Source organism: Pseudacidovorax sp. RU35E, from assembly GCF_900156165.1.
Taxonomy (GTDB): Bacteria; Pseudomonadota; Gammaproteobacteria; order Burkholderiales; family Burkholderiaceae_C; genus Xenophilus.
Map to the genome: position 1 here is coordinate 110,068 of NZ_FTMY01000014.1, position 54,778 is coordinate 164,845.

52 protein-coding genes (1 of these 52 cut by a window edge) are annotated in these 54,778 nt (G+C 69.7%); 23 read left to right on the top strand and 29 right to left on the bottom strand.

Annotated features, from left to right (window positions below):
* The 8 genes from bchY to pufC all read left to right on the top strand — a co-directional run.
* A protein-coding gene (bchY, locus tag BXA03_RS22185) for a chlorophyllide a reductase subunit Y (protein ID WP_083716253.1) crosses the window boundary here: on the top strand, window positions 1–789 show its 3' portion. 702 nt of this gene lie to the left of the window's left edge; the window shows 789 of its 1,491 coding nt (coding positions 703–1,491); its start codon lies beyond the left edge, outside the window; it ends in the stop codon at window positions 787–789.
* A complete protein-coding gene (bchZ, locus tag BXA03_RS22190; protein WP_076511355.1) occupies window positions 786–2,270 on the top strand; it encodes a chlorophyllide a reductase subunit Z in 1,485 nt (494 codons plus the stop codon). Before bchY ends, bchZ begins: the two co-directional genes overlap by 4 nt.
* Window positions 2,271–2,376: 106 nt before the next feature.
* The gene (pufB, locus tag BXA03_RS22195; RefSeq protein WP_076511410.1) at window positions 2,377–2,526 is read left to right on the top strand and encodes a light-harvesting antenna LH1, beta subunit; all 150 of its coding nucleotides are present in this window, start codon (window positions 2,377–2,379) and stop codon (window positions 2,524–2,526) included.
* Between the two features lie 38 nt (window positions 2,527–2,564).
* The gene (locus tag BXA03_RS22200; protein ID WP_234983799.1) at window positions 2,565–2,786 is read left to right on the top strand and encodes a hypothetical protein; all 222 of its coding nucleotides are present in this window, start codon (window positions 2,565–2,567) and stop codon (window positions 2,784–2,786) included.
* Window positions 2,787–2,797: 11 nt separating this feature from the next.
* A complete protein-coding gene (gene pufA, locus BXA03_RS22205; RefSeq protein WP_076511356.1) occupies window positions 2,798–2,995 on the top strand; it encodes a light-harvesting antenna LH1, alpha subunit in 198 nt (65 codons plus the stop codon).
* A gap of 109 nt (window positions 2,996–3,104) precedes the next feature.
* The gene (gene pufL, locus BXA03_RS22210; protein WP_076511357.1) at window positions 3,105–3,929 is read left to right on the top strand and encodes a photosynthetic reaction center subunit L; all 825 of its coding nucleotides are present in this window, start codon (window positions 3,105–3,107) and stop codon (window positions 3,927–3,929) included.
* A 21-nt stretch (window positions 3,930–3,950) separates the two neighbouring features.
* Entirely contained in the window at window positions 3,951–4,925 is a 975-nt protein-coding gene (gene pufM / locus BXA03_RS22215) for a photosynthetic reaction center subunit M (protein ID WP_076511358.1), read from the top strand.
* Window positions 4,922–6,028: a photosynthetic reaction center cytochrome PufC gene (gene pufC / locus BXA03_RS22220; protein WP_076511359.1), complete on the top strand. Its 1,107-nt coding sequence runs from the start codon at window positions 4,922–4,924 to the stop codon at window positions 6,026–6,028. Before pufM ends, pufC begins: the two co-directional genes overlap by 4 nt.
* Window positions 6,029–6,093: 65 nt before the next feature.
* Here pufC and BXA03_RS22225 read toward each other — a convergent pair whose 3' ends face one another.
* From BXA03_RS22225 to BXA03_RS22240, 4 genes are all read right to left on the bottom strand, one after another.
* Window positions 6,094–6,807: an ankyrin repeat domain-containing protein gene (locus tag BXA03_RS22225; RefSeq protein WP_369822460.1), complete on the bottom strand. Its 714-nt coding sequence runs from the start codon at window positions 6,805–6,807 to the stop codon at window positions 6,094–6,096.
* Window position 6,808: 1 nt separating this feature from the next.
* Window positions 6,809–7,318, bottom strand: coding sequence for a GlcG/HbpS family heme-binding protein (locus tag BXA03_RS22230; RefSeq protein ID WP_076511413.1), 510 nt, complete (start codon window positions 7,316–7,318; stop codon window positions 6,809–6,811).
* A 199-nt stretch (window positions 7,319–7,517) separates the two neighbouring features.
* Window positions 7,518–8,147, bottom strand: a complete 630-nt coding sequence (locus BXA03_RS22235) for a response regulator transcription factor (protein WP_076511414.1) — start codon at window positions 8,145–8,147, stop codon at window positions 7,518–7,520.
* A 21-nt stretch (window positions 8,148–8,168) separates the two neighbouring features.
* Window positions 8,169–9,650, bottom strand: a complete 1,482-nt coding sequence (locus tag BXA03_RS22240) for a sensor histidine kinase (RefSeq protein ID WP_076511360.1) — start codon at window positions 9,648–9,650, stop codon at window positions 8,169–8,171.
* A gap of 100 nt (window positions 9,651–9,750) precedes the next feature.
* On the opposite strand from BXA03_RS22240, the gene BXA03_RS22245 reads away from it, so the two are divergent.
* Window positions 9,751–10,497: a TetR/AcrR family transcriptional regulator gene (locus BXA03_RS22245; protein WP_076511361.1), complete on the top strand. Its 747-nt coding sequence runs from the start codon at window positions 9,751–9,753 to the stop codon at window positions 10,495–10,497.
* Window positions 10,498–10,512: 15 nt separating this feature from the next.
* Here BXA03_RS22245 and BXA03_RS22250 read toward each other — a convergent pair whose 3' ends face one another.
* The 4 genes from BXA03_RS22250 to BXA03_RS22265 all read right to left on the bottom strand — a co-directional run bounded on the left by BXA03_RS22250 (window position 10,513) and on the right by BXA03_RS22265 (window position 14,735).
* Window positions 10,513–11,415: an SDR family oxidoreductase gene (locus BXA03_RS22250; RefSeq protein ID WP_076511362.1), complete on the bottom strand. Its 903-nt coding sequence runs from the start codon at window positions 11,413–11,415 to the stop codon at window positions 10,513–10,515.
* Between the two features lie 70 nt (window positions 11,416–11,485).
* Entirely contained in the window at window positions 11,486–12,274 is a 789-nt protein-coding gene (locus BXA03_RS22255; protein ID WP_076511363.1) for an enoyl-CoA hydratase/isomerase family protein, read from the bottom strand.
* 36 nt (window positions 12,275–12,310) lie between these two features.
* Window positions 12,311–13,402 carry an acyl-CoA dehydrogenase family protein gene (locus tag BXA03_RS22260; protein WP_076511364.1) on the bottom strand — a complete coding sequence of 364 codons (1,092 nt, stop codon included), beginning with the start codon at window positions 13,400–13,402 and terminating at the stop codon, window positions 12,311–12,313.
* Window positions 13,403–13,595: 193 nt separating this feature from the next.
* Window positions 13,596–14,735, bottom strand: coding sequence for an acyl-CoA dehydrogenase family protein (locus tag BXA03_RS22265; protein ID WP_076511365.1), 1,140 nt, complete (start codon window positions 14,733–14,735; stop codon window positions 13,596–13,598).
* A gap of 174 nt (window positions 14,736–14,909) precedes the next feature.
* On the opposite strand from BXA03_RS22265, the gene BXA03_RS22270 reads away from it, so the two are divergent.
* The gene (locus BXA03_RS22270) at window positions 14,910–15,899 is read left to right on the top strand and encodes a Bug family tripartite tricarboxylate transporter substrate binding protein (RefSeq protein ID WP_076511366.1); all 990 of its coding nucleotides are present in this window, start codon (window positions 14,910–14,912) and stop codon (window positions 15,897–15,899) included.
* Between the two features lie 56 nt (window positions 15,900–15,955).
* The gene (locus BXA03_RS22275; RefSeq protein ID WP_076511415.1) at window positions 15,956–17,182 is read left to right on the top strand and encodes a CaiB/BaiF CoA transferase family protein; all 1,227 of its coding nucleotides are present in this window, start codon (window positions 15,956–15,958) and stop codon (window positions 17,180–17,182) included.
* Window positions 17,183–17,202: 20 nt separating this feature from the next.
* Here the strand turns inward: BXA03_RS22275 and BXA03_RS22280 are convergent, their stop codons facing one another.
* The 3 genes from BXA03_RS22280 to BXA03_RS22290 all read right to left on the bottom strand — a co-directional run bounded on the left by BXA03_RS22280 (window position 17,203) and on the right by BXA03_RS22290 (window position 20,417).
* Window positions 17,203–18,219, bottom strand: a complete 1,017-nt coding sequence (locus tag BXA03_RS22280; RefSeq protein WP_076511367.1) for a Bug family tripartite tricarboxylate transporter substrate binding protein — start codon at window positions 18,217–18,219, stop codon at window positions 17,203–17,205.
* 72 nt (window positions 18,220–18,291) lie between these two features.
* Entirely contained in the window at window positions 18,292–19,443 is a 1,152-nt protein-coding gene (locus tag BXA03_RS22285) for a CaiB/BaiF CoA transferase family protein (protein ID WP_076511368.1), read from the bottom strand.
* A gap of 29 nt (window positions 19,444–19,472) precedes the next feature.
* Window positions 19,473–20,417 carry a hydroxymethylglutaryl-CoA lyase gene (locus tag BXA03_RS22290; protein WP_076511369.1) on the bottom strand — a complete coding sequence of 315 codons (945 nt, stop codon included), beginning with the start codon at window positions 20,415–20,417 and terminating at the stop codon, window positions 19,473–19,475.
* Window positions 20,418–20,531: 114 nt separating this feature from the next.
* On the opposite strand from BXA03_RS22290, the gene BXA03_RS22295 reads away from it, so the two are divergent.
* A complete protein-coding gene (locus tag BXA03_RS22295) occupies window positions 20,532–21,440 on the top strand; it encodes a LysR family transcriptional regulator (RefSeq protein WP_076511370.1) in 909 nt (302 codons plus the stop codon).
* Window positions 21,441–21,593: 153 nt separating this feature from the next.
* On the top strand, window positions 21,594–22,094 hold the full coding sequence (locus BXA03_RS22300; protein ID WP_076511371.1) for a hypothetical protein: 501 nt from the start codon (window positions 21,594–21,596) through the stop codon (window positions 22,092–22,094).
* A gap of 9 nt (window positions 22,095–22,103) precedes the next feature.
* Here the strand turns inward: BXA03_RS22300 and BXA03_RS22305 are convergent, their stop codons facing one another.
* The 12 genes from BXA03_RS22305 to BXA03_RS22360 all read right to left on the bottom strand — a co-directional run bounded on the left by BXA03_RS22305 (window position 22,104) and on the right by BXA03_RS22360 (window position 36,507).
* Window positions 22,104–22,637, bottom strand: coding sequence for a carboxymuconolactone decarboxylase family protein (locus tag BXA03_RS22305; RefSeq protein ID WP_076511372.1), 534 nt, complete (start codon window positions 22,635–22,637; stop codon window positions 22,104–22,106).
* A 74-nt stretch (window positions 22,638–22,711) separates the two neighbouring features.
* Complete coding sequence (locus tag BXA03_RS22310; protein WP_076511373.1) at window positions 22,712–23,728, bottom strand: tripartite tricarboxylate transporter substrate binding protein; 1,017 nt, start codon at window positions 23,726–23,728, stop codon at window positions 22,712–22,714.
* Between the two features lie 51 nt (window positions 23,729–23,779).
* Window positions 23,780–24,361: a carboxymuconolactone decarboxylase family protein gene (locus BXA03_RS22315; protein WP_076511374.1), complete on the bottom strand. Its 582-nt coding sequence runs from the start codon at window positions 24,359–24,361 to the stop codon at window positions 23,780–23,782.
* A 2-nt stretch (window positions 24,362–24,363) separates the two neighbouring features.
* Entirely contained in the window at window positions 24,364–25,233 is an 870-nt protein-coding gene (locus BXA03_RS22320) for an SDR family NAD(P)-dependent oxidoreductase (RefSeq protein WP_076511375.1), read from the bottom strand.
* Between the two features lie 142 nt (window positions 25,234–25,375).
* Entirely contained in the window at window positions 25,376–26,434 is a 1,059-nt protein-coding gene (locus tag BXA03_RS22325) for a LacI family DNA-binding transcriptional regulator (RefSeq protein WP_076511376.1), read from the bottom strand.
* A 141-nt stretch (window positions 26,435–26,575) separates the two neighbouring features.
* The gene (locus tag BXA03_RS22330; RefSeq protein ID WP_076511377.1) at window positions 26,576–27,958 is read right to left on the bottom strand and encodes a sensor histidine kinase; all 1,383 of its coding nucleotides are present in this window, start codon (window positions 27,956–27,958) and stop codon (window positions 26,576–26,578) included.
* Entirely contained in the window at window positions 27,958–28,653 is a 696-nt protein-coding gene (locus BXA03_RS22335; RefSeq protein WP_076511378.1) for a response regulator transcription factor, read from the bottom strand. Before BXA03_RS22335 ends, BXA03_RS22330 begins: the two co-directional genes overlap by 1 nt.
* 76 nt (window positions 28,654–28,729) lie before the next feature.
* A complete protein-coding gene (locus BXA03_RS22340; protein WP_076511416.1) occupies window positions 28,730–30,277 on the bottom strand; it encodes an efflux transporter outer membrane subunit in 1,548 nt (515 codons plus the stop codon).
* A 109-nt stretch (window positions 30,278–30,386) separates the two neighbouring features.
* Complete coding sequence (locus tag BXA03_RS22345; protein WP_076511379.1) at window positions 30,387–33,527, bottom strand: efflux RND transporter permease subunit; 3,141 nt, start codon at window positions 33,525–33,527, stop codon at window positions 30,387–30,389.
* Window positions 33,524–34,774, bottom strand: a complete 1,251-nt coding sequence (locus tag BXA03_RS22350; RefSeq protein WP_143476415.1) for an efflux RND transporter periplasmic adaptor subunit — start codon at window positions 34,772–34,774, stop codon at window positions 33,524–33,526. The genes BXA03_RS22345 and BXA03_RS22350 overlap by 4 nt, the downstream gene beginning before the upstream one ends.
* A 587-nt stretch (window positions 34,775–35,361) precedes the next feature.
* On the bottom strand, window positions 35,362–35,874 hold the full coding sequence (locus tag BXA03_RS22355; protein WP_143476416.1) for a hypothetical protein: 513 nt from the start codon (window positions 35,872–35,874) through the stop codon (window positions 35,362–35,364).
* 93 nt (window positions 35,875–35,967) lie between these two features.
* Complete coding sequence (locus BXA03_RS22360; RefSeq protein ID WP_076511381.1) at window positions 35,968–36,507, bottom strand: carboxymuconolactone decarboxylase family protein; 540 nt, start codon at window positions 36,505–36,507, stop codon at window positions 35,968–35,970.
* A gap of 132 nt (window positions 36,508–36,639) precedes the next feature.
* Here BXA03_RS22360 and BXA03_RS22365 point away from each other — a divergent pair, with 132 nt between their 5' ends.
* On the top strand, window positions 36,640–37,554 hold the full coding sequence (locus BXA03_RS22365) for a LysR family transcriptional regulator (RefSeq protein WP_076511382.1): 915 nt from the start codon (window positions 36,640–36,642) through the stop codon (window positions 37,552–37,554).
* Between the two features lie 99 nt (window positions 37,555–37,653).
* Here the strand turns inward: BXA03_RS22365 and BXA03_RS22370 are convergent, their stop codons facing one another.
* Together BXA03_RS22370 and BXA03_RS22375 are read right to left on the bottom strand one after the other, a co-directional pair.
* Window positions 37,654–38,187 carry a hypothetical protein gene (locus BXA03_RS22370; RefSeq protein ID WP_076511383.1) on the bottom strand — a complete coding sequence of 178 codons (534 nt, stop codon included), beginning with the start codon at window positions 38,185–38,187 and terminating at the stop codon, window positions 37,654–37,656.
* A 570-nt stretch (window positions 38,188–38,757) separates the two neighbouring features.
* Window positions 38,758–41,424 (bottom strand): AAA family ATPase, encoded by a 2,667-nt coding sequence (locus BXA03_RS22375; RefSeq protein ID WP_076511384.1) that lies wholly within the window; start codon window positions 41,422–41,424, stop codon window positions 38,758–38,760.
* A gap of 845 nt (window positions 41,425–42,269) precedes the next feature.
* Here BXA03_RS22375 and BXA03_RS26920 point away from each other — a divergent pair.
* Both BXA03_RS26920 and BXA03_RS22380 read left to right on the top strand, forming a co-directional pair.
* Window positions 42,270–42,425, top strand: a complete 156-nt coding sequence (locus tag BXA03_RS26920) for a hypothetical protein (protein ID WP_159444741.1) — start codon at window positions 42,270–42,272, stop codon at window positions 42,423–42,425.
* Between the two features lie 198 nt (window positions 42,426–42,623).
* Complete coding sequence (locus BXA03_RS22380) at window positions 42,624–43,145, top strand: P-loop nucleotide/nucleoside kinase family protein (RefSeq protein WP_076511385.1); 522 nt, start codon at window positions 42,624–42,626, stop codon at window positions 43,143–43,145.
* 43 nt (window positions 43,146–43,188) lie between these two features.
* Here the strand turns inward: BXA03_RS22380 and BXA03_RS22385 are convergent, their stop codons facing one another.
* The gene (locus BXA03_RS22385) at window positions 43,189–44,385 is read right to left on the bottom strand and encodes an acyl-CoA dehydrogenase family protein (RefSeq protein ID WP_076511386.1); all 1,197 of its coding nucleotides are present in this window, start codon (window positions 44,383–44,385) and stop codon (window positions 43,189–43,191) included.
* A 43-nt stretch (window positions 44,386–44,428) separates the two neighbouring features.
* Window positions 44,429–45,226 (bottom strand): VOC family protein, encoded by a 798-nt coding sequence (locus BXA03_RS22390; RefSeq protein WP_076511387.1) that lies wholly within the window; start codon window positions 45,224–45,226, stop codon window positions 44,429–44,431.
* A 91-nt stretch (window positions 45,227–45,317) separates the two neighbouring features.
* Here BXA03_RS22390 and BXA03_RS22395 point away from each other — a divergent pair, with 91 nt between their 5' ends.
* From BXA03_RS22395 to BXA03_RS22420, 6 genes are all read left to right on the top strand, one after another.
* Window positions 45,318–46,502 (top strand): CaiB/BaiF CoA transferase family protein, encoded by a 1,185-nt coding sequence (locus BXA03_RS22395; protein WP_076511418.1) that lies wholly within the window; start codon window positions 45,318–45,320, stop codon window positions 46,500–46,502.
* A gap of 19 nt (window positions 46,503–46,521) precedes the next feature.
* Complete coding sequence (locus BXA03_RS22400; protein WP_076511388.1) at window positions 46,522–47,313, top strand: enoyl-CoA hydratase; 792 nt, start codon at window positions 46,522–46,524, stop codon at window positions 47,311–47,313.
* Between the two features lie 26 nt (window positions 47,314–47,339).
* Window positions 47,340–48,110, top strand: a complete 771-nt coding sequence (locus BXA03_RS22405) for an SDR family NAD(P)-dependent oxidoreductase (protein ID WP_076511419.1) — start codon at window positions 47,340–47,342, stop codon at window positions 48,108–48,110.
* A gap of 37 nt (window positions 48,111–48,147) precedes the next feature.
* Entirely contained in the window at window positions 48,148–48,993 is an 846-nt protein-coding gene (locus tag BXA03_RS22410; protein ID WP_076511389.1) for an enoyl-CoA hydratase-related protein, read from the top strand.
* Window positions 48,994–49,053: 60 nt separating this feature from the next.
* On the top strand, window positions 49,054–49,752 hold the full coding sequence (locus BXA03_RS22415; protein ID WP_159444742.1) for a GntR family transcriptional regulator: 699 nt from the start codon (window positions 49,054–49,056) through the stop codon (window positions 49,750–49,752).
* Between the two features lie 183 nt (window positions 49,753–49,935).
* Window positions 49,936–51,615 (top strand): class I adenylate-forming enzyme family protein, encoded by a 1,680-nt coding sequence (locus BXA03_RS22420; RefSeq protein ID WP_076511391.1) that lies wholly within the window; start codon window positions 49,936–49,938, stop codon window positions 51,613–51,615.
* Window positions 51,616–51,665: 50 nt separating this feature from the next.
* Here BXA03_RS22420 and BXA03_RS22425 read toward each other — a convergent pair whose 3' ends face one another.
* Window positions 51,666–52,907, bottom strand: coding sequence for an acyl-CoA dehydrogenase family protein (locus tag BXA03_RS22425; RefSeq protein WP_076511392.1), 1,242 nt, complete (start codon window positions 52,905–52,907; stop codon window positions 51,666–51,668).
* 58 nt (window positions 52,908–52,965) lie between these two features.
* Window positions 52,966–53,424, bottom strand: a complete 459-nt coding sequence (locus tag BXA03_RS22430; RefSeq protein WP_076511393.1) for a MaoC family dehydratase — start codon at window positions 53,422–53,424, stop codon at window positions 52,966–52,968.
* Window positions 53,425–53,626: 202 nt separating this feature from the next.
* Here BXA03_RS22430 and BXA03_RS22435 point away from each other — a divergent pair.
* Window positions 53,627–54,778 (top strand): enoyl-CoA hydratase-related protein (locus BXA03_RS22435; protein ID WP_200803420.1); only part of this gene is annotated, 1,152 nt, incomplete at its 3' end.

Consider the following 54,778-nt stretch of genomic DNA (forward strand, 5'->3'; position numbering starts at 1 on the left):
CGCGAATGGCGCGAGCTGTATGCGGCGCTCGACTGCAGCGTGGCCGCGGCCATGCATCCCTTCTACACCGCGAGCATCCGCGAACTGCAGGCCGCGGGCCGGCCCGTGGTGGGCTCAGCGCCGGTGGGCGCCGAAGGCACCGCGGCCTGGCTGCGGGCCATCGGCGAGGCGGCCGAGGTGCCGTCCGCCCGGGTCGAGCAGGCCGTGTTGCAGCTCGAGCCCATGATCCGCGGCGCGCTGGCCAAGGCCCGCGTGGACGGCACCGTCACCGTGAGCGGCTACGAAGGTTCCGAATTGCTGGTGGCGCGCCTGCTGGTCGAAAGCGGCGCCCGCGTGCCCTATGTGGGCACGGCCTGCCCGCGCACGCCGTGGTCCGAGGTCGACCGGCTGTGGCTGGAGTCCCGCGGCACCGAGGTGCAGTACCGCGCCTCGCTCGAACAGGACCTGGCGGCGGTCGAGCGCCACCGGCCTCAATTGGCCATCGGCACCACGCCGCTGGTGCAGGCCTGCAAGGAGCTGGCCGTGCCGGCCCTCTACTTCACCAACCTCGTCTCGGCCCGGCCGCTGATGGGCATGGCCGGTGCCGGCTCGCTGGCGCAAGTGGTCAACGGTGCCATCGCCAACCAGGCGCGCTTCGACACCATGCGCGCGTTCTTCGGCGACACCGGCCAGGGCGACCGCGCCGGCATCTGGAGCGACACGCCCGTGCTGCGGCCCGAGTTCCGCGCGCAGACGCGCCGGCAGGTGATCAAGATCATGAAGCAGCGCAACGCGGAGAGCCTGCCATGAGCTTCGTCCTCGACCACGACCGGGCGGGCGGCTACTGGGGCGCCGTCTATGTGTTCACGGCCATCAAGGGCCTGCAGGTCATCATCGACGGCCCGGTGGGCTGCGAGAACCTGCCGGTCACGTCGGTGCTGCACTACACCGACGCGCTGCCGCCGCACGAGCTGCCCATCGTCGTCACCGGCCTGGCCGAGGAGCAGCTGGGCCGCGAAGGCACCGAGGCCTCGATGAAGCGCGCCCATGCGGTGCTCGACCCCGATCTGCCGTCGGTGGTGGTCACCGGCTCCATCGCCGAGATGATCGGCGGTGGCGTGACGCCCGAGGGCACGACCATCGCGCGCTTCCTGCCGCGCACCATCGACGAGGACCAGTGGCAGTGTGCCAACCGCGCCATCTACTGGCTGTGGGCCGAGCACGGCCTGCGCAAGGTGCCGGCACGCACGCCGCTGGACCAGCGTCCCGCCGGCGAGAAGCCTCGGGTCAACCTGATCGGGCCCAGCTACGGCGTATTCAACAGCGCCAGCGACGTGCACGAGATCCGGCGACTGGTCGAAGGCATCGGCGCCGAGGTGAACATGGTGTTCCCGCTCGGCAGCCATGTGGCCGACGTGCAGAAGCTGGTGGACGCCGACGTCAACATCTGCCTCTACCGCGAGTTCGGCCGCCTGCTGTGCGAGGCGCTGGAGCGGCCCTACCTGCAGGCGCCCATCGGCCTGCACAGCACCACGGCCTTCCTGCGCGAGCTGGGCCGGCTGCTGGGGCTGGACCCGGAACCCTTCATCGAGCGCGAGAAGCACACCACCATCAAGCCGATCTGGGACCTGTGGCGCTCGGTGACGCAGGACTTCTTCGCCACCGCCTCCTTCGGCATCGTCGCCAGCGAGACCTACAGCCGGGGCGTGCGCCACTTCCTGGAGGACGAGCTGGGCCTGCCCTGCCAGTTCGCCGTGGCGCGCAAGCCCGGCAGCAAGACCGACAACGCGGCCGTGCGCGAGCTGGTGCGCACCAAGGCGCCGCTGGTGCTGCTGGGCAGCATCAACGAGCGCATCTACCTGGCCGAATGCGCGGCGCAGGGGCCGATGCGGCCGAGCTTCATCGCCGCGAGCTTTCCCGGTGCGCTGATCCGCCGTGCCACGGGCACGCCCTTCATGGGCTATGCGGGTGCCACCTGGCTGGTGCAGGAGGTGTGCAACGCGCTGTTCGATGCGCTCTTCCACATCCTGCCGCTGGCCACCGACATGGACCGCACCGACGCGACCCCCGCGCGGGCCGTGGCCGAGCTGGCCTGGACGCCCCCGGCGCGCGAACTGCTCGACGAACTGCTCGAGGCGCAACCCGTGCTGGTGCGCATCTCGGCCGCCCGGCGCCTGCGCGACGCGGCCGAGCAGCGCGCCCGCCAGGCCGGCAGCGCGCTCGTCCAACCCGAACACCTGGAGGGGCAGACGCGGCAGATCGTTGCGGCTGCGCTCGGAGCGCTCGCATGAGCCCGCCGAGCCCTTCGACGCCTGCGTGCATGCCGCACAGGTGTTCCCTGCCGCGCGGGAGCTGCGCGGTGATGGCCGCAAGGCCGAAGTTGAAGGAGTGATCCAGATGGCTGAAGAAAGGAAAGGCTCGTTGTCCGGGCTGACCGAAGGTGAGGCCAGGGAGTTCCACGGCATCTTCATGAGCAGCTTCATCGGCTTCACGGTCGTCGCCGTGATTGCCCATGTGCTCGTGTGGATGTGGCGTCCCTGGCTGTGAGCTGAAACGACGAACGAACGCACCAGGAGTGATGTGCCATGAATGACTACATGACTGCGTCGGCAGGTCCGCAGGCCCTGCACGGCAAGAGCGATGGAGCACTGTTTCTGATCAGCTTCGTGTTCGTGCTGGCGGTGGCGCTGGTGGGGCAGATCCTGTTCCTGAAATGGCGCAACTGGTTTCCCGGTGCGGAGAGCGAAACCTCGATGTTCAAGAGCGTGCGGGCAGGGGTCTACACCTTCATGTCGCACCTCAACTAGGAGTAAGAAGCATGTGGAAAATTTGGTTGCTGTTCGACCCACGGCGCGCGCTGGTGGCCCTTGCGGCCTTCCTGTTCGTGCTGGCGTTGCTCATCCACTTCATCCTGCTGAGCACCAACAAGTTCAACTGGCTCGACGGTCCCCGCACTGCCGTGGTCAGCCAGAACTCGTCGATGCCGGCAGCGGTGCCGGCGGCACCCGCCAAGTAGCGTCCGGCGGGACGTGCCGGCCCCGCCGGCATGTCCCGTCCGTGCCGCCTTTCCGAGCCCCACACCGCGTGGCGGCTCGCCCCATTCCCCGGTTCCGGAGGTCGCTGCCATGGCCATGCTGAACTTTGAGCGCAAGTACCGCGTCCGCGGTGGCACCCTGCTCGGAGGCGACCTGTTCGACTTCTGGGTCGGGCCCTTCTACGTCGGCTTCTTCGGCGTGACGACGATCTTCTTCTCGCTGGTCGGCACGCTGCTGATCGTGTGGGGCGCCTCGCAGGGGCCGACCTGGAACCTCTGGCAGATCAACATCGCGCCGCCCGACCTGAGCTATGGCCTGAGCCTGGCGCCGCTGCTGCAGGGTGGGCTCTGGCAGATCATCACCTTCTGTGCGGTGGGCGCCTTCGTGAGCTGGGCGCTGCGCGAGGTCGAGATCTGCCGCAAGCTGGGCATGGGCCTGCACGTGCCCGTGGCCTTCGGCTTCGCCATCCTGGCCTATGTGACGCTGGTGGTCATCCGGCCGCTGCTGATGGGCGCCTGGGGCCATGGCTTCCCGTACGGGATCATGAGTCACCTGGACTGGGTGTCGAACACCGGCTACCAGTACCTGCACTTCCACTACAACCCGGCGCACATGCTGGCGGTGAGCTTCTTCTTCGCCACCACCTTCGCGCTGTCGCTGCACGGGGCCCTGGTGCTGTCGGCCACCAACCCCGCGCCGGGCGAGACGGTCAAGACCGCCGAGCACGAGAACACCTTCTTCCGCGATGCCATCGGCTATTCGATCGGCACGCTGGGCATCCACCGCCTGGGCCTGTTCCTGGCGCTGTCGGCCGGCTTCTGGAGCGCCGTCTGCATCGTCGTCAGCGGCCCGTTCTGGACCCGCGGCTGGCCCGAGTGGTGGGGCTGGTGGCTGCGGCTGCCGGTGTGGAACTGAGCGACACAGGAGGCAGACGTCATGGCTGAGTACCAGAACCTCTTCACCAGCGTGCAGGTGGTCGCACCGGCGTATCCCGGCGTGTCGCTCGGTTCCAAGGACCGCGAGCGCATCGGCATGCCCAGGCATGTGCACCTGTTCGGCCGGCTGGGCGATGCACAGCTGGGGCCCATCTACCTGGGCTACCTGGGCCTGTGGTCGCTGCTGTGCGGCTTCATCGCCATCGAGATCATCGGGCTGAACATGCTGGCCTCGGTGCACTGGAACCCGATCCAGTTCGTGCGCCAGCTGCCCTGGCTGGCGCTGGAGCCACCGGCCCCCGGCTACGGCCTGCACTGGCCGCCGCTCAACGAAGGCGGCTGGTGGCTGATGGCGGGCTTCTTCCTCACGCTGTCGATCCTGCTGTGGTGGGTGCGCATGTACCGCCGCGCCCGCGCACTGGGCATGGGCACGCACGTGGCCTGGGCCTTCGCGGCGGCCATCTGGCTGTACCTGGTGCTGGGCTTCATCCGCCCGCTGCTGATGGGCAGCTGGGGCGAGGCGGTGCCCTTCGGCATCTTTCCGCACCTGGACTGGACGGCGGCCTTCTCGCTGCGCTACGGCAACCTGTTCTACAACCCCTTCCACATGCTGAGCATCGCCTTCCTGTACGGCAGCACGCTGCTGTTCGCGATGCATGGCGCGACCATCCTGGCCGTCAGCCGCTTCGGCGGCGAACGCGAGATCGAGCAGATCACCGACCGCGGCACCGCGAGCGAGCGAGCGGCCCTCTTCTGGCGCTGGACCATGGGCTTCAACGCCACCATGGAGTCCATCCACCGCTGGGCCTGGTGGTTCGCGGTGCTGTGCCCGCTGACGGGTGGCATCGGCATCCTGCTCACCGGCACGGTGGTGGACAACTGGTTCCTGTGGGCGGTCAAGCACGGCGTGGCGCCCAGCTATCCGGCGGTGTTCCCGCCGGTGATGGACCCGGCGTCGATGGGAGGTGTGCGATGAACCGCGTGCTGCCCGCCACCGGCCTGGTCCTCGTCGCGGCGCTGCTGCTGGCCGGGTGCGAGAAGCCGCCGCCGCAAAGCGTGCAGCGCGGGCCCCGCGGCACGGCCATGGTGCAGGTCTACAGCCCGGCGGCGCTGGCCGACGCGGCGGTGCACAACGCGGCGCCCGAGCCGCTGCCACCTGCCTCGCCCGACGGTCCGCGCGCCAGTCAGGTCTACCAGAACGTGCAGGTGCTGGGCAACCTGAGCGTGGCCGAGTTCGCGCGCACCATGACGGCCATGACCGCCTGGGTCGCGCCCGGGCAGAGCTGCGCGGCCTGCCACAACCCGGCCAACTTCGCGGACGACTCGATCTACACCAAGCTGGTGGCGCGCCGCATGCTGCTGATGACGCAGAAGATCAACACCGAGTGGAAGACGCACGTCGGCAACACGGGCGTCACCTGCTACACCTGCCACCGCGGCCAGAACGTGCCGTCGGAGGTCTGGTTCAAGCCGCTGCAAGACGAGCGGATGAACACCTTCGCGGGCAACCATGCGGGACAGAACGCGCCCGCCGATTCGGTGGGGCTGAGCGCGCTTCCTTCCGATCCGTTCACGCCCTTCCTGCTGGAGGATGTGGGCATCCGCGTCGGCGGCGCGACCGCGCTGCCCACGGGCAACCGGCAGTCGATCAAGCAGACGGAATGGACCTACGGCCTCATGATGCACATGAGCAAGTCGCTGGGCGTCAACTGTACGCAGTGCCACAACACGCGCAGCCTGTCGAGCTGGGGCGGCGAGTCGTCGCCGCCACGGCTGACGGCCTGGCATGGCATCCGCATGACCCGGGCGTTGAACAACGAGTTCCTGGTGCCCCTGACGGCCAACTTCCCGGCCAACCGCCTGGGCCCGGGCGGCGACGTGGCCAAGGTCAACTGCGCCACCTGCCACCAGGGCGCGCACAAGCCGCTCTATGGCGCGCCGATGGCCAAGGAATACCCGGGGCTGCTCATCGCGGCACCGGGCAACGCGCAAGGCAGCATGTCGGCGGCCGACCTGAAGGTGATCGCGCCGATGGCGACGATCTCGACCCAGGCGCCGACGCCAGCGCCCGCACGCTGAACAGACGGGAAGGCACCCGACGCGGCGGGCGGCCTGCTGGGTCGCCACCGACCGGCGGCCACGGCTCAGGGCTGCCGCTTCGGCGCCGACTCGATCAGCCGCACCATGGCCGTGTAGCCGCGTGCCTGGGCCAGCGCCAGCGGCGTGCGGCCCTGCCGGTCGGCCAGGCGCAGGTCGGCACCGGCATCGATCAGCGCGGCCAGCGTGCGCTGGTGGCGCGGGCCGCCGTCGCCCAGCACCACGGCTTCGATGGCGGCGGTCCAGTGCAGGTTGTTCACATGGTCCAGCGGCGCACCGGCCCGGATCAGCCGCTGCACCACCGTGTCGTGGCCCAGGTGGGCGGCAGCGATCAGCGCCGTGCCGTCGTAGCGGCTGGTGACCAGGCGCGCGGAGGCGCCCAGGTCCAGCAGCAGCGACAGCGTCGGCAGATCGTCGGCCACGGCCGCGATGGTCACGGCGTCGTAGCGGTCGGCGTCCATGGCGCCCAGGTCGGCACCGGCCGTCGCCAGGGCGCGGATGGCTTCGGGCTGGCGCGCGAAGGTGGCCACATGCAAGGGCGTGCGACCGTGGGCGTCGCGGCCGTTGACCGGTGCGCCCTGGACCAGCGCCTGACGCAGCGCGGGCAGGTCGCCGCGCTGCGCGGCGCGGAAGAGGCCGGTGTAGGCCTCGGCCTCCGCGGCCGTGGGCGCCACCTGCGCCGAGGCGGGTGCTGCGCCCAGCGCAAGTGCTGCGGCCACGGCCAATAGCGGACCGGCAAGGCGGCTGTGGCGCATCGTCATCTCAGGCGCCCAGCTGGGCCTTGACCGATTCCAGGCCCGCATTGGCGCACTGGTCGTCCAGGTGGCCGCCTGGCGCGCCGCCCACGCCCACGGCGCCGATCACCTCGTTGCCGGCCTTGATCGGCACGCCACCGCCCAGCAGCAGGAAGCCGGGGATGTTCACCAGGTTGGCGGCGCCGGGGTTCTTCTGGGCGTTCTCCATCATCGCGAGCGTGGGCGCCTTGCCCGAGGCCGAGGTGAAGGCCTTGCGCTCGGCAGCGGCCACCGTGTGCGGGCCGGCGTTGTCGGCACGTTGCACGGCGCGCACGGTGCCGGCGCGGTCGACCACGGTGGCCGTGACGGCGTAGCCGTTGGCGGCGCAGGCGGCCACGGTGGCAGCGGCGATCTGGTTGGCCAGCGGCAGGCTCAGGGCGCGCTCGGTGCGCAGCCCGGCTGCGGCGGCGGCGGCCGGCGTCGCTGCCGGCTGGGCCGGGGCTGCGGCCTGCTGGGCCAGGGTCAGGCTGGCGACCATGGCCAGGGCGGCGCCGGTGCAGGCGCGGGTCATCAGGGTGGGCGAAATGCGCATGGAAATCTCCAGTGTTGTGAGGCGGTGAAGTCCGCTCGTCGGCGGTGATGCCACTGTAGAAATCCGTCCGCGCCGCGCCCATTCGTGCGGCTACGCGCGCCACTGCGTAGAACTACGGAGCGGCGATGGCGCGGTGACGTCGTGGCTAGGGCGCCGGTGCCTCGGCCAGCACCGCATAGCGCCGGATCAGCTGCGCCAGCGACTCGCAGTCCAGCTTGGCGAACAGGTTGGCGCGGTGCGTCTCGACCGTGCGCGGCGACAGGTCGAGCCGGCGCGCGATCTCTTTGTTGGTCAGGCCTTCGATGATGAAGGCCAGCACCTCGCGCTCGCGCGGCGACAGCTGGGCGAAGCGCTCGCGCGCCGCATGGTCGCCCAGCAGCCGCTCGCGCGAGCGCACATGCTGGCGCACCGCGGCCTGCAGCGCGTCGATGAGCTGCTGGTCGTCCACCGGCTTTTCGAGGAACTCGGCCGCGCCCGACTTGAAGGCGCGCCGGCACAGCTCCACGGTGCCATGGCCGGTGAGCATCAGCACCGGCTGGTCCACGCCCTCGGCGATCAGGCGGTCCAGCACCGCCAGGCCGCTGATGCCGGGCATGCGCACGTCGAGCACGATCGCGCCGATCTCGCGCCGGTCGAACTGCGCCAGGAAGGCGAGCGGATCGGCCCAGGCCTGCACCCGCAGGCCCACCGTGCCGATGAGCAGGGCCAGGGCGTCGCGCACCGCATCGTCGTCGTCGATGAGGTGGATCAGCGGGGATTGAGGCGAGGCGTTCATGGCAGGCGGCATGCAGAGGGTTCAAGCCTCGGCCAGCGGCAGGGCGAGCGTGAAACGCGCCCCGCCTTCGGGCGGGTTGTCGGCCGCCAGGCTGCCGCCCTGGCCGGTGGCCAGCGTCTCGCTGAGGCTCAGGCCTAGCCCGAGTCCGCCCGGGCGCGTACTGACGAAGGGCTGGAAGATGCGCGCCAGCAGCTCGGGCGCGATGCCCGGACCGCTGTCGTGGATCTGCAGCAGGCCCTGGCCAGACTGGCGCAGCACGGCGATGCGGATGCGCCGCGGCGTATCGGCCGGCCGGGCCTCCAGCGCCTGCAGCGCATTGAGCAGCAGGTTGTGGACGATCTGCTCCACCGCCACGGGATCGGCCTGAACGCGCACGGGCTCCGCGCCGGCCGCGGTCTCCACCGCCACCTGGCGGCGGGCGCACTCGGGCTCCAGCAGATGCAGGGCATCGCGCACCACATCCTGCAGCGCGACGACGGTGCGCCGCTCGCCGGCCTGCGCGTCCGGCCGCTCGATGGCGCGGCGCAGCCGCGCGACCACGGCCGCGGCGCGGCGGGCCTGCTCTGCGGCCTGCGCCATGGCGCCGCGGGCGGTGGTCAGCTCGGGCGGGTCTTCGTCCAGCAGGCGTCGCGCGGCCTGCGTGTTGGCCAGCATGGCCGTGAGCGGCTGGTTGAGTTCGTGCGCCATGCCCGCGGCCAGCTCGCCCAGCGTGTTGAGCCGGCCGACCTGGCCCAGGCGCAGCAGCTCCTCGGCACGTCGCCGGCCGGTGCGCTGGCGCTGCCAGGCCTGCAGAACGCCCAGCGCCACGGCCACGACCGCCGCCCACAGCGTCATCGCGGGCCAGGGCAGTTCGGCCCAGCCCACGCGCCGCATCGACACCACCTCGAAGGGCTGGCTGGCCGAGGCCAGCGTCTTGCGGAAGCCGAAGTGCCAGCCGCCGGCCGCGGTCGCATCGCGGCCGGGCTGCAGCACGAAGGCCTGGCCGTCCAGCGCCAGCACCAGGCGCGAGGCGGCCGTGCGCGGCTCGTTGGGCCATTCCTGCCAGGGCACGGCCGCAGCCAGGTCGATGTCGAGTGCGTAGCTGGCCGGCTCGGCCGCCATGAGCAGCTGATAACGGCCGGCGGCCAGATCGATGCGGCTGAGCACGGCGGCCTTGCGGCTGCGTGAGCGGGCTTCGGCGGCAGCCAGTTCCGCATCGGCCCATGCGGTGCCGGGTGCGCGGCGTTGCACGCGCAGGATGGCCGGGTAGACGGCGCTCACCCGCTGTTCGGGCCGGTCGGCGGCGGCGGGCGCCTGGGCGCCACCCAGCAGCGCCAGCGTGGCCAGCACCGCGTCGTACTGCACCACCTGCTGGCTCATCAGCCGATGGGCGATGCGGCCCTCGGTGTCGAAGTCGGCCTGCAGGCGGTCGAGTTCGACGCGCGCCAGCCACACGCCACCCGCCAGCACGGCCACGAGCCAAGCCAGCAGCCAGGGCAGCAGGGAGCGCAGGGAACGGGGCATGCGGGCATTGTGCCGGCCAGCACGAACACGACCTCTGCCACGCGACCGCGGTGATATCGTTTCCGGCCCGTCTCCGTGGCCTTCACCCCTCACGTCCGCCATGCCTTCCAAAGCCTCGTCCCCTTCCACCACGCCGGCGTCGCGCAAGCGCCAGGTCCGCACGGCAGTCGCCGCCGCGGCTGCGCCTGCCGTGGATGGCGCCATGGACGAGGAGGTCGATGCCGACGGGGGCGGCGATGCGGGGGGTCGGCTGACTCAGGCCGAGCGCCGCGCGCTGGCCGAGCGGCGCATCCTCGACGCGGCGCTGGAACTGGTCGCGCGCCGCGGCTCGGTGCGCATGACGCTGGCCGAAGTGGGCGAGGCCGCCGGCTACAGCCGGGGCCTGCCGGCCCATCGCTTCGGCAGCAAGACCGGGCTGCTGCAAAGGGTGGTGCTCAACATCGGCGCGCGCTTCGAGGCACGGCGCCTGGCGCTGCCGCAGCACCGCCCGGGGCTGGATGCGGTGCGCAGCCTGGTCTCCACCTACTTCGTCCGCGACGACACACGCTGGATCGAGACGCGCGCCCTGCTCGTGATGATGACCGAGGGCTTCATGGAGGACTCGGAACTCAACCCCTACATCGGCGAATACATCCGCAGCAGCATCTCGCGGCTGGAGCAGCACATCCGCGACGGCATCGCGCTGGGCGAGATCCGCGCCGACATCGATCCGACCACCGCCGCCACGCTGCTGCTGGGCGCGCTGCGCGGCGTGCTGCACCAGCGGCTGGTGCTGGGCGACCTGAGCCTGGACAAGGTGCGGGACCTCGCCTTGCAGATGGTCGACAGGACCCTGGCGCCGCATTGACGGCGGCCCCTTGGCTCAGCCGCCGCGCCCTCCGCGGGCGCGAGCCCAGTCGTCCGGTCCCCACGCCAGCAGGTCCTCGGCGCCGGAGGTGCGCAGGTGCTGGCCGCCATCGATGGCGATCATCTCGCCGTTGATGTAGGCCGCGCTGTCGCTCACCAGGAAGGCGGCCAGCTCGGCCAGTTCCGGCGGCCGGCCGACGCGGCCCAGCGGGTTGGCGGGATAGGCGGCAGCGCGGGCACCAGCCTCGACGCCAGCGCCAGTACTCGCCTCCCCATTCGACGCCGCATTGGCAAACGCCCGCCCCGCTGTCGGGTCCAGCGCCTGGCCCGCGCCCGCCGTCGGAAACGGCCCGGGCGCGATGGCCACGCTGCGGATGCCATGGGGGCCCCACTCCACGGCCAGGCTGCGCGTCATGGCCAGCAGCCCCGACTTGGCCATGGCCGAGGGCACGGTGAAGGCGCGTCCGGTGCGGGTGGAGGTCGAGAGGATGCTCAGCACCATGCCCGGCCGGCCGCTGTCGATCCAGCGTCGGCCGGCCTGCAGCGTGCAATACAGCGCGCCATGTAGCGTGGGCCCCAGGATGGCGTCGGCCGCGCGGGCGCTCAGGCGTTCGGTCTGCGCGATGAAGGTGGCCGCCGCGTTGTTGACCAGCACATCGAGCGGGCCTTGCTGCCAGGCTGCATCGAACATGGCTTCGACGGCGGCCGGTTCGCGCACATCGCAGGTCAGGGTCTGCACATGGGCGTCATGGCGTGCCACGAGGCCGTCGCGTGCGGCCGCCAGCAGCTCGGCCCGGCGGCCACACAGCACCAGCTGTGCGCCCAGCGCCGCGAAGCGCTCGGCCATGGCGAGCCCGAGGCCGCTGCCGCCGCCGGTGATGAGGATGCGCCGTCCGCGCAGCAGTCCGTCTTGAAGCATGGTGTGGCCTTGGACCCGCGGTGCGGGCGTTGTTGCGAAAGAGGAGGAGCGAGCGAGGCGTGCCGCCGGCCTACCGGCCGCTGAACTTCGGCTGCCGGCGCTCGGACATGGCCTGCACGCCCTCGCGGAAGTCCTCGCTGCGGAAGTGCGCGAACTGCATCTCGCTTTCACGCGCGACGGCTTCGCGCAGCTGCGGCATCAGTTCGCGCCGCAGCGTGGCGCGGGTGGCCTGCACGGCGATGGGGGCCGAGAGGGCGATCTCGTGGGCCAGGGCCAGGGCCGCGCCGCGCACGGCCTCGGGCGCATCGACCAGCTCGTCGACCAGCCCCAGCGCGTGGGCCTGGGTGCCGTCGATGCGCCGGCCGGTGTAGAAGAGCAGGGCGGCCTGCTGCGGGCCGACCAGCCGCGGCAGCGTGACCGACAGGCCGAAGCCGGGATGGAAGCCCAGCCGGTTGAAGTTGGCGCTGAAGCGCGCCTGCGGACAGCTCACGCGGAAGTCCGCGGCCAGCGCGAGGCCCAGTCCGCCGCCGATGGCCGGCCCGTGTACCGCGGCCACGATGGGCTTGCCGGTGGCATAGATGCGCAGCGCCTCGGCATAGATCGGGTTGAGCGCGCGCGGGCTGGTGGCCGCGCTGGCATCGGTGTCGCCACCGAAGTTGGCCCCGGCGCAGAAGGCCGTGCCCTGCGCCGCCAACACCACGGCGCGGCAGTCGGCATGGGCTTCGAGGTCTTCGAGCGCATCGGCGATGGCGCTGATCAGCGGCACGTCGAAGAAGTTGTGCGGTGGGCGGCGGATCTCGAGGACGGCGACGTGGCCGTCCATGTCGACGCCGAGGTCGGTGTGGCTGCGTGGGGGCATGAAGGTCTCGTTGGAATGGGGGAGGGAAGGGCCGGTTCAGCCCGCGGCGTTCTCGGCGAACTGCCGCTGCGTCATCGCCGGCCAGAAGCCGGCCGCGCGGGCGCGGATGGCCGCGGCGCCCAGGCGCTGGGCCCACCAGGCATCGGCGCCGTACGCCGCACGCCAGGCCCACAGCCGGCGCGTGGCGAAGTGCAGCGCATGCTCGTGCGTGAAGCCGATGGCGCCCAGCACCTGGTGCGCCGTGGCGGCCACGCGTGTGGCGGCCTCGCCGCAGCGCACCTTGGCGGCGGCCACGCCGAAGTCCACGCGCGCGGCACGCTGTGCATCGCCGAGCCGGAAGTCCAGCCCCGCCGCGCGCACCGCCATGCGGGCCGAGGCCACATCGCCCGCGGCCTGCGCCAGCATCTGCTGCAGCGCCTGGTTCTTGCCGATGGGCCGGCCGAACTGCACGCGGTCGTTGGCGTACTGGATGGCCTCGGCCAGTGCCCATTCCATGGCGCCGACCATCATGGCCGCATGCAGCAGGGCGGCCGTGCTGCGCAGTGGCAGCGCGATGCCGAAGACCGCGGCCGGCAGCACGGCACGCACCGCGACGCCCGCCAGGCGCAGGCGGTCGGCGGGCAGGCCGGCGAGGTCCAGGCCCGGCTCGCATGTGAGGCCGGCGGCGCCCTTGAGGTCCACCACGGCGATGTCGCCCTGCGGCAGTTGCACCAGTGCCCAGTCGGCATGGCGGCCCCAGGGCACGGCCGGTGCCTCGCCGCTCAGGTGGCGACCGTCCGCAGTCAGCGCCAGCGTCTGCCCCGGCCCAGCGTCGATCAGCGTGCCCGGCCCGGCCAGCGGCGCATGTCCCGCGCAGGCCAGCAGGGCCAGGCCGGCGGCCGTCTCGGCCAGCGGCAGCGGCACGCGGTGTCGGCCCAGCTCCTCGAAGATCGGCAGCGCCTGGTCGGGCGTGAGGCCGAAGCCCTGATCGCCCGCCGCCAGCGCCGCCGCAAAGCCGGCTTCTTCCACCTGCTGCCAGAGCGCCTGCGGAAAGTCGCCGGCCTCCACCTGCGTGTTGAGTGCGGCCCCGGCCGCATCGGCGAACATCCGCGCGGCGCTGTCCTGGATCATCTGTTGGTCTTCGTTCATGGCAGTTGTACCCGGGGCTGTATGTCAGCTGCGTCACATGAAACTGGCGCGGCGATAGAGATCGAGTGGCCGCGGAGCAGGCCAGTGCCAGTGCACCCGCGGAACCGGCTTTGCCGGGCCGGGGGGGGCGCCCCCCTCCAAGCCGAAGGCGCGAGAGAGGGGGGAGCCGCGAAGCGGCATGGGGGGTGTCGTCTCATCGCAGGCCCATTCCTTTGGCGAGCATTCCTCGCAGGATTTCGCGCGTGCCGCCGCGCAGGGAGAAGGAGGGCGTGGCCAGCACCAGGTGCCGCTGCACGCGCGCCAGGTCGCTCTCGGGCGGCATGCGACCGCCGAAGAGTTCGTGCGCCAGGTCGGGCAGGGCCTGCTCCAGCAGGGCGCCCTGGTCCTTGACGGCCGCGGCGGCCAAGCCCGGGTTCTGGCCCGCGGCCAGCATGCCGGCCACGCCCAGCGACATCTGCCGCAGCGTGGCGTACTGCGCCGCCAGGCGGCCCAGCACCAGCTGGTGGTGCGGGTTGTCGGCATCGGCGGCGTCCAGCATCTCCAGCATGAGCTGCGTGCTGCTCATGTAGCGCTCCGGGCCTGAGCGTTCGAAGGTCAGCTCGGTCGTCACCTGGTGCCAGCCTTCGCCCTCGGCACCGATCAGGTGGTGCGCGGGCACCGGCACCTCGTCGAAGGTGACCTCGTTGAACTCGTGCTCGCCCAGCTGGTTGACGATGGGGCGGATGGTCAGGCCGGGGCTGCGCATGTCCACCAGGAACTGCGACATGCCCGCATGCCGGTCGGCACTGGCCGGCGCCGTGCGCACGAGGGCGATCATGTAGTGCGCCTTGTGCGCGGCCGAGGTCCACACCTTGCGGCCGCTGATGCGCCAGCCCTCGCCGTCGCGCACGGCCCGGGTGCGGATGGAGGCGAGGTCCGAGCCCGAATCGGGCTCGCTCATGCCGATGCAGAAATGGCACTCGCCGCGCACGATGCGCGGCAGCAGCTCGGGCGCCAGCACCTCGGGCGAGTAGCGCATCAGCAGCGGACCGCTCTGGCGGTCGGCCACCCAGTGGGCCGACACGGGAGCGCCTGCGGCCAGCAGCTCTTCGAGCACCACATAGCGCTCGAGCATCGAGCGCTCGCCACCGCCATAGCGGCGCGGCCAGGTCATGCCGATCCACCCCCGCTGGCCCAGCGCGCGGCTGAACTCGGGGCTGTAGCCCGACCAGTTGCGGGCGCGCTCATGGGACGGCAGGTCGCCGAGCGTCTGCGCGAGAAAGTCGCGCACCTCGGCGCGCAGCCGCTCGCAATCGGGTGGCAGTTCGGCCGGACGGATGTCCAGGGCTTGCATGGGGCGTGTCTCCTTTGACGGTGCGTGCCGGGCAGGAGCGTCCGGGTCAACACCTAAAGCAACTTGCTTGTTGGTCAACAAATATAAGTGCTAGAGTCCGCCCAGGCAAGCGAGGTCCCACCCGGGCCTTCCCGGACTTGCGTGAATCCACAGCTACACAGACGGAGACATCCCATGACCCTTGAACGTCGCGCCTTCCTGGCTGCGCTGGGCGCCTTCGGCGCCGGCGCCGCACTGCTGTCGGCCAGCCCCGCCGCGCTGGCCCAGGCTGCCTTTCCCACCAAGCCGCTGCGCATCGTGGTGCCCTTCACCGCGGGCAGCGGCTCCGACTCGGACTCGCGCTTCTACGGCGACCTGCTGGGCAAGAAGCTCGGCCAGCCGGTGATCGTGGAGAACCGGCCCGGCGGCAGCGGCCTGATCGCGGTGCAGTCGGTCAAGTCGGCCCCGGCCGACGGCTACAGCATCCTCTTGGCCAGCAATTCGCCCATGTCGGTGAACCCGGCCGTGATGAAGAACCTGCCCTATGACCCGTTCAAGGACTTCAAGCCGCTGGTCGGGTCGGCCGTCGGCCCGGCCGCCTTCGTGGTGAAGGGCGACTCGCCCGCGCACAGCATCCAGGACGTGGTGGCCGCGGCCAAGCGCGAGAAGCGGCCCATCGCGGTGGGCAACTACTCGGCCGGCTATCAGCTGGTGGCCGCGTGGCTGGGCACGGCCTCGGGCGCGCAGATCAACCACATCAACTACAAGGGCGGCTCGCAGATGGTCACCGACGTGATCGGCGGCCAGCTGGCGCTGGCCATCGTCGACCCCTCGGCCTTCATCGAGATGCAGAAGGAAGGCCGCGTGCGCATGCTGGCCGTGACCGGCGCCAAGCGCATGGGCACCCTGCCCACGGTGCCCACCATGATCGAAAGCGGCTTCGCCGACTTCGAGACCTATGTGTGGAGCTCCTTCTTCGTGCGCAGCGACACGCCCGCCGACATCACCCAGAAGCTGATCGGCGCCATGGCCGAGGTGATGGCCCAGCCCGAGGCGGTGGCCTATCGCCAGCAGCGCGGGGCCGACTTCCTGGACCTCAAGGGCGACGAGATGCGCAAGTTCCAGCAGCGCGAGTACGAGCGCTTCAAGCGCGTGGCCGAAGCGGCCGGCCTGGTACAGCAATGACGACGACTTGGCCGGTGGACACCCCTGGGCGCGCCGGCCCCTTTTCTTTCGATGCCATGAAGCCTTCCGAGCAACCCTCTCCCGCAGCCAGCGGCCCGCTGGCCGGCCTGCGCGTCCTCGACCTCACGGCCGTCGTGCTGGGCCCGCTGGCCACGCAGATCCTGGGCGACCAGGGCGCGGACGTGATCAAGGTCGAAAGCCTGGAAGGCGACCTGATGCGCGCCAACGGCGTGTCGCGCCATCGCGGCATGAGTTCGATCTACCTCACCATCAACCGCAACAAGCGCTCGCTGGCGCTGGACCTCAAGCGGCCCGAGGGCGTGCAGGCCCTGCTGCGCCTGGCGGCCACGGCCGACGTGTTCATCCACAACATGCGCGTGCCGGCCATCGAGCGGCTGGGTCTGGGCTACGAGGCACTGCGCCGCGTGCGGCCCGACATCGTCTACTGCGTGGCCACCGGCTACCAGGAAGGCGGCGCCTTCGCCGGCAAGCCGGTGTTCGACGACATCGTGCAGTCGGGCTGCGGCCTGGTGGACCTGAACCTGCGCGACGGCGCGCAGCCGCGCTACATGCCCACGCTGGTGGCCGACAAGGCCGCGGGCCTGATGGTGGCGCAGGCCGTCACCGCCGCGCTGCTGCATCGCGCACGCAACGGTCAGGGCCAGTATGTGGAGGTGCCGATGTTCGAAGCCATGACCGCCTTCACCCTGGTCGAGCACCAGGGCGGCCAGGCCTTCGAACCCGCCACGGCGGAGCCCGGCTATGCGCGGGTGCTGGGCGGCGGGCGGCGGCCCCTCGCCGTCCGCGACGGCCATATGACGGTGCTGCCGTACTCGCCCGCGCACTGGCAGGCGCTGTTCGAGCGCACCGGTCAGGCGGCGCTGCTGCAGAAGTACGGCCCCATGGACCGCAGCCAGCTCAATGCCCGTGTGCGCGAGCTGTATGCCGACCTGGCCGCCGTGGTGGCCGACATGGACTGCGCCACCTGCCTGGCGCTGTGCGAGGAGCTGGACATTCCGGCCACGCGCATCTATGCGCTCGATGAGCTGCGCGAGCACCCACAGCTGGCCAGCGTGGGCCTGTTCGAGATCCACGAGCATCCGACCGAAGGCCCCACCGTGCAGGTGCGGCCGCCGGTGCGCTTCGGCAGCACGCCGGCACGGATCGCGAGGCTGGCGCCGACGCTGGGCGAGCATTCGGCCGAGGTGCTGCGCGAGGCGGGGCTGACGGCCGAGGAGATCGAATCGCTGGCCGCCACCGGTGCCGTGAAGCAGGCCGTCTGAGGTCAGCAGGGCGGCCTGGCCTATTCGGCCACCACGTTGGCCTTCTTGACCAACGCCGCGTAGCGCTCCTGTTCCGATTTCAGAAAGCGCGTCGCTTCGTCCGGGCTGTTGAGGATCAGCTGGTCGTCACGCTTGGCGAAGCCGGCCTTCACCTCCGGATCGTTGAAGGCGGTGACGAAGGCGTCGTGCAGGCGTTTGACCTGCGCAGGCGGCAGGCCCTTGGGCCCCACCGCCGCGAACCAGCCGGCGATATCGATGCCCGGAAAGCCCTGCTCCGCGAGGGTCGGCACGTCGGGCAGGGCGCTGACCCGCTCCTTGCCCATCACGCCGATGGGTCGCAACTGCCCAGCCTTGATCTGCCCCTGCACCGCGACGACGGCCGCCGCGCCCATCTCGACCTGGCCGCTCATCAGGTCGGTGACCATGGGGCCCATGCCCTTGTAGGGGATGTGGCGTGCGCTGCCACCCAGCTCGCTCACGGCGAGTTCGCCAGCCAGGTGGATGATGGTGCCGTTGCCGGAGGATGCGAAGTTGAGCTCGCCGGGCTTGCTCTTGAGCAGCGTCTGCAGCTCCCTGGCGTTGCGCGCGGGCACCTTCGCCGGATTGACGACGAACACGAAGGGCGAACCCCCGATCACGGTGATCGGCGCGATGTCGCCCAGGCTGTCGTAGGGCAGTTTGCGGAACACGCTGGGATTGACGGCATGGTTGTTGGAGATCACCGCGATGGTGTTGCCGTCGGGAGCCGCCCGGACCACCGCCTGCGTGCCGGTGATGCCGCCCGCGCCGGGCATGTTCTCGATGACCACCGGTTGGCCGCCCAGTGCCTTGGACAGCGCGACTTGGGCCGAACGCAGGATCACGTCCACGCCCGAGCCGGCGCTCACCGGCAGGATGACGCGCAGTGGCGTGCCGCCCTGCGCATGGGCGCCGCCGGCCAGGCCGAGCGCCACGGCCGCAGCGCCGCACGCCATGAGGGTGCGGCGCCGCATCGCGGCGGCATGGGTGGACGAGCGTGGGGCGTTGGCGATCTTCATGGGTGTCTCCGTCGTTATGAATGTGATGCTGGGATGGGCTGCAGCGCAGAGCGCGCAGCCGCTCTTCGAAGCTCAGGTGGCGGCAGCCTTGAGGGCGGACAGGATCTCCTCGCTGTGCTCGCCCACGCGCGGCAGCGGCATGCGCACGCCCGGCCGTCGGCCGCCGAGCGTCAGGGGCAACAGCACCACGTCGGTGGTACCGCCGTCGTCGGTCACCATCGGCGCCAGGCCACCGCTCTGGCGCAGGTGGGGGTCGTCCACCAGCTGCTCGGGCCGCGCGATGGGCGCGTAGGGAATGCCGGCAGCCTCCAGCCGCGGCGCGAGTTCGTCCAGCCGGTGGTCGACCAGGATGGCGCCGAGTTCGGCCAGCAGCTGCGGCCGCACGGCCACGCGGGCGGCGTTGTCCGCATACTCCGGTCGCTGGGTCAAGGCGGGACAGTCCAGCACGCGGCACAGCGTGGCGAACTGCTTGTCGCTCACGGCGCCGATGAACAGCTGCTCGCCGCCGGCCAGGGTGAAGACGTCGTACACGCTCCAGGCCGACACGCGGGACGGCATGGGCGGCGGGGCTTCGCCGGTCATCAGGTACTGCTGCATGTGCTGCGAGGACAGGAAGACGCAGTTCTCGAACAGCGCGCTTTGCACCTCCTGGCCCCGGCCTGTGCGCTCGCGCTCGCGCAGCGCGGCCAGCACGCCGATGGCGCCGAACATGCCGCCCATGATGTCGTTGACGCTGGTGCCGGCACGCAGCGGCCGGCCCACGGGCCCGGTCATGTACGACAGGCCGCCCATCATCTGCACCACCTCGTCCAGCGCCAGGCGCTTTTCATAGGGGCCGGGGAGGAAGCCCTTGTGGCTCACGTAGATCAGGCCCGGATGCCGGGCGGAGAGCGTGGCGTAGTCGAGCCCCAGCTCCTGCATCAGACCGGGGCGGAAGTTCTCCAGCACCACGTCGCAGGTGCCGATCAGCTCGGCGGCCGTCTGGCGGCCGGCCTCGGTCGTGATGTCGAGCACCACGCTCTTCTTGTTGCGGTTGAAGCTGCGGAAGAAGCCGATGCCCAGGCCCGGCAGCCGCCGCGTCTTGTCGCCGCCCGGTGGCTCGATCTTGATGACCTCGGCGCCCAGGTCGGCCAGGATCATCCCGCAGGTGGGACCCATCACCATGTGGGTGAATTCGAGGACGCGCAGGCCGGCCAGCGGCAGAGCGGAAGAGTCGGGGGTCATGGGTGTTGGGTATTCCGGTGGGTGGGCATTCAGGCTGGCTGGGGCGCGGCGGCGAAGGTCTTGGGCAGGCCGGCACGCCAGAGCGCGCCGTGCGTGGGTTCGCCCGCGATCCAGTCGGCCACCCGGGCACGCAACGCGAGCAGGGCGGGGAGGTCGAGCCCGGTGTGGATGCCCATGGCCTCCGCCATGAAGGCGAGGTCTTCCGTGGCGGCGTTGCCGCTGGCGCCCGGTGCATGCGGGCAGCCGCCGATGCCGGCCAGCGAGGCGTCGAAGCGCGTCACGCCCAGCAGCAGCGCCGCATGCACGTTGGCCAGCGCGAGGCCGCGCGTGTCGTGGAAGTGGCCGCAGCAGAAGCGATCGCCCGCAATGCGCAGGGCCTGCTCGAACAGCCGGCCGACCGAGGCCGGATCGGCATAGCCGACCGTGTCGGCCAGGCTGACGCGGTCGGCGCCGGCGTCGAGCAGCGCCTGCATCAGGCGCAGCACCTCGGCGGGCTCGACGCGGCCCTGCAGCGTGCAGCCGAAGGCCGTGCCCACCCCGCCTTCGATCAGCGTCTTGCGGCCGGAGGCATCGCGCGCCGCGCGGGTGCGGGCCAGCTCGGCCACCACCTCGTCGGGCGTCTTGCGCAGGTTGGCCAGGCTGTGGGCGTGGCTGGCCGACAGGGGCAGGATCATCAGGTCGGCATCGCCTGCCAGCGCGGCTTCGGCCCCGCGCAGGTTGGGCACCAGCACCGAGGCGCGCAGGCCCGGCAAGGTCTTGGCGAAGGCCAGCACCTCGGCGGTGTCGGCCAGTTGCGGCATCAGCCTGGGCGGCACGAAGGAGCCCACTTCGATCTCGGTCTGGCCGGCCGCCACGGCCTGGCGCAGCCATTCGCACTTGGCGGCGGTGGGCACCACGGTGGCGATGCTCTGCAGCCCGTCGCGCAGGCCGACCTCGCGGATCGTGACGTGGGAAGGGTAGGAATGCGGGGCCATGGGCGTGCTGGGTGGTTGACGGTGGTCGTCTCTTGAAGCCAATGTAGAAGTGCCCATCGCGGCGGTAAAGTGATGATTTTTCCGTTCAGGGTTTCCGAATCGGAAAGACTCTTCATGCCCGACCTCGACCTCACCACCCTGCGCCTTTTCGTCGCCGTGTGCGACCACCGCAACATGGCACGTGCCGGCCAGCAGGAGCACCTGGGCCCATCGGCCATCAGCAAGCGCCTGGCGCAGCTGGAGGCGCAGGTGCACGCGCCGCTGCTCGAGCGGCACCGCCGCGGCGTGGTGCCCACGGCGGCCGGCGAGATCCTGCTGGAGCACGCGCGGGCCATGCTGGCCACGGCAGACCGCGTGGCGCGCGACATGAGCGCGTGGCGCCATGGCGTGAAGGGCCAGGTGCGGGTGCTGGCCTCGGTGTCGTCGATCTCGCAGCATCTGCCCGACGACATCGCCGCCTTCCTGCAGCAGCCCGCGCACGCGCAGATCCGCGTGGACATCGAGGAGCGCACCAGCGCGAGCCTGGTGCAGGCCTTGCGCGAAGGCCTGGCGCCGGTGGGGGTGTGCTGGGATGCGGCCGACCTCGAAGGCCTGCAGACGTTGCCCTATCGCGGCGACCAGCTGGCCGTGGCCGTGCCCCGGGGCCATCCCATGGCGCGCCTGAAGCGCTGCAGCCTGGCACAGACGCTGGCGCACGACCACGTGGGCCTGCCGGCCAACACGGCCGTGCACACGCTGCTGGCCCGTGCCGCGGCCATCATCGGCCGGCCGATCTACTACCGCGCCGTGGTCTCCACCTTCGATGCCTCGCTGCGCTGCGTGCAGGCCGGGCTGGGCGTGGCCGTGGTGCCGCGGGAGATCGTGGAGAGGTCGGGCGCGGGCGAGCGCCTGCGGGTGGTGCCACTGAGCGATGACTGGGCGCAGCGGCGCTTTGCGATCTGCTTTCGCAACGCCGCACAGCTCTCACCGGCTGCACGGCTTCTGACGGAGCATCTGGCTGCCGTGGCGCGGCCGCGCGGCTGAGTTCGAGAGCGCCCGCCGAACGATGGCGGGCGTCGGGAAACGTCCGCCCCTTGGACCTCGGGTCGCCGGGGGCCTTCGCGGCCTGCCCGCCGTCCCGCGGACGCTGCGCCGCCTGACACGCAGCGCCTTCGCGCGCAGGCAGGCTCGGCGCTCATGAAGCGCTTCCTTGACCTCTTTCCCCTGGTGCACGCCCTCATGGCCGTGGTGTTCGCGGTGGCATCGCTGATGCTGCTGGTGATCGCCGCGCGCATCGGCTGGGATGCCTTCGGCGCCGGCCTGGACCGCGGCTCGGCCGCCTCCATCATCGAGGCATTGGGCGTGCTGGCATCGGCCGTGGTGGCGCTGCAGATCTCGCGCACCATCGCCGAGGAGGAAGTGGTGCGCGAGGCCCACATCAGCGGGCCGACGCGCGTGCGCCGCTTCCTCTCGCGTTTCCTGGTCGTGCTGGTGGTGGCCCTGGCGGTCGAGGGCTTGGTGGCTGCCTTCAAGGCGCAGCGGGCGCCGGCCGACATGCTCTACGCCAGTGCCCTCGTCGTCGCCGTCGGCGTGCTGCTGGCGGGCTGGGGCGTCTTCATCCACTACAACCGTGAGGCGGAAGAGCTGGAGCCGGAGGCCATGGCCGAGGCCAAGCAGGAAGACGGCAAGGTCAGCTGAGGACGGCGGTCAGCCTGCCGGTGGCGGGGGCGGGGTGTCCTCGATGTCGACCTCGAAGTTCTCGAGGAAGCGGCTCACCATCATGTAGAAGCCGATCACCAGCGTCAGCTCGGCTACAAGGGCCGGCGACAACTGCTTGCACAGGGCCTCGAACATCTCGTCGGGCGCCTTGACGTGCTCGACCACCTGGTCGACGTAGTCCAGCACCATGCGCTCGGTGGCATCCAGCGCACCTGGGTCGGCGCCCGGCTCCAGCGCGGCGACCTTGTCGTCGGCCAGCCCCACGTTGCGTGCCACGCGCCGGTGTTGGTGCACCTCGTAGCTCGAACCGCACAGCAGGCCCACGCGCAGGATGGCGATCTCGCGCAGGCGCGAGTCCAGCCGGTTCTCGCGCAGGATGGCGCCGCCCAGCGCCAGGAAGCCCTCGGCCACCTTGCCGGCGTGCGGCAGCATGCGGTAGAGGTTGAGCGGGGGACGCGAGCCTATCAGCTGGCGGTAGGTGTCGGAGGCTTGGGCGAGGTCGAAGTAGGGAACGCGGGCCATGGTGCGGTGTGGGGTTGAGTCGCATCGGCGGGCGGGCCGCCGATGCAATGGGCAGTGGGCAGTGGGCAGAGCGCTCAGCGGCTTTCGGCGCTGGTGCTGGCGATGAGCGACTTGTAGAGCGTGACCTCGTCGACCATCATCTTCTGGATCGCGGGCATGTCGTCGAGCATCGGCTCCGAGCCGTTGGCCCGCAGGAAGGCCGGGTAGTCGGGGCCGTGGAGCACGCGCTGGATGGCGGCCATGAGCTTCTCGGTGACCGGGGCCGGCGTCTCGCTTCGCACCAGGAAGACGTCCCAGCTGTAGTACGAGAAGTCCGGCAGCCCGCTTTCGGCCACCGTGGGCACGTCCGGGTAGTTGGGATGGCGCTTGGTGCCCGTCACCGCCAGCGCGCGGATCTTGCCGGCCTTGATCAGCTCCTGCGTGGCCGTGGCGTCGCCATAGGCGATGTCGATGCGGCCGGCCGCGAGGTCGGGCAGTGAGGCCGGATAGCCCTTGTACGGCACGTTGCGCAGCTTGATGCCGGCCAGATTGGCCAGGCGCTGCGAGGTGAGGTAGTAGCCGTCGGAGTAGGTGCCGATGGTCAGCGCCTCGGGTTTGGCCTTGCCCACCTCGATCATCTGGCGGATCGTCGTGAACTTGGAGTCGGGCGGCACCGTCAGGATGGCCGGCGCGCGCAGCATGCCGCCGACCAGTTTGAAGTCCTTGAACGGGTCGTAGGGCAGGCTCTTGCCGTAGGCGACCGGGATGGTGATGCCCGACGAGCTGCCCACCAGCAGCGTGTAGCCATCGGCCGGCGCCATGCGCACGGCCGAGAAGGCGATGACGCCATTGGCCCCGGGCCGGTTGTCGACCACCACCGGCTGGCCCAGCTCCTTGCCCAATGCGTCCGCGAAGTTGCGGGTGCTGGTGTCCAGGCCGTTGCCGGCCGGGAACATCAGGATGATCTTGAGCGGGCGGTCGGGGAAGGCACCGCCGCCCTGGGCCTGGCCCTGCGCCTGCACCGGCGCTGCGGCCAGCAGGCCTGCACCCATCAGCAGGCCCAGGACGGCGCCGAGCACGCGGCGGCGGGGCGTTCGAAGAAGGTGCGTCATCGCGGGATCCTTTCGTGGGTTCGGTTCACAGGGCAGGGAAGCGGTGCGCGCTCACGGGGCCGGGAGCGCTGTCATGCGGGACAGGGGCGCGTCGTATCCGGGCTCGAGTTCGATGTCCATGGACTGCAGGAAGCGCCCCACGCACACATAGAAGCTCGCCGTAAGCACCAGCTCCACGACGGCGGCGTCGTCGAAGCCGCAGTGCTTGAGCTGCATCAGCGTGGCGTGCGAGGCGGCCGGACCGCGCGTGACCTCTTCGGCCAGCTGCAGTGCGGCGCGCTGGGCTTCGTCGAACAGGTCCGACGTCTGCCAATGGGCCAGGGCGTCGATCTGCGCATCGCTCACGCCCGCTTCCAGGGCCATGGGCACGTGGTGCGCCCATTCGTAGGCCGTGCCGGAGATCTGTGCGCCGCGCAGGATGAGCAGCTCGCGCAGCGGACGGGGCGTCTGGGCGTTCTGCCGCAACGGCCAGGCGAAGTCGAGCCAGCCGCGGAACATGGCGGGTGCCGTGGCGAGCACGCGGTAGAGGTGGGGCATCTCGAAGTCCGGGCCGCGGGCCTGGCGCACTTCATCGAAGAGGGCGGCGGCCTGCGGATCGGCCGGGTGTTCGGGGAGCAGGGGAATGCGGGGCATATTCAGCCACCCTTGCTCTCGCGCTTGTCGGGCGCCAGTCCGGGCGATGGCGCCTTGCCGGCCGTGGCGCCCGCATCCACCGGCAGGATCACGCCCGTCACCCAGCGGGCCTCGTCACTCGCCAGGTAGGCCACCGCCTGGCCCACGTCCCAGCCCGAGCCCTCGGTCTGCAGCAGCGAGCGCATGCGCCGCTCCTCGCGCACCTCGGGCGTCATGCGGCCTGCGACCATGGGGGTGTAGACCATGCCGGGCGCCACGCAGTTGACGCGGATGCCTTCGGTGCCGTGGTGCGCGGCCATGGCCCGCGTCATGTTGACCACCGCGCCCTTGGACGTCGGATAGAGCAGGGCGGGCGTGCCGCCCATGAGCCCCGCCACCGACGCGATGTTGACGATGGCGCCATGGCCCAGCTTGCGCATCTCGGGGATGGCGTAGCGGGCCATCAGCATCATGGAGGTCACGTTGATGCGCAGCGCGCGGTCCCACTCCTCCAGGTCCAGGTCCACGGCGCTGCCGCCGGGGCCGCCGATGCCGACGTTGTTGACCAGGATGTCGACGCGGCCCCAGGCCTCCACGGCCGTGGCGACGGCCTGTCGGCAGGCCTCGGCCTGCGACACGTCGCAGGCGAGCGTGATCGCCTGCCCGCCCTCGGCCACGATGGCGCGTTCGGTCTCCCGGGCCGCCTCGGGCTCCAGGTCGAGCAGCAACACGCGGGCGCCGCGGCGCGCCAGCAGGATGGCCGCGGCGCGGCCGTTGCCGACGTCGGCCGTGCGGGAGCCGGCGCCGGTCACGATGGCGACGCGGCCATCCAGGCGGCTGCTGGCAGGTTGGGAATGGTCGGCGGCGCCGAATGGGGTCGGAGTGGTGTTCACGCAGGGCCTCGGGGCCGATGGCCCATGGAGTGATGGCGCCAGCGTAGGTCTGCGCGCAAACGGACAAGAAGAGCGTTTTCCCCAGGATGAAACGTTTCACCGTGAGGTGTATTGAAGGCCTCTGCCCGGCCTCGGGCAGCTCTCAGGTGCGCGGGTTGCGCGCGCGGCGCAGGGGCAGGGTGGGCGCGGGCCCGGTCGACGCGCGGGCCACGAAGCGTGCCGGCGCCAGCGCCTCGCGCGGCTGCGAGGGTGGCTCGCCGCGCATGCGCTGCAGCAGCATGTCGACGCCGGCCTGGGCCGCCACCTCATGGTCGATGGCGATGCTGGTGATCGATGGCTGGTGGTGGCGGGCGAAGTCCGGATCGCCCAGGCTCACGATGGACACGTCGCGCGGCACCTGCAGCCCCAACGCCTCGATGGCGTTGAGCGCGTCGGCGAGCACGCTGGTGCCGGGCACGATCAGTGCGGTCGGCCGGTCGGCCGCCCGCAGCAACTGCAGCACTTCGTCGAAGGCCGGGCTGGTGGAGGCGCCCAGCCGCACCACCCGGTCCGCGCGGAAGCCGAGGCCCGCGGCCTGAAGCCCCGCCTGGAAGCCTTCCAGGCGCCGGCGCATCGGGCGGTTGGGCACGTCGGCGATCAGCAGCGCCACATCGCGATGCTGCAGCGCGGCCAGGTGCTGCACGGCGTCGTGCAGGCCGCGCAGGTGGTCGAAGAGCACGCGGTCGTGCGCGACGTCCATGTCGCGGTCGAGGATGACCACGGGCAGGCCCAGCCTGTCCATCGTCTCCAGCAGCGCGGGGTCGCGCTCGTTACCGGGCGCGATGATGGCGCCGTCCATGCGCCGGCTCTGGAACATCGACAGGATCTCGCGCTCGCGCTGCACGTCGTTCAGGCTGTTGGCCAGCAGCACCATGTAGCCGGCCTTGTGCAGCTTGGTCTCGAAGGTCTGGTAGAGCCGCGCATAGAGCGGGTTGGCCACGTCGGTGAACATGCAGCCCACCGTGCGAGAGCTGCGCGAGCGCAGCGCCTGCGCCGTCTGGTCGGGCGAATAGTCCAGCTCGCGCATGGCGCGCTCCACCCGCACCCGCACTTCGTCGCCCACGTTGCCGGCCTTGTTGATGACCCGCGACACGCTGCCGAGCGACACGCCCGCGAACGCCGCCACGTCCTTGATGCTGGCGCGTTTGGCGTGGTGTTTCATGGGCGGGTGCGGGGCGCTGAAGGCGGCGGATTCTAGGGGGAGGCCCTTGGCCCGACCGCAGGCGTCATCGGCAAGCGAGTGCAACGGGGCTGCGTGATGAGCACCCGCCCATTGACATCAATCACGGTCCGCCGGCACGAGTCAAGCGGACGCGGTGTCCGGAAAGCGCAGCGTGACTTTCAGACCTTGCCAGGCGCTGTCTCCCAGCTCCACGCTGCCGCCATGCAGCGCCATCACGTCCCGGACGATGGCCAGCCCGAGACCACTTCCTTCCGATGGCGCCCTCCTGCCTCGCACATAACGATCAAGCACGAGGTGCCGTTCGTCGAGGTCGATGCCGGGGCCGCTGTCCTGGACCACGATTCGCGCCGGGCGTTGCAATACTTCGACGAGTACGCGGCCCCCGCGGGGCGTGTAGCGCAGCGCGTTGTCCAGCACATTGCTCAGCGCTTCAGCGACCAGGTCCGGCTGAATCGGGGCGTGCACCGGCCCATGGGGTGCGGCGAGCTCCAGATCCATCCCGCGATCGATGGCTTGCTCCATCAACACGGCGCCCACGCCTTGGGCGAGATCGACGAGATCCGTGTCTGCACGGACCATGTCGCGGCCCCCTTCCGGGTCGAGCGCGCCCAGGGTCAGCAGTTGCTGCACCAGACGGCTGGACTGCTGGATACCGTGTCCCAACTGCGCGACTGCCTCGCGCATCGCAGTGTGATCCGCCAGTCCCTGGGCCCGGGAAAGGCCGAGCTGCAGGCCGGTGAGCGTCGTGCGCAGTTGGTGCGCTGCCGTGGCGGCAAACTGGCGCTCGCGTTCCAGCATCGTCCGGATGCGACCGAGCAGTTCGTTGTGCGAGCGCGCGAAGCCTTCGAGTTCCTGGGGAACATCGTGCAGGGCGATCGGCGCGAGAGATTCCTGGGACTGGTCCTTCCAACGGCGAGCCACCGCCGCGAGCGGAACCGTGGTGCGCCGCACCGCCACAACGATGGCAGCGTATGCGGCGGCAAGCAGCGCGACCATCGGCCACAGCAGCGTCATCAGTTCCTTCTCCGCGCGTACACGCTTGCGCAGTGTCTCGGCCATGAGCACGACGACGGGGCTGCCTGCGATGCCTTCGAGTTCGACGCGTACCACCCTCACCGCATGACCCTGGAACTGCGCATCGAAGGCACTGCCGCGCCGATACCAGACCTCGCCGGTTCCGGTGCTCGGAAGCCCCGCCTGACCAGCCAGTAGCCGGTCGTCCTGCGTAACGCTGAACCACGCCCGATCCAGATCGTCATAGAGCAGCAGTGCCGTGAGCTGCGGGGAGTGATCGACCGTGATGTCATCGTTCGAACGACGCACAAGGGTCTGCACCGAACGGGCCGCGTCGAGAAGCCAACGGTCGAACACGCGCTCCGTCACTTCCCGCGCGTACCAGATGCCGGCCATACCGGCTACCACCACCATCAGCAGAAGTGGAGCCATCAGCCGCACAAGCAGCTGATGCCGCAGACCCTGCACATGCCTCAGTGCGCCGCGCATCAGTCGACCGCCGTGGAGCCGGGCGCCGTGTCGTCCAGTGCCAGCATGTAGCCGAAGCCCCTCAACGTTCGCACCTGCGTGCCCGAGCCTGTCAGCTTGCGCCTCAGACGCGAGACGTAGTTTTCGGCGGCGCTCTCGGCCACCTCGAGGTTGCGCTCGGCCAAGGCGTCCATCAATGTTCTTCGGGCCAGCAGATGTGGCGCACGGTGCATCAAAAGACCCAGCACCTCGAACTCGCGCGGGGCCAGATTGATCGGCTGGCCATCCACGAAGGCTTTGCCCAGATCACGGCGCCACGTCAGGCGACCGAAATGCAGCTCTTCGCCCCGCGCGACCTTGGTGCGCCGGCAGAGCACTTCGAGCCGGGCGTCGAGCTCCTCGGGCGCGAAGGGTTTGCTCAGATAGTCGTCGGCGCCGCCGCTCAGGCCCTTGACCCGGTCGACGACGCGCGTGCGCGCGGTCAGCACCAGCACCGGCGTCAGGCGGTCTCGGCGGCGAAAGCGGGCGAGCCAGTCCAGGCCGTCGCCATCCGGCAGGTTGAGGTCCAGCACGATGGCCTCCACGTCCGCCTGTGCCAGAGCCGAATCGGCCTCTGCCAGGCGCGCGCAGGTGCGCACGGTCCAGCCCCTGCCTTGCCACCGCATTTGCAGTTCGGCGGAGATGACCGGGTCGTCCTCGATCAGAAGCAGCAGCATCGGGCGACGGGGATCGGGGGTGAGGACATGCCCGGTATTGTGGGAGAACGTGGGCCCGCAGGCATGTGCCCGGCCGTCAGGACCCGGTGGCCGGCGCCCCCGTGTCCCGTTCGGCGACTGCCGGACGGTTCCACCATCCTCCCCCGAGCGCCTGATAGAGCGCCACCGTATCGGCCAGTCGGGTCGCCTGCGCCTGGGCCAGCGATTGTTCCGTCTGGAGCAAGGCTTGCTGGGCGGTGATGAGCGCAAGCCGGTCCACATAGCCCTTGTCGAGCTGCCGCTCGACAAGGCCATGCGCGGCGCGCGCGCGTTGCTGGGCCTGGTCGGCCGCTTCCACGATTGCGGTGTTGCTCTGGATGGCGTGCAGGGTATCCGCCACGTTCTGCAGCGCAGACAGCACCGTCGCCCGGTACGTGGCATCGGCCTGCTGGAGGTTGGCCTGGGCGGCTGCCTGCCGGCTCTTGTTCTGTCCTCCGTCGAACAGCGTCTGTGCCACCGTGCCCGACAAGGCGAAAAATCGCCCGGACGGAAGGAACATCTGACTCACGCGTCCGGCGGCGCCGCCCCAATTGGCATCGATGGAGAACTGCGGCAGGCGGGCCGCCGTCGCCACACCCACGCGGGCACTGGCGGAATGCAACTGCTCCTCGGCCGCGCGGATGTCGGGCCGCTGTTCCACGAGCCTAGCGGGCAGACTCAGCGGCAGTTGCGCGGGCAGGCGGATCTGCGTGAAGTCCGGCAGCGCCGGCAAGGCTTCGTCCGGACGCCGCCCCGTCAGCACCTTGAGCAGGTCGCACGCCAGGGCCTGCTGCTTGGCCAGGGCGGGCAGCTGCTGGCGCGCCTGAGCCAGGGCAACTTCCTGCTGCGCCAGATCCAGCCGCGACGCATAACCGGCGCCCACCTGGCGGCGGATGATGGCGGTGCTGTTCTCGGCCTGCCGGATCGATGACGAGGTCAGCGCGATCTGATGGCGCAGCAGTGCCTCCTGGATCGCCGCGCCCACGACGTTGGCGGCAAGGCTGATGGCGGCGGCTTCGCGCTGGAAGCGCTGCGCATCGGCCTGGGCCTGCAGGTCCTCGACCTGACGCCGGTTCGCGCCGAAGACGTCGGGCGCATAGGACACGGTCAGCTGGGCCGTGTGGAAGCCGTAGATCACCGGTGCATTGAATGGCGCACTGCCGCCCTCGCTCGCCGGCGTTCCCTGATAGGTGCTAATGACCGAGCCATCGCCTTGCACGCCGGGCGAGTTGCCGCCCTGGTTCCCTGCGATCTTGGTACGGGAGGGCGATGCGCTCACCCCCACCGTCGGCAGGAACAGGCCACGCTGCGCGAGAACGTTCTGACGCGCGGCGGCGAGCGCCGCATCGGCCGCCTCGAGGGTGGGATTGCGTGACAGCGCCTCGTCGACCAGCGCATCGATGCGCGGCGATCCGAACGCCGTCCACCAACGCGCGTCGACATCCAGCTCTGGACGGGTCTGCTGCATGCCCGGGTGCGATGCACGCTGGGCGTTGGACTGGGGGGCCTCTCCACGTTCCAGGTAACCCGTCGCCTCAGGCGCTGGCGGCCGGCGGAAATCCGGGCCCACCGTGCAAGCTGCGAGGGCGGCACACGCGATGACCAGTGCAGGCCGTGCAGCCCACCGATGGAGCGGGACAAGGGAGTGGAGGCCGCGCAGGGTCGAGGGTCGGCAAAGCATGGATGTTGGGGTTGGGCGAGCCGCCGCCACGCGCTCAGGCGCCATGTGCCACCTCGGCTTGCGAATTGGCATCGTTGGCCGACTCGTAGAAGTCGCCGAAGCGCCGGATTGCCAGTGGAAGCACCAGCAGCGTGAACAACGTTCCGGTCACGATGCCACCGACGATCACGCAGGCGAAGGGGCGTTGGGTCTCGCTGCCGATCCCCTGCGAGAGCGCAGCTGGCAGCAGACCGAGCCCAGCCATGAGTGCGGTCATGAGGATGGGCCGCAGCCTCACAGTCGCCCCTTCCACGATGGCAGACACCAGAACCTCGCCTTCGCGCACGCGCAGCATGATCTCCTCGACCATGATGACGCCGTTCTGCACGGAGATGCCGGCAACGGCGATGAAGCCCACCGCTGCCGAGACGGACAGATGCAGGCCCGCCAGCGCCAGCGCGGCCAGCCCGCCCACGAGCGTGAACGGCACCATTCCCAGGACCAGGGCCGCAAGGCGGATGGAGCGGAACGCCCAGAAGAGCAGGGAGAAGATGAGCAGCGCGGTGAGCGGAACGATGACCATCAGGCGCGCCGCCGCCCGTTGCGAGTTCTCGAACTGACCGCCCCAGGTCAGCTGATAGCCGGGTGGCAGCTGCACTTCACGGGCGACCGTCGCCCGTGCCTCGTCGATAAAGCTGCCTTGGTCGCGCCCGATGAGGTTGACCTTGACGATCACCATGCGCGAGCCCGCTTCGCGGAAGATGCGCGAAGCGCCCTGTCGCACTTCGACACTGGCGACATCGCCGAGCGCAATGGTTCCCGGGCCGTTGCCGACCTGCGTGCCCGGCACCGCGAGTTGCAGATTGCGTACCGCATCGACGCTGTCGCGGGTCGCGCCTTGCAGTCGTACGACCACATCGAAGCGGCGGTCGCCGTCGTAGAAGCTGGTGGCTGCAGCCCCCGACATCGCTTCCGTGATAAGCGAGTTCACGTCGCTGATCGTCAGCCCGTAGCGGCCCATGCGGGCGCGATCGGGGGTGATGACCAATTCGCTCTGACCGCCGATGCGCGTGCTGTCCACATCGGTGGCGCCGCGTATGCCCCGCAGGATCTGCGCGACCTTGTCGCCCCGCTCGTCGAGCACATCGAGGTTGCTGCCGACGATCTTGGCCACGATCTCGCCGCGGAAGCCCGACAGGGACTCTTCCACATTGTCCTGGATCACCTGTGAGAAGTTGGCGTTGATGCCGGGTATGGCGTCGAGCTTGGCGGCCATGTCGGCCACCAGCCCTTCCTTGGAGGCGAAGCGCCAGCCCGAGCGGGGCTGCAGGTCGATCAGCATCTCCAGGTTGTTCGGCCCTTTGGGATCGGAGCCGTCATCGGGTCGTCCGACCTGGCTAATGACATGAGCCACTTCCGGGTATTCGCGCACCAGGGTGCGGACCTGCCGCTCCACCGCCTTGCTCGTCTCGAGCGCGGCCGAGGTCGGCAAGGTGACGGTCAGCCAGATGTTGCCCTCGTCCAGCTTCGGCAGGAACTCGCTGCCCAGCCGGGGCGCAAGCAGCGCGGCCAACACCACCGGGATGGCGGACAGCCAGAGCAGTCTGGGCCCACGCCTGAGCGTGCCTGCCACGATGGCGCGGTAGCGGCTCTGCAGTCGGTCAAGCCAGGGCTTGTGCTTTTCGGCCAGCGATCGACGTTGAAGCACCGTGGCCAGCAGTGTGGGCACCAGCGTGAACGTGAGGATCACAGCGCCCAGCAGCGCGAAGCTCAGCGTCAGTGCGACCGGCGTGAAGATCTTTCCCTCGACGCGCTGGAACGTGAAGATCGGAACGAAGGCGAGGATGATGATCGCCTTCGAGAACAGCACCGGATGGGCGAGATCGGCGATCGTGTGGTTCAGCACGCCCATGCGCTGATGGCGTGCTTCGGGTGTGTCGGCGTCCAGCGAAGCCTTTGCGGCCAGCTTGACCATCAGCGCCTCGACGATCACTACGGCGCTGTCGATGATGATGCCGAAGTCGACCGCGCCCAGGGATATGAGGTTGGCCGATACCCCGAAGCCATTCATCAGGATGAACGCGAAGAGCAGCGCGAGGGGAATCACCGTCGCCACCACCAGGGCCGCGCGCCAGCTCGACAGGAACACGACCAGCACGGCCACCACCAGCAATGCGCCGATGACGAGGTTTTCCGCCACGGTAGCCACCGTATGCCTGACCAGTTGCGTCCGATCGTAGATCGGCACGATGGTCACGCCGGCCGGAAGGCGAGCTTGCAGCTGCTCGATGCGCTGCTTGAGATCCGCATTGATCTTCGCGGGATCGCCGCCCTTGGTCATCGACACGATGCCCTCGACGATGCTGTCGCGGTGATCGGCCGCCGCAATGCCGAAGCGCGGGCGTTCCCCTTCGCGCACCCGTGCCAAGTCCGCGACGGTGATCGGCCGGCCTTGCCGCGAGGCGACGACGGCCGTGCGTATGTCGGCCAGGCTGTCGAACAGGCCACTCGCGCGCACCACCAACGACGACTCGCCCAGGCGCATCAACCCGCCCCCTGAACTCCCCGTCGCATTGGTGATGGCCTGGTTGAGCTGGTCGAGCGTGACCTGGTACTTGCGCAGCGCCAGCGGGTCGACGTCGACCTGGTACTCCTTGATCGCACCGCCGAAGGTCACGATGTCTGCGACGCCGGGCGTCATGCGCAGGAACGGCCGCACGGTCCAGTCCTGCAGCGTGCGAAGCTCCATGTCGGACATGCCCTCTGCCTCCAGGGCGTACCGGTAGACCTCGCCAACGGCGGTCGAGAGCGGCGCGAGTTGAGGCTGCACGCCCGCAGGAAGATCGACGCCCGCGAGCTTTTCGGTCACCTGCTGGCGTGCAAAGTAGTCGTCCGTGCGGTCTGCGAAGGTCAGCGTGACGATGGAAAGGCCAGTCATCGTGACAGACCGCACGTTGGTCAGCCGCGGAATGCCCGCCACCTCGCGCTCGATGGGAAGGGTCACCGACCGCTCCATATCCTGAGGGGCGGTGCCGGTGCGTTGCGCGATCACCCGAACCTGCACGTCCTGGACATCCGGGAACGCCTCGATCGGCAGGTTCGAGAGGGCATAGCCGCCAAAGCCGGCCAGCGCCGCCACCAGCACGAACACGAACACGCGCTGCGTCAGCGCGAAGGCAATGAGCGCGCGGATCACGGCTTGGCGGCGGCGCGGGCCGTCAGTTCAGCATCGAGCAGCAGGGCGCCGGCGGTCACATAGCGTTCCCCCTCGGTCAGTCCATCGCCGACGTAGCTTGCGTCGCTGCCCTGTGCCAGCAGCTTGACCTGGCGGCGACGGAAGCTGCCAGTCGCCTCTTCCACGAAGATGAACTGCTGGACGCCCCGGTTGACCAGCGCCTCGTTCGGTATGCGGAAGCCCTTGCCGCTTTCCTGAAGCAGCAGGGCGCGGACGTACATCTCGGGCAGGAGCTCTCCGCCTGTGTTGCTCATTGCGGCCCGAATGGGCACGCGCCGCGTGTTGGGGTCCACGGCTTGGCCGAGTTGCATGATCTGTGCAGAGAAGCGCCGCTCGGGATAGGCGTCCGATTCGACGCTTGCCATCGCGCCGGGCTTGACGCGCGCGAGCAGGCGCTCCGGCATGTCGATGATGAGCCACAGGCGGCGCGTGTCGCTCACCACGAACAGCGGCGCGGCCATGCCGGGCGCAACCTCGAGCGCAGGGCTGGCCGATCGCTCGGTCACGACGCCGTCGATGGGGCTCACGAGCTTGAGGCGTTGACCGTCGATCCGCAGGGCATGGGGATTGAGATTGCGCAGCCGCTGCTGGGCCCGGATGAGTTCGGCCTCGGCCTGGCTCAGGTCGGCCTCCATGGCCTCGAGGTCGCGGGCCGGGATGCCGTCGTCGGTCGCAAGGTCGCGCAGCCGCTGTGTGGCCAACCGCTTGCGGCGCAGGTCGGCTGCCGCCTTGTCGACATCGGCGCGTGCGGTGCCGAAATCCGGCGAATCGATCTCGGCCAGGACCTGCCCGGCGCGCACGTGGTCGCCCGGGGCCGCGCGTACGGCCACGATGCGTCCGGAGTAACTCACGCCGAGCTTGGCCGTGACGTCTTCGTCGTAGGCGACCCGTGCACTCAGAGCCCCCGCGACCGGGACGCCACTGGCGTGGGCCTCGACCACGCGCAGCATCTGCAGCTGCGCGGAGCCGGCCGGGTAGCGCAGCAGGTCCGGCTCGGCCGTCGCCGCCTGCGCAGCCGGCTCGACTTTGGCGTCCGGAATGCTCGATCGTTGCCAGTGCCATGCAGCGCCGCCAACCAGGGCGAATGCAAGCGCCGCACCGGCCCAACGAGTCCAACGGTGTCGTTTCGTCTGAGTGGTCATGTGCCCCGAGTCATGCGGGCACGAGCAGCCCTTGTTGTTTTTGACCGGTGCAGCGTACGGGGCCAAGCTATCAGGAAGCTATCGATGTATTGGCGACACACATCGGCACGGCATCGGACTTTCCGTCTGGCGACAACGCGCGAGCGCAGCTACGCTCACCGCCCTGCGCCAAACGTCGGGGCTCATGCGTCGTCCGATCGACGTCACTGCCCCGGCTGATCGAGCGCAAATTCCGGCAGTCATCTTTGCGGAGCATCTGTCTTCATGTCCTGCTCAAGGGCCTCGCTGCCCATCGCTCTTCTCGCGCTCGTTCTGGCTGCGTGCGGCAGCCAACCCATCGGTTCAAGCAGCACCCCTGCCGAGAGGCCCAGGGTCCTCGTCCTTCCCGAAGTGACCTATGCGCGGACGGCTGCTGGGAGGCAGATCTCTGCCGAGGACGATCGGTGTGATACGCCTCGCCTGCTGTCGGAGGCTCTGCGTGGTCGGCTTCCTCGCCCCTACGTCGTAGCGAGTGGGGCATCGCCGCAATCGACTGATGCGGCCACGCTGCGCCTGGCCATCGAGGACTTGCATCTCAGGAACGAAGGCACGACCGCGGGGCGCAAGTGGATGCGGGTTCGCGGCGTGCTCGACCAGGAAGGTATGGCCCCCCTTCACTTTGTCGTGCAACGCGAGATCCATGTTCCGTTCGGTGTTCGCCGAAGCGTGTGCCACGCAGCCCTGCACATCGCCGAGAGCTTGAGTGGAGACATCGCGGCATGGCTGACGCGGCCTGTGGACGCAGCCGTGCTGGTCAATGGTCCGTGAGTGCAAGCCCTCCCGCATCTTCGCGCCAGCACCTCGGTCCAGAAGACTGGCGGCGCCACGGCCATCAGCCGCGCCGAGCCCACCCACCAGAAGTACACCGGCAGATAGGTCGTCAGCGCCGACAGCGACACCACGGCCGTGGCCAGCAGCGGATCGAGCCGATGCCGGCGCAACAGGATGCCGAAGCCGGCCCACAGGCTGCCTGCGGCCACGAACATCGCGTCGCCCATTACTGCCCGCGCGCTGAAGCTGGCGGTGTCCAGGCCGGACACCAGCACCAGGCCCACCAGCACCATGACGATGCCGCAGACTTTGCGCCGGCCCAGGGCCTCGCCCAGCACCAGCGCGCCCAGCGCCATGCCCATCCGCTCATGGCCGTGAACGGAAAGACCGCCGCGTGACTGACGGCATTCATGGCGGTGCTTCTGGCGAAGTCTTGCGGCCCATGCCGCTCAGTCCGCAAGTGCCGGCGCGGCCGGAAAGTCCACCGGCACCTGCGTCGTGGCATGCAGGTAGTTGGTGACCGTCTTGTCGCCGATGGCGACGATGACGTCGACCAGGTTCTCCTGCGTCCAGCCGGCGTCGAAGAGCTGCTGGACCTGGGCCGGGTCGACATGGCCGCGCTCGATGGCGATGGCCTTCACCAGCTGCGCGAGCGCGTCGAGCCGGGCGTCGAAGGTCGCGTGGCCGCGCCGGACTTCCAGGATCTGCTCGGGCGTGAAGCCCACCATGCCGCCGATGAGGGTGTGCGCCGCCAGGCAGTAGTCGCAGCGGTTGACCTGGCTGACGACCAGGTTGACCACCTCGCGGGCCTTGCCGGTGATGCTGCTGGGCGCGTTCTGGAAGGCCAGGTAGCTGCCCAGCGCATGCTCGGACAAGGCCAGCGTGGCATACAGGTTGGGCACCTTGCCCAGGCGCTTGTGCAGCGTGTCGAACAGGGCCTGGTTGGGTGCAGAGACTTGATCGCGGGTGGGAACGGTGATGAGGGTCATGATGGTTGTGCCGGTGGAGGGTTTGAGACGTCGTGAACCGCGACAGACGTACTTTGATTGATGCCGCGTTTTCTTACTAGGCGGAGCGCGGCACTAAGATCCAGTCCATTCAGGAATGAATGGGAGATCACCATGGACCGTCTTGCCGCCATGCAGACCTTCATCCGCGTCGTCGAGACGGGCAGCTTTTCGGCGGTGGCGCGTGAGCTGCAGGCCACGCAGAGCGCCGTGAGCAAGCAGGTGGCCGCGCTGGAGCGCAGCCTGGGCGCCCGGCTGCTGAGCCGCACCACGCGCTCATTGGCGCTGACCGAAGAAGGCGAGCGCTACTTCGAGCAGGTGCGCCGTCTGGTGGCCGAACTTGCCGAGGCCGAAGGCAGCCTGCGACAGGGCGAGCAGCAGCTCAGCGGCTGGCTGCGCGTGGCGGCGTCGGTGGGCTTTGGGCGCCTTAAGCTGTTGCCGCAGGTGCGCAGCTTTCTGGCCGCCAACCCGGCCGTGAAGATCGACCTGCGCCTCAACGATGGCTTCGTCGACCTGGTGGAGCAGGGCATCGACGTGGCGGTGCGCATCGGCGAGTTGGCCGACAGCAGCCTGGTGGCCCGGCGCATCGGCACCAGCCGGCGCGCCCTGGTGGCCAGCCGCCAGTACCTTCGCTCGCTGCCCAAGGCGCTGCGCCAGCCGCGCGTGCCGGAAGACCTGCTGCAGCTCAACTGCATCGTCTACACGGAACTGGCCACGCAGAACGCCTGGACCTTCCATGCCGGCCCGGGCGCGCCGGTGCCGGCCGGCACGGCGGTGACCATCCGCGCCCAGGGCAGTCTTCAGACCAACAGCAGCGAGGTCATCCGTGCGGCGGTGCTGTCAGGCATGGGCGTCGGCTTCTCGCCGACCTGGCTGTTCGAGGACGAGATGGCGCGCGGCGACCTGCAAGTGCTGCTGCCCGACTGGCCGGCGCCGGAGATCCCCGTGCATCTGGTCAGCCCGAGCCAGCGGCGGCAGTCGGCGAAGGTGAGGGCGTTTGCGGAGCATCTGGTGGCGGGTGGGGTGTGAGCGCGTGCGGCGCCGAGGGGGCCGCTGGTCTGCTCGGCAATGTGCGGTGGCCTGGACGTCACACCGCCGAAGTACCCGAAGGCCGGGCTGTCATCCCGACTAGCCGCGCGGCCGGGGCTTGACCTTGTACATCGACGTGTCGCTGCGATGCAGAAGTGACGCGGCGGTGTCTCCAGGCATGGCTTGGGCAGGGCCGACGCCCCAGGAGTAGGCCAGCCCGAGGCAGTTCAATGCGAGCACCGCAGGCGGCTGAGGCTGCGTGGTCTTGCACAAGGCCACGCTCAGCAACGCCGCCTCAACCGCCTCGTCATTGCGGCCGAGCAACATGCAGACATGCGCGAGCGTGGTCAGCGCGTTGGCCTCGCCGTGCGCATCGCCGGGCTGTTCGAAGAGCTGCGATGCCTTGCGGCTGGTGCCGCTCGCGCGGCGCAGGCGCGACTGGATGCGGTCGCAGTGGGCCAAACAGGCCAGAGCGCGGGCATGGAGCCGCAGGTTGTCGCCATGGGCGGCGGACAGTGCGACGGCGGCGAGGTCGTAGGCTGCACGGACGTTGCCTTCTTCGAGGGTGGCGTAAGCAGCCGCCAGGCCGCCGTCCGGGGTGTCGTCGGAGTCGCCGAGGAGGGTGTGGCGCATGGCGCGCAGACTCGTTGAAGTGGCGCTCACGCCAAGGGGCCGGGCCGAGTGCGGCGGGACGAGGGTTGCCGATCGGGTGAGAAGTCCGGCGTCATGGCGTGCACCCTTCTGTAAAGGGTGCTGGGAAATATCGTGGCGGGCACGCCCGGGAGCGTGCATGCATGGCGCCGAGCCTGGTTGCTGGGACGACGCGCGCGAACACTATCGTGTGGAAGTCCGGTGAGTGCTCTGCCAGCGCCCTTCGGCGACAGGGCAAGGCAAAAGGCATCGGGGTGCCAGGCTGCTTGAAGCTACTCAGAAGATTCGTTTGGGGGCTGACGTTTGGCATCTTTGCAGCGCTGGACGGGCTGGCCAGGCGGCAAGAATGTTTCGCGCGACGCCTGTGGGCTCAGGTATGTAGCACGCACTTGAGGTCACCGCTCAAAAGTGGCGGGCAGTCGGCGCCCTGATAAACCTCGAGCTGCGCCTATCCACCGGTTGCAGTCAGCTGATGTGCCGCGAACGACAGGCCGCGCTCAAACCCAAAGCGGTCTATAAGCTCTGAAGAGCAGGCAGCATCGTGTTGGGACTTCATCGGCCGGCACGAAGGTCCAGGGCGTCGAATTCTTCTAGCGTTCGGACCACAGACTCCACGAGGTCCGCATCGAAGTCGTCTCGGTTTGCCTCCTCGTGCGTGCCCTTGTTCAGGTAGGTCCACACCAAGTTTGCGGCTGGGATGCCCAGGATTCGGCCGTATGCGGTCAAGAGTGGGGGTTTGTTGGCATGGTTGAAGTGTGCTGCGTCGTCAAGCCGCTTGCGCAGGGCTTCGCACAGGTTGCGCAGGGATGGCTCGGCGCCGACGCCAGCGAGCTGCAGGTTGAGCACGCCCAGCTCATGGCTACCGAGCCAACGCCAAACCTTCTCCGAAAGCATTTCAAGGCCTTGACGGCAGGCCGCGAGGGCATCGCGGTGGTCGAGGTTGTCCTTCGACTCACGGGCCTTGGCCACGTAGTTCCGGATTGAGACATTACCCGACACGCGCGGCTGGTAGTCGCCCGCGTGGTTGCGGAACAGGTAGACCTTGCAGTCTTCGCGGCGCGCCGCGGGCAGGTGCTGCTGGATGTCCTTGATGAACTCGTTGCTGTGGCAGGTGACGATGAGTTGGGTGTCGGCGAAGTGGTCGCTCTCGAAGATCGTCTCGCGGATGCCGCTGCGGTGATCGTGGTCGATGGCGTTTATGGCGTCGTCAAAGACGACTAGTGGGCTTCGGATGCTTTGGGCTTTAGCCAGCAGGATTGCCAGCCCCAGGCAGCGGATGTGGCCCTCGCTGAGGATGCGCAGGGCGTCCACTCGAACGGCGGGATTGCCCCGGAACGCGATTTCGATCTTCTGATCGCCGTTGAGGGGCAAGTGGAGGGCGGCGAGCTTGTCGGGATCGCGGTCATTGCGGTTGAACTCGTTGTAGAGGTTCATGGCGGCCTCGTTGAGACCTGCCATCAGCATGCCGGGGAGCTCGTTGCGGTAGCCGCGCAGCAACCCCAAGAATTGGTCGTACGCCGCTCTGATGGGAGCATCTCGCGCGAGGTCGAGAGCTTCTTGGGCCGCGTCGGCGATCAGTTGGGCGTTGTCTACGTCGAACGCTGCGATCCTGTCCCTGGCGGCGGCGATGCCGTCCACGAGCTGTTTGCGTTTCAAGTCCTGAGCTTGGATGGCCAGTTGCAGGGTGACGAGAGCTGCGCGCTCGGTGACGTGCTGTTGCCTCTTCTGGCGGGCCAGTTCCGCGGCCGCGTCCTGCGCCGCGATGCGGTCGGCCACCAGCAGGATCGCCTCAAGCGTTACGGCCTCAACCTGTTCACCCTCTTCTGGCTGCTTGGCTGGGTATATCGCCAACCACCATTCGCCCGCCGGCTCGGCCGCGAGGCCTGCTAGGAACCGCCCCACTGGCGACGCTTGCTCCTCATTCGCTGTCAGGTAAGCGGAGAGGCATCCGAGCTGGCGCCGCAGTTCGCGCGACGCTGTGCCGACCTTGCGCAGCGCGGTCGCGCGCTGCTCTTGCAACTCAACGAGCTCCCTTAAGTCGGCCAGGCCCGCCGTGGCCTTCTGAAATGGGTTCGACTTGGCGTCGCCAAGCGGCGTGTCGCACGCAGGGCAGTGGCTGCCGTGGGTAGCTTGCAATGCGAGGACGGCGGTGTATAGGTCTTTGAAGGAGACTTGGCTGCTGCGCGCCTCGAGCGTGGCGGTGATGCCGGCGAGCTCTTCCTGGGCCGCGCGCGGCGCCTCAAAGGCGGCCAGCAGGCTCTCGCGCACGACAGCAATGGGGGCTGGCGGCAGCGCGCCAAGAATGCTGTCGAGTTCCTGCATACGGCCTGGCGCGTCGGCCGTGCCGATGAACGCCTTGAGCCCGTCGTACGCCATGCCGTCCTGATGTGCGGCCGCCATCGCCGCCTCCTCGGCCGCGAGGCCCTGCAGAGCTTGGGCCTCGCCATTAACCGTAGCCTGATCGTTAGCCAGGGCGTTTCGCCTGCCGTTGAGCGCGAGCTGCTTGGTGGCTGTCGTCACGAGCTGCGCTTCAATCGACTCGTTGAAGTGGCCGACGAACTCGTTGAACTTCTCCATGCCAAACAGCGTGGCGATCAGCTCCGTGCGCTGCGCCGGGGGCCTGGCCGCAATCCGCGAAAACGCGTCGATGCGGTTTCTCTCGATGAAGCAGAACCGAAAGGTGTCGGCGTTGGCGACGACGGCTACTTCCCTGTTCTCGTGGTCGGTTGCTCGAAGGGCCGGCGCCTCGAATCGGCGGACATGCAGGTTGGCCAGGTAGGTGCGCCCATCGATCCGCTTGGTCTCGGCCTCCTCGACAGAGCCCAGCAGACCGAATTCCAAGCCTTCGCAGAAGCTGGTCTTGCCGCTGCCGTTGGGGCCGTAAAACAAGACTACCCGCTTTCGGAGGTCGAAGGGCTCTGGGTTGCGAAACCCTCGGAACGGGCCGATCGTCATGCTCCGCAGCCGCTTCCAAGGCCAAGCGCTGTCAGCCGCCACGGCTTCGATGTCTGGGGGGGCATCGGGTGTCTGGGTCAGTTCTTGGCGAGCCTTACTCACCAGATAGGTTGAACGCTGGCTGTGCTGGCGCGAGGTGCGCGCCAGGGCGTCGAAGTGGGTAAGGGCCATGTTGGCCAGACGCCTCACGTTCGGTGGGGCTTCGGTCGCCGGCACATGCAACCAGGCCACGAACCGCTCAAAGTCCCGTTTTGAAGATGCCATGTCACTCCGAACAAATATGGTGTCAGCTAACAGGGCGGACCGCAGATCCCCCTTGTCAGCAGGACTGTCAACGCCGCACAAGGCGCCGTTGTAGCTAGATAGTGTGCAATGGTTATGAGTTACATGGCTCAGAAGATACGTGAATCCGCCCCTTCAATCGCCAGTCAATGGATTCGGGTTTGCCGACCAACAGGGGGCGGCCCGAGGCCAACGCAGGGCGACCTGCCGTTGGTAGTCTGAGGTCGGTCCTTCAGAGACCAAAATCGACGCTTACGGATAGCCCAGCACTTTGCCGGGTGCCTATTTCTACCTCCAGCTGACTTTCGCCACTCACTACGCTGCCGCGGCAGGCGTGCTTTTCAACGTCGCGGTCGTCCGCTGCACCAACTTCCGCCGCCGCCCGCATCTGGAGGGCCTAAGCGGCTCGGAACAATGAGCCGTCTTTCTGGCTGAACTGGGGCAAGGTCAGTCCTGACCACGCGACCCTGTTACCGACCTCGCTCAAGTTCCACGAAGCACGCCCGCCGCTCGCTCCCGCACAAACCTTTGGATGCTTGTCGTACGACAGCCGGCATGCCGCAGGTGTGCTGCGTATCCAATTCATGCCACCCGACGGTTTCGACGCCAGTCTGCTCGCCGCCCCGTGGGCCGCAGCGCGCCAACATGAACTGCGCGCGATGTTCCAACACATCCGCAGTGCCCGCCCCGAAGCGCGTTAGGTCATAGGCGTGTCCTGGCTCTACAACCTCTAGGCCTACACCCGCTCGTTTACACCGGCATTCGTCGAATCCATCCTGCCTGTCAGCGGCCCGCTGCACCTGAACGGCAGCTCCACCTGGTGCCAGGTGCTCGACTGGCGCCAACAGGTGAAGCCAGCCGAGCGTAACGAGCTGCTGCGCCGGCTGGTCGACATGGACGTGACCGCGCCCTGGCGCGTGTTTCCGTTGCAGGCGCAGGTTGCCACGTGCGATGCGCAGGCGTTCCATGACCTCTTCACCTGAAGGTCGAGCGTGACCGGCTTCGGCCGCAGCCTGCCGCCGCGCTGCTAAGCTGCCCCACCATGACCACCCCGCGCATCCCCTCCATCATTCGCCCCATCGCAGGTTGGGTGGGTTAGCGCGCGGCCCAGGTCGCCATCCGCAACCCGCCCGGTGAGGCGGGTTTTTTCTGTCTCCCGGGCCCTGTCACTGGAGATCGAAATGAACCCCCCGCAAGTTCTGCCCGCTTCTGCGCCCCTCCCGTCCGCCGCCACGCTGCACTTGGTTTGCGGCAAGATCGGCTCGGGCAAGTCGACGCTGACGCAGCGCCTGGCCTCGGCGCCCCACACTGTGCGCATCAGCGTGGACGACTGGCTGTCACGCCTCCATCCCCACGAGATCCACGCGCTCGCCGACTATGTGCGCTGCGCGGGCCGCCTGCGCGACGCCATGAGCGGCCACATCGAATCCCTGCTGCGCAGCGGCGTGTCGGTGGTGCTCGACTTTCCCGCCAACACGGTCGCCACCCGGGCGTGGATGCAGGGCTTGTGTGAGCGAGCGGGCGCCGCCCATGTGCTGCACCTTCTGGACGTGCCCGACGAGGTCTGCAAGGCACGTCTTCGCGCGCGCAACGCGGCCGGAGATCATCCCTTCGAGACGAGCGACGCCGAGTTCGACCAGATCTCCCGCCACTTCGTGGCACCCACGGCGGACGAAGGCTTTACGGTCGTCCCTCACCGCTGAGCATCCTCCGCATGCGCGAGTCGGGCTCAGTCGCCCTCGGCCATCAAAGCCCCAGCACCTGCTTCGCCACGATGTTGCGCTGGATCTCGTTGCTGCCGCCGTAGATCGACATGGCGCGGCGCCAGAAGTAGTTGGCCGGCGCGCCGCGCAGGCTGGCGTCCAGGCCGGCCAGGTCGCCTTCGCCGTGGGCGAGGGCCGGGTCCAGCCGCTGCCCCAGCGGGCCGGCGGCTTCGAAGAGCAGCTCGGTCAGGCTCTGGCCGATCTCGGTGCCGCGGATCTTCAAGGCCGAGGCCAGGCCGGCACCGGGTGAGCTGCCGCTGCCCATGCTCGACAGCGCGCGCAGCGTGGTCATCTCCAGCGCCTTCAGCTGCGCCTCCGTGCGCGCGAGCTTGGCGCGGAACAGCGGCTGCTCCACCAGCGGGCGGCCGCGGTCCTGCACGGCGGCGGCCATGCGCCGCAGTCGGCGCAGCGCGAAGGTCGAGAAGCCGATGTTGGAGTTCTCGACCCGCTCATGCTCCAGCAGGAACTTGGCATAGCGCCAGCCCTGGCCCTCCTCGCCCACCAGGTTGGCCTTGGGCACCCGCACATCCGTGAAGAACACCGCATTGAAGGAATGGGTGCCCTCCAGCATCGGAATGGGCTGCACCTCGATGCCCGGCGTGCGCATGTCGATCAGCAGGAAGGAGATGCCCTCCTGCTTGCGGCTCTCGCGCCGGGTGCGCACCAGGCAGAACATCCAGTCGGCATGGTGCGCGTATGAGGTCCAGATCTTCTGGCCGTTGACCACGTAGTGGTCGCCCGCATCGTCCGCGCGCGTGGCCAGCGAGGCGAGGTCCGAGCCCGACGCCGGCTCCGAATAGCCCTGGCACCACCACACCGTCGAATCGCGGATGCCTGGCAGGTGCTGCGCCTGTTGCTGCGCATTGCCGAAGTTGTAGATGACCGGCCCGACCATGCGCGGCCCGAAGGGCTGGATGGTGGGGCAGTTCATCTGCCCGCTGATGGTCTCGAACAGGTAGCGCTGGATCACGCTCCAGCCCGGACCGCCCTGCGATGTAGGCCAGGTGTAGGCATGCCAGCCTCGCCGGCCCAGGATCTGCTGCCAGCGCATGTAGTCGTCGCGCTCCAGGTGCAGGTCGTGCTCCACGCGCTGGGCGATGTCGGGCGGCAGATGGCCGGCGATGAAGTCGCGCACCTCGTCGGCGAAGGCCCGTTCTTCGGGCGTGAACTCGAGTTCCATGGGGTTGTCTCCTTGGGGAAAAGGCAATCGTTCGGCCGGTGCTTCAGGCCGGCTGCAGCACGAAGCGCACGCCGCCCACCTGCACGGTGCCGTCGTCGCAGGGCAGCCCGCGGGCGCGGGCTGCGGCCTCGACGGCGGCGGCGTCGCGCGTGTGCAGCACCAGGGCCGACAGGCCCTCGCCGCGGCCGTCGCCGTCGGGCACGAAGCGCAGCGTCGCGTTGTCCAGCGCCAGGGCCTCGCCCGCCACCGGCCGCTGCAGGATCTGCGACCAGCGCGCCGCCAGCGCCCCGGGCTTGGGCGCCTGCAGAACGGCCGCGGCGATGCCGGCCACGCGCGCCGTCCGCACATGCTGCTGCCAGTGCGGCCCGGCGGGCCAGTAGGGGCCGTCCATCGCGGCGCCGCCCAGGGTGGTGTTGAGTTCGAGCAGGGCGCCACCGGTGTCGCGCGGGTGCAGCTGCAGTCCCTCGTAGTCACCCAGCGCCAGCGGGGCGGCCACGCGCACGCCGATGGCGGCCACATGCGCCTTCCAGCGGGGCAGGGCCTCGGTGTCCAGGATCACCATGTAGCCGCCATCGCCTCCCCGGCGCGCCAGGTAGCGCCCGGCGGCCGTGTCGGGCTGGATGGGTGCCACCACCTCGATGAACTGCTGGCCGAAGGGCATCAGCGCGTTGTGCAGGCCAAACTGCCCCACCTCGGGATCGCGGTGGCAGACCTCGACGCCGAACACGGCGCACAGGTCGTCCACCACCGGGTCGAGCGCCTGGGCCACCAGGCAGATCTGGCGCAGCCGCAGGTAGGGGGCGGCCGGCGCCGCGGGGGCCGTGAAAGCAGGGTCGTTCATTCGTTGTCTCCAGTAAATCTGTTATAACAGATAAAAATGCGCGGAGATGACCCGGACGGAGCAGCCGCGCGCCCACACGGAGACCTTCCCCATGACCTCGCTGGCCGGCCTGCGCGTCCTCGATCTCTCGCGTTTCATCGCGGGGCCCTATTGCGCCATGATGCTGGGCGACATGGGGGCCGAGGTGGTCAAGATCGAGCCGCCGGGCGAGGGCGAATATGCCCGCCGCGCGCTGCCGGCCGTGGACGGGCAGAGCCTCTACACCTTCATCGTCAACCGCAACAAGAAGAGCCTGGCGCTGGATCTGCGGCATCCCGAGGGCCTGGCCACGCTGCGCGCGCTGATTGCCGAGGCCGACGTGCTGGTCGAGAACTTCCGCCCGGGCACCATGGAGAAGATGGGCCTGGGCTGGGACGCGGTGCACGCCCTCAACCCGCGGCTGGTCATGGCGCGCATCTCCGGCTTCGGGCAGGACGGGCCGCTGGCGAACAAGCAGTGCTTCGACGGCGTCGCCCAGGCCATGAGCGGCCTGATGGACATGACAGGCCAGCCCGAGGGGCCGCCCACCATGATCGGCTCCTTCATCTGCGACTACACCACCGGCATGTATGCGGCGCTGGGCATCCTGGCGGCGCTCAATGCGCGCCATGCCACGGGCCGCGGGCAGCTGGTCGACGTGTCGCTGCTCGAGAGCGCGCTGTCGATGCTCATGACGGCCATTCCGCAGCAGCTGCTCTTCGGCACCACGATGACGCGCGTGGGCAGCCGCGACCGCTTCGTCGCGCCCTCCAACACCTTCGCCACCGGCGACGGGCGCCATGTGCTGCTGGTGGGTGGCGACGACAACATGTTCCCGCGCGTGCTGCGTGCCATGGAGCGCCCCGGCCTCATCGACGACGCTCGCTTTGCCACCATGGCCAGCCGGCTCGCGCACCGCGAGGCCGTCGAAGGCCTGGTGGCCGAGTGGATGGCCGGGCTGGCGGCCGACGAGGTCGTCCGGCGCCTGGAGGCGCAGGGCGTGCCCTGCGCCAAGATCGCGCGGCTCGACGAGGTGGTGCACAACCCCCAGCTCGCCCACCGCGATGCGATCGTGCGCATGCCCTTCGGCGGCACCGAGGTGCCGATGCAGGGCGTGACCATCCACCTGTCCGACACCCCCCTGAGCGTGCGCAGCGCATTGCCGCAGGTGGGCGCGCACAACGACGAGGTCCTGCGCCAGTGGCTGGGCTGGACCTCCGCGCAGGTCGACGCCCTGCGCCAGGCCGAAGCCCTTTGACGACCCACGAGGAGACCCCATGACCACCGAACTCATCGAGCAGCTGCACGGCGGCGTGCTCACCCTGACGCTGAACCGGCCCGAACGGCTGAACGCGCTCACGCCCAGCATGACCGACGCGCTGCTGGCCGCACTGCGTCGCGCGGCCATCGACGCGCAGGTGCGCGCGGTGCTGCTGACGGGGGCCGGCCGCGGCTTCTGCGCCGGCGGCGACGTGCAGGCCATGGCCGCGTCCGAGGGCGCCGAGGCCACGCTCGAAGCCCGCACCCACCAGCTGCGCGAGCACATGGAATGCGCACGCCTGCTGCACGAGATGCCCAAGCCCACGCTGGCCGTGGTGCGCGGCGCCTGCGCGGGGGCCGGCTTGTCTCTCGCCCTGGCCTGCGACCTGGTGGTGGCCGGCTCCACCCTCAAGATGACCTCGGCCTTCGCCAAGGTCGGCCTGTCCGGCGACTTCGGCAGCACCTACTTCCTCACGCAGCTGCTGGGCCCGCGGGCACGTGCCTTCGCGCTGCTGTCGCCCGTGGTGCAGGCCGACGAGGCCCTGCGCCTGGGCCTGGTCACCCAGGTGGTGCCCGACGAGGCGCTCGATGACGAAGGCCAGCGGCTGGCCCGCCAGCTGGCGTCGGGGCCGACCCTCACGCTCGGCCACATCAAGGCCAACCTGAACGTGGCGGAGCAGGGCGCCACCCTTGCCCAGGCGCTGGACCACGAGGCCATCCGCCACATCCGCTGTGCCATGACCGAGGACCACCTCGAGGCCGCCCGCGCCTTCATGGACAAGCGCACCCCCGTCTTCCACAACCGCTGATGCGCCCGCCGGCGCCGGAGAACCCCATGGACAGCTTCTCGCTCAAGGACAAGACCGCCATCGTCACCGGATCGTCGCGCGGCATCGGTCGCGCCATCGCGCTGGCCTTTGCCCGCGCCGGCGCCCGGGTCGTCATCACCAGCCGCAAGGCCGATGCCTGCGCCGCCGTGGTCGACCAGATCCGCACCGAAGGCGGCGAGGCCACCGCGGTGGCCTGCAACATCTCCCGCAAGGACGAGGTGCTCGCGCTGGTGGACCAGACCGAAGCCCGGTACGGCAGCGTCGACGTGCTGGTATGCAACGCGGCGGTCAATCCGTACTACGGGCCCATGTCCGGCATCACGGACGAGGCCTTCTCCAAGGTCATGGACGTGAACATCCGCTCCAACCTGTGGCTGGTCAACCGCGTCGCGCCGGGCATGGCGGCCAAGGGCGGCGGCAGCGTGGTGATCATCAGCTCCATCGCCGGCCTGACCGGCTCGCGGGTGCTGGGCGCCTACGCCATCTCGAAGGCGGCGGACATGCAGCTCGCCCGCAACCTGGCGCTGGAGTGGGGCAAGCAGGGCATCCGCACCAACTGCATCGCGCCCGGGCTCATCAAGACCGACTTCGCCAAGGCGCTCTGGGACAACCCCGACACGCTGGCCGCCGCGCTCGCCTCCAGCCCGCTGAACCGCATCGGCGAGCCCGAGGACATCGCCGGTGCCGCCCTGCTGCTGGCTTCGGAGGCCGGCCGCTTCATCACCGGCACCACGCTGGTCATCGACGGTGGCGCCACCGTCGGCGGCGAAGCCTGAACGCGGCGTGCCCGCCTCCTCCCTCCACGGAAATCCCATGCCTTCGTACGACGACTTCCAGCAGATCGCCACCGCGGTGGACGATGGCGTCATGACCCTGACGCTCAACCGGCCCGAGCGGCTCAACGCGTGGACCGAGGCCATGGAGGCCGAGTTCCGCCGCGCCATCGAGGCCGCCGAGGCCGACACGGCCGTGCGGGCCATCGTGGTGACCGGGGCCGGCCGCGGCTTCTGCGCCGGGGCCGACATGGACATCCTCGAAGCTGGCACCCGCGGCACCGCGGCCGGCGACGCCACGGCCGCCGCACCTGCAGGCGGTACGCAGACGGCCGCGCCCGAAGGACTGGACCGCAACTACGCCTGGCGCTTCAGCTACCTGCTGAAGGTGCCCAAGCCCATCTTCGCGGCCATCAACGGGCCGGTGGCGGGCATCGGGCTGTGCATGGCGCTCTTCTGCGACTTCCGCTACATGGCCGAGGGGCAGAAGCTCACCACCGCCTTTGCCAAGCGCGGCCTGATTGCGGAGCACGGCGCCTCGTGGATGCTGCCGCGCATCGTCGGCCTCACCAACGCGCTCGACCTGCTGATGTCCGCCCGCACCCTGATGACGGACGAGGCCGAACGTCTGGGCCTGGTGCGTGCGCGACCGGCCGATGGCTTTCTCGCCGCGGTGCAGGGCCTGGCGCGGGAATGGACGCACGCGGCGTCGCCGCGCTCCATCGGCGTGATCAAGCGGCAGGTGTACGACGGGCTGTTCCAGGACCTGGACGCCGCCTGGCGGCGTGCCGACGCGGACATGGTCGCCTCGTTCGACAGCGAGGACTTCCAGGAGGGCGTGGCGCATTTCCTGGAAAAGCGCGCCCCGCGCTTCACCGGACGCTGAGGCGGCCGGCTTGTACGATATAACTTATTGCAAATGACTTTCGGCCCAGCCGCTGCAGCCATGGACGACGCGCCCCTGACCCGTGAGAGCCTCAACGGCCAAGCCTATGCCCGCCTCTGCCGCGACCTGAAGGCAGGGCGCTTCGCCCCGGGCGAGAAGCTCAAGCTGCGCGACCTCGCGGCCGAGATGGGCATCAGCCCCACGCCGGTGCGCGAGGCTTTTGCCAGGCTGATCTCCGAACAGGCGCTGGAGCAGGTGGGCCACCATTCGGTGCGCGTGCCCGTGATGTCGGCCGCTCGCTTCGCCGAGGTGTGCGAACTGCGGCTGATGCTCGAGGGGCGAGCGGCTGCGCATGCGGCAGCCCTGGCGGGCCCGGAGGACATCGCCCGCCTGGAGCAGCTGCACCGCGACATGGCCGCCCACCACGAGGCGGCGGACTTCGCCGGCGAGCTGCTGGCCTCCGAGCGCTTCCACCTCGGCGTGTATGCGCTGGCGGGCAAGCCCGTGCTGCTGCGCCTGATCGAAGGCCTGTGGCTGCAGTGCGGGCCCCTGATGCGCGCCCTGCAGACACGGCCCATGGCCGAGCCGCGGCGCCAGCATCCGCACCAGCGCGTGCTGCGCGGGCTGCGCAAGGCAGACGCGGACACCGCCCGTGCCGGCATCGAGGAAGAGATCGAGCGGACCATGGCACCCATCCTGACCTACCTCCAAGAGCAGCAGGCCGCCGCGGCGGGCAGCGCCGCCACCGCCAGCGCCTGATCAGGGGCGTGGCGGCGCGGCCGGCATTGCTGCGCCGCGCCATGCAGCGGGGGCATGTCCGCCCATGCCCAAGATTCATCCGGCCCGCCTTGCGGCGGCGCGCCGCGCGGGCCATGATCCGGGAAGAAGCCGGAACCGCCCCGCGGTATCCGGTCGCATCGAACGATCCGGAGACAAGCCAGGATGATCGACTATCGCCACGGCGAGCGGCCGCTGCATGAATACCTGCGCCTGCACGCCCGCACCACGCCCGACAAGCCCGCCATCGTCTGGTACGGCCGGCGCATCAGCTATGCCGAACTCGACGACCTGAGCGACCGCTTTGCCCAGAGCCTGCGTCAGCGGGGCCTGGCCCAGGGCGACGTGCTGGTGCTGGTGCTGCACAACTGCCCGCAGTTCGTCATCGCCCACCTGGGGGCGCAGAAGCTGGGAGTGGTGGTGAGCGCGTGCAATCCGCACGCCCGGCGCTACGAGCTGGCCCACCAGTTCACCGAGCTGGATGTGCGCGCCGTGGTCTGCGGCGAGGACGACCTGGCCGCCGTGCGCGAGGCCCTGCCCGGCGGCAGGGCCTGCCCCCTGTATGGCGTGCGTCCGGGCGACATGCTGCCGGGCGTGCTGGCCATGGACGTGCCCGCCTGCATGCGCCTGCCGGGCGAGCCGGCGCGGCCCTGGCCCGATGGCGTGGTCGACTTGATGGACGAGCTCGACGCGATGCCGCCCTTCGTGCCGCCGGGCGACCTCGCCATGGACGAGGTGGCGCTCATGGCCTGCACCTCCGGCACCACCGGGCTGCCCAAGGCCGCCATGCTGGGTTACGACGTGGCGCTGTACAAGTCGGCGGCCACATCCGGGTGCTGGGGGCTGACGGCCGACGACGTGCTGCTGGCCGACGTGCCGCTGCACCACATCTCGGGCCTGCTGGCGGGGATGGGCGTGGTGCTCTACATGGGCGCCACGGTGGTGCTGCTGGGCCGCTTCGACGCCACTGCCGTGCTGCAGGCCATCGAGGCCTGCCGGGTGACGTGGTGGTACACCATGGCGCCCTCGCTGGAGCTGGTCATGGGCGCGGAGGATGCGCACACCTATGACGTGTCGTCCCTGCGCGGCACGGCCAGCACCAGCTTCGGCACCATCCTCACCCGTGCGCTGGCCGACCGCTGGCACCGCTTCACCGGGGGTGCCCAGGTGTTCGAGGCAGGCTATGGCCTCAGCGAGACCCACAGCTCCGACGTGATGATGCCCGCCGACGCCGTGCGCTGGGGCACCAACGGGCGGCCGGTGCCCGGCACCGAGGTGCGCATCGTCGACCCCGACACCGGCCAGCCCCGGCCCTGCGGCGTCGTCGGCGAGATCCTGCTGCGCGGCCCCCAGCCCTTCAGGGGCTACTGGATGCGCCCCGACGCCACGGCGGCCATGGTGCGCGACGGCTGGGTGCGCACGGGCGACATCGGCCGGCTCGACGAGGAGGGCTACCTCACCTTCGTGGGACGGCGCAAGGAGATGATCAAGGTCTGGAGCTACAGCGTCTTCCCCGAGGAGGTGGAGGCCATCCTGGCGACGCATCCCGACGTGCGCCAGGCCGCGGTGATCGGGCTGCCCGACCCGGACCGGGGCGAAGCGCTGCAGGCCTATGTGGTGCTCAAGGACCCGGCGGCGCGGCAGATCCGGGTGGACGGCTTCGGGCGCCGGCGCGACCGCACCGACCAAGTGCTCATCGAATGGTGCCAGGCCCACATGTCGCACTACAAGGTGCCGCGCACCATCGTCTTCCGCGACGGCCTGCCCGCGGCCGACAACGGCAAGCTGCTGCGACGCATGCTGCGCGAGCCCGGCTTCACCGCGCCGCGCGCCAGCGGCGCCTGAATCGCCGCCGCGGGCCGGCGTCGCAGGGCGCCTGCCCGCGGCGCCCGCGTTCAGGCCACCTTGGCGCGGTAGACGCCCAGCTCCTGCTTGGCAACGGCGTTGATGTGCACCTCGTCCGGACCGTCGGCCACGCGCAGATGGCGCGCATAGGCCCAGAAGTTCACCAGCAGCGTGTCCTGGCTCAGGCCCATCGCGCCGAAGGCCTGCATGGCGTCGTCGATCACCTGGATGCAGTTGTTGGGCGCGATCACCTTGATCATCGCGATCTCCTTGGCCGCCACCTTGTTGCCCACCGTGTCCATGCGCCAGGCGGCGTGCAGCACCATCCAGCGCGTCTGATCGATCAGCATGCGGCCCCGGGCGATGCGCTCGCGCCAGACGCCCTGGTCCGACAGCGGCTTGCCGAAGGCCACGCGCGAGACGGCGCGCTCGCACATCATCTCCAGCGCCGACTCGGCCATGCCGATCATGCGCATGCAATGGTGGATGCGGCCCGGCCCGAGCCGGCCCTGGGCGATCTCGAAGCCGCGGCCCTCGCCCAGCAGCAGGTTGGAGGCCGGCACCCGCACGTTGTCGAAGATCACCTCCGGATGACCGAAGGGCGCGTCGTAGTGGTTCACCAGCGCCATGTCGCGCACCACCGTGATGCCGGGCGTGTCGCGCGGCACGATGATCATCGACTGCTGGCGATGCCGGTCCGGGTTGTCGGGGTCGGTCTTGCCCATCAGGATGAACAGCTTGCAGCGCTCGTTCATCGCGCCGGTGATGTACCACTTGCGGCCGTTGATGACGTAGTCGTCGCCGTCGCGGCGAATGCGCGTCTCGATGTTGGTGGCGTCCGACGAGGCCACGGCCGGCTCGGTCATGGCGAAGGAGGAGCGGATCTCGCCGTCGAGCAGCGGCTGCAGCCAGCGGGCCTTCTGCGCCTCGTTGCCATAGCGCGCGATCACCTCGGTGTTGCCGGTGTCGGGCGCGCTGCAGTTGAAGGCCTCGGCGCTCCAGTAGCGCCGGCCCATGATCTCGCACAGCGGTGCGTACTCAAGGTTGGTGAGGCCCGCGCCATGCTCGTCTTCGGGCAGGAACAGGTTCCACAGGCCCGCGGCGCGCGCCTTGCGCTTGAGTTCCTCCATGAGCGGCAGGCCGGTGTAGGGGCCGCCGGTGCGCTCGGCGTTCATGAAGGAGGCATGCGCCTCCTGCGCATGACGCTTCTCGTTCGGGTAGATGTGCTCGTCCATGAAGGCGAGCAGGCGGCGGCGCAGGTGCTGCACCTTGGGGCTGTGTTCAAAGTCCATGTGGTGTCTCTCGGTCGGATCGGATGGAATCGGGGGAGGCGGGGGGAAGCGGGCGCGTTCAGTCCCAGGAGAACAGGCCCAGGCTCACCGCGACCAGCGCCGGCTTGTTCTGGCCTTCGATCTCCATGGTGTTCTCGCAGCGCAGCAGCGTCCAGCCGTCGTCGCGTGCCTCGGCGGCCAGCAGGCGCATGTGGTTGCGCACCCGTGCGCCGGCCTTGACGGGCGACATGAAGCGCAGCTTGTCGAGCCCGTAGTTGACCGACTTGGTGGGCGCCAGTCCTTCCAGCAGCTCGTAGCTGGTGATGGGCAGCAGCGACAGCGTGAGGAAGCCGTGTGCGATGGGCGCACCGAACGGGCTTTCGCGCGTGGCGCGCGCCACATCGATGTGGATCCACTGCCGGTCGCCGGTGCAGTCGGCGAAGGCGTCGATGCGCGACTGGGGCACGTCGACCCACGACGAAGTGCCGATGGACTGGCCGACGAAGTCGTGGAGGTTGGCGCGGGTGAGGACGGTCATGCGGTTGCGGAGGAAGCCGAAGGGAGTGCGCCGATGGTGCCGCGCCGGCGCGCGCCGCGCGGCCCCGGGGCATGCAGTGTTTTCATCGGGACGATTCAAAGTGCTGATGCGCGCCGTCGCACGGGCGACTGAACATCGGCCCGCCGGCCTCAGTGGGGCGCGGCGCCTGCCCGACCCCGACACCCCGACCAGGAGACAGCCCATGAGCGGCAGCTACGAGATTCAGGACGGCATCGCCGTCATCACCATGGACACGCCACCGGTCAACAGCCTGGGCCTGCAGAACCGGCGCTTCATCGCCGAATCGGTCGCCCGCGCCGGCAGCGATCCACAGGTGCAGGCCATGGTGCTCACCGGCCGCGGCCGGGCCTTCTGCGGCGGCGCGGACATCCGCGAGTTCAACCGGCCCGAGGCGACCATGGCGCCGGACCTGGTCGACGTCATCGACTTCATCGAGCGCAGCGACAAGCCCATCGTCGCGGCCGTGCACCGCGTGGCGATGGGCGGCGGGCTGGAGCTGGCCATGGGCTGCCACTACCGCCTCGTACAGCGGGGCACGCAGGTCTCGCTGCCCGAGGTGCGCATCGGCATCCTGCCCGGCGCAAGCGGCACGCAGCGGCTGCCCCGCCTGATCGGCCTGGAGCCGGCCCTGAACATGATCGTGACCGGCGAGACGGTGATGAGCGAGGACCTGGCCCGGCTTCCCGGCCAGCGCCTGATCGACGAGCTGGTGGACGACGACGTGGTGGCCGCCGCGGTGGCCTTCGCGCGCCGGCATGCGCCCGTACGGCCGCTGCCGCGGGTGCGCGAGCTGCGGGTGGTGCATCCCGCGCCCGAGGCCTACCTGCAGTTCGCGCGGACCCAGGTGGCCGCGGCCTCCCGCCACTTCCCTGCGCCGCTGCTGTGCCTGGACTGCGTCGCCCAGTCGGTGCGCCTGCCCTTCGACGAGGCGCTGGCCTTCGAGCGCCGCGGTGTGACCGAGCTGGTGTGGACGGCCGAGTCGGCGGCGCTGCGCAACATCTTCTTCGGCGAGCGGGCGACCGCCAAGATCGCCGACGTGCCGGACGACACGCCGCAACGCACCATCAAGACGGTGGGCGTGATCGGCGCCGGCACCATGGGCGGCGGCATCAGCATGAACTTCCTGAACGCCGGCATCCCGGTGACCATGCTGGAGATGAAGCAGGAGGCGCTGGACCGCGGCGTCGCCACCATCCGCAAGAACTATGAAGCGCAGGTCAAGAAGGGCAAGCTCAAGCCCGAGAAGTACGAGGAGCGCATGGCGCTGCTCAAGACCACGCTGAGCTACGACGACCTGAAGGACTGCGACCTCATCATCGAGGCCGTGTTCGAG

Excerpts from the sequence above, each read along its gene's own strand:
- bchZ (WP_076511355.1), top strand. The coding sequence starts at position 786 with ATGAGCTTCGTCCTCGACCACGACCGGGCGGGCGGCTACTGGGGCGCC.
- pufB (WP_076511410.1), top strand. The coding sequence starts at position 2,377 with ATGGCTGAAGAAAGGAAAGGCTCGTTGTCCGGGCTGACCGAAGGTGAG.
- BXA03_RS22200 (WP_234983799.1), top strand. The coding sequence starts at position 2,565 with ATGAATGACTACATGACTGCGTCGGCAGGTCCGCAGGCCCTGCACGGC.
- pufA (WP_076511356.1), top strand. The coding sequence starts at position 2,798 with ATGTGGAAAATTTGGTTGCTGTTCGACCCACGGCGCGCGCTGGTGGCC.
- pufL (WP_076511357.1), top strand. The coding sequence starts at position 3,105 with ATGGCCATGCTGAACTTTGAGCGCAAGTACCGCGTCCGCGGTGGCACC.
- pufM (WP_076511358.1), top strand. The coding sequence starts at position 3,951 with ATGGCTGAGTACCAGAACCTCTTCACCAGCGTGCAGGTGGTCGCACCG.
- pufC (WP_076511359.1), top strand. The coding sequence starts at position 4,922 with ATGAACCGCGTGCTGCCCGCCACCGGCCTGGTCCTCGTCGCGGCGCTG.
- BXA03_RS22225 (WP_369822460.1), bottom strand. The coding sequence starts at position 6,807 with ATGACGATGCGCCACAGCCGCCTTGCCGGTCCGCTATTGGCCGTGGCC.
- BXA03_RS22230 (WP_076511413.1), bottom strand. The coding sequence starts at position 7,318 with ATGGTCGCCAGCCTGACCCTGGCCCAGCAGGCCGCAGCCCCGGCCCAG.
- BXA03_RS22235 (WP_076511414.1), bottom strand. The coding sequence starts at position 8,147 with ATGAACGCCTCGCCTCAATCCCCGCTGATCCACCTCATCGACGACGAC.
- BXA03_RS22240 (WP_076511360.1), bottom strand. The coding sequence starts at position 9,650 with ATGCCCCGTTCCCTGCGCTCCCTGCTGCCCTGGCTGCTGGCTTGGCTC.
- BXA03_RS22245 (WP_076511361.1), top strand. The coding sequence starts at position 9,751 with ATGCCTTCCAAAGCCTCGTCCCCTTCCACCACGCCGGCGTCGCGCAAG.
- BXA03_RS22250 (WP_076511362.1), bottom strand. The coding sequence starts at position 11,415 with ATGCTTCAAGACGGACTGCTGCGCGGACGGCGCATCCTCATCACCGGC.
- BXA03_RS22255 (WP_076511363.1), bottom strand. The coding sequence starts at position 12,274 with ATGCCCCCACGCAGCCACACCGACCTCGGCGTCGACATGGACGGCCAC.
- BXA03_RS22260 (WP_076511364.1), bottom strand. The coding sequence starts at position 13,402 with ATGAACGAAGACCAACAGATGATCCAGGACAGCGCCGCGCGGATGTTC.
- BXA03_RS22265 (WP_076511365.1), bottom strand. The coding sequence starts at position 14,735 with ATGCAAGCCCTGGACATCCGTCCGGCCGAACTGCCACCCGATTGCGAG.
- BXA03_RS22270 (WP_076511366.1), top strand. The coding sequence starts at position 14,910 with ATGACCCTTGAACGTCGCGCCTTCCTGGCTGCGCTGGGCGCCTTCGGC.
- BXA03_RS22275 (WP_076511415.1), top strand. The coding sequence starts at position 15,956 with ATGAAGCCTTCCGAGCAACCCTCTCCCGCAGCCAGCGGCCCGCTGGCC.
- BXA03_RS22280 (WP_076511367.1), bottom strand. The coding sequence starts at position 18,219 with ATGAAGATCGCCAACGCCCCACGCTCGTCCACCCATGCCGCCGCGATG.
- BXA03_RS22285 (WP_076511368.1), bottom strand. The coding sequence starts at position 19,443 with ATGACCCCCGACTCTTCCGCTCTGCCGCTGGCCGGCCTGCGCGTCCTC.
- BXA03_RS22290 (WP_076511369.1), bottom strand. The coding sequence starts at position 20,417 with ATGGCCCCGCATTCCTACCCTTCCCACGTCACGATCCGCGAGGTCGGC.
- BXA03_RS22295 (WP_076511370.1), top strand. The coding sequence starts at position 20,532 with ATGCCCGACCTCGACCTCACCACCCTGCGCCTTTTCGTCGCCGTGTGC.
- BXA03_RS22300 (WP_076511371.1), top strand. The coding sequence starts at position 21,594 with ATGAAGCGCTTCCTTGACCTCTTTCCCCTGGTGCACGCCCTCATGGCC.
- BXA03_RS22305 (WP_076511372.1), bottom strand. The coding sequence starts at position 22,637 with ATGGCCCGCGTTCCCTACTTCGACCTCGCCCAAGCCTCCGACACCTAC.
- BXA03_RS22310 (WP_076511373.1), bottom strand. The coding sequence starts at position 23,728 with ATGACGCACCTTCTTCGAACGCCCCGCCGCCGCGTGCTCGGCGCCGTC.
- BXA03_RS22315 (WP_076511374.1), bottom strand. The coding sequence starts at position 24,361 with ATGCCCCGCATTCCCCTGCTCCCCGAACACCCGGCCGATCCGCAGGCC.
- BXA03_RS22325 (WP_076511376.1), bottom strand. The coding sequence starts at position 26,434 with ATGAAACACCACGCCAAACGCGCCAGCATCAAGGACGTGGCGGCGTTC.
- BXA03_RS22330 (WP_076511377.1), bottom strand. The coding sequence starts at position 27,958 with ATGCGCGGCGCACTGAGGCATGTGCAGGGTCTGCGGCATCAGCTGCTT.
- BXA03_RS22335 (WP_076511378.1), bottom strand. The coding sequence starts at position 28,653 with ATGCTGCTGCTTCTGATCGAGGACGACCCGGTCATCTCCGCCGAACTG.
- BXA03_RS22355 (WP_143476416.1), bottom strand. The coding sequence starts at position 35,874 with ATGGCGCTGGGCGCGCTGGTGCTGGGCGAGGCCCTGGGCCGGCGCAAA.
- BXA03_RS22360 (WP_076511381.1), bottom strand. The coding sequence starts at position 36,507 with ATGACCCTCATCACCGTTCCCACCCGCGATCAAGTCTCTGCACCCAAC.
- BXA03_RS22365 (WP_076511382.1), top strand. The coding sequence starts at position 36,640 with ATGGACCGTCTTGCCGCCATGCAGACCTTCATCCGCGTCGTCGAGACG.
- BXA03_RS22370 (WP_076511383.1), bottom strand. The coding sequence starts at position 38,187 with ATGCGCCACACCCTCCTCGGCGACTCCGACGACACCCCGGACGGCGGC.
- BXA03_RS22375 (WP_076511384.1), bottom strand. The coding sequence starts at position 41,424 with ATGGCATCTTCAAAACGGGACTTTGAGCGGTTCGTGGCCTGGTTGCAT.
- BXA03_RS22380 (WP_076511385.1), top strand. The coding sequence starts at position 42,624 with ATGAACCCCCCGCAAGTTCTGCCCGCTTCTGCGCCCCTCCCGTCCGCC.
- BXA03_RS22385 (WP_076511386.1), bottom strand. The coding sequence starts at position 44,385 with ATGGAACTCGAGTTCACGCCCGAAGAACGGGCCTTCGCCGACGAGGTG.
- BXA03_RS22390 (WP_076511387.1), bottom strand. The coding sequence starts at position 45,226 with ATGAACGACCCTGCTTTCACGGCCCCCGCGGCGCCGGCCGCCCCCTAC.
- BXA03_RS22395 (WP_076511418.1), top strand. The coding sequence starts at position 45,318 with ATGACCTCGCTGGCCGGCCTGCGCGTCCTCGATCTCTCGCGTTTCATC.
- BXA03_RS22400 (WP_076511388.1), top strand. The coding sequence starts at position 46,522 with ATGACCACCGAACTCATCGAGCAGCTGCACGGCGGCGTGCTCACCCTG.
- BXA03_RS22405 (WP_076511419.1), top strand. The coding sequence starts at position 47,340 with ATGGACAGCTTCTCGCTCAAGGACAAGACCGCCATCGTCACCGGATCG.
- BXA03_RS22410 (WP_076511389.1), top strand. The coding sequence starts at position 48,148 with ATGCCTTCGTACGACGACTTCCAGCAGATCGCCACCGCGGTGGACGAT.
- BXA03_RS22415 (WP_159444742.1), top strand. The coding sequence starts at position 49,054 with ATGGACGACGCGCCCCTGACCCGTGAGAGCCTCAACGGCCAAGCCTAT.
- BXA03_RS22420 (WP_076511391.1), top strand. The coding sequence starts at position 49,936 with ATGATCGACTATCGCCACGGCGAGCGGCCGCTGCATGAATACCTGCGC.
- BXA03_RS22425 (WP_076511392.1), bottom strand. The coding sequence starts at position 52,907 with ATGGACTTTGAACACAGCCCCAAGGTGCAGCACCTGCGCCGCCGCCTG.
- BXA03_RS22430 (WP_076511393.1), bottom strand. The coding sequence starts at position 53,424 with ATGACCGTCCTCACCCGCGCCAACCTCCACGACTTCGTCGGCCAGTCC.